This is a genomic window from Variovorax sp. P4_D9 (assembly GCF_056401695.1).
The window spans coordinates 1-41,713 of sequence record NZ_JBFUIU010000007.1; the positions used below are offsets into that span (position 1 = coordinate 1).

Genomic DNA, 41,713 nt, shown 5'->3' on the forward strand with positions numbered 1-41,713 from the left:
GCCCAGCATCGCCAGGTCGTTCTGCCGCAACTGGGCGGGCACGGCGGCGACCAACGGAACTTCGGCGCGGTAGGCCGTGACGGGTGCAGGTGCCGGCGGCAGCACCGTCGGGGCCGGCGCGGGCGCCGGCGCCGGCGCGGAAGGTGCCGGAGGTGCCGGAGGAGCCGGAGGAGCCGGGGGAGCAGGTGGCGCGGGCGGGGCCGGCGGTGCGGGAGGCGCGGGAGGCGCAGGAGGCGCCGGTGGGGCCGGAGGCGTCGGGATTACGTCCGAGCGCAGGTACCAGTTCTCGCCCGCGCCGCTGGCATCGGCAGCGTAGAGGCGGTATTCGAAGGCGCCCGCATCCACGTGTCCGCCGCTGAGCGCGAAGGCATCGCGCGTGGACTGGGCCGTGGTGGTCGCGCCGTTGAGGGCCGAAATCACCTGGATGCCGCTGCCCGTCGTCTGCCCGCCCAGGCCGCCCAGGTTGGTGATCTGCACGGTGGTGTTGCCGCTGGCACTGGCGCCGGGGCCGTCGAGCACCAGCCGGTCGGACGGGCCGCTGGCATTGAGCGTGGTGCCCAGCTTCAATAGGCCACTATTGCCGACGTAAGCGCCCGTGACCCGCAATTCGGTGCCCGGCACGGTGCCGACCAGCGACACGGTGCCGCTGTTGGAAAGCGAGGCCACGCTCTGGCTGAAGCCCGCCAGGTCGAGCGTGGCGCCCGCGGCCACCGTGTGCGGCGAGGCGGCGCTCAGGGTGTTGGCAGCGACCGCGCGCAAGGTGCCGGCGTTGACGCTGGTGGCGCCGGTGTAGGTGTTGGCGCCGCTGAGTGTCAGAGTGCCGATGCCCACCTTGGTCAGCGAACCACCCGTGGCAGTCACTGCTGGGCTGTAGACGGTGCCTAAGGCATCCTGCAGCGCCGGCCCCTGGTCGGAGATGACGCCGCTGATGGCGTCGTTGCCGCCAAGAGCCCCGACTGTCAGGTTCCTGCTGCCCAGGGTCACATCGCCCGCGCCGGAGAGCGAGCCCACCGACACGCTGCTGGCGGCACCGCTGGCGAACAAGCGGCCACCCGCATTGTTCTCCACCGCTGCATGGCTCAGGTCGGTCGTGTTGTTCAGAAAGAGCGTGCCGCCGTTGTTTCGGATCACGGCATTGCCGCCGTCGCTGTTGTCGTTGAAATAGAGCCGTCCGCCATTGCTCACGATCGTTGCATTGCCCGCGGTGGCCTGGGAATTGAAGAACACGTACGAGCCAGCGCCATTGATCGTCAACGACCCGGTGCCGGCGCTGGCGCCGCTGTTGTTGAACTGCAAGCCGCTGTTGGTGCCAAGCACGTTGGTGCTGCCGGTGACCGTGATATTCGAAACACCGGCACTGGCGCCATCGAACAGGAGCTCGGCGTTGCTGCCGATCTGGATCGGCCCGGTGCCGAACGRACCGGTTGTGCTGGTCGCGACGTTGATGCGACCGCCTGCGGCCGATCCCGCGATGCTGGTGCCGCCGCTGAAGTTGTTGCCGGCGTTGTTGATGCTGAGGCGCCGGACATCGCTCACGCCCGACGGCACGGTGCTGGTGTTGACCAGCGACAGCGGGCCGGTGCCCGAAATGACGCCGGTCAACGAGTTGGCCTCGGTGTCGTTGACGTCGATCGTGCCTCCGCCGGCGCCGAGTTGGATGGCGCGCGGACTCGCGAAGCCGTTGCTGCCGAGGCGCAACGTGGCGTTGTTCTCGAACGCGATCGCCGCGTTGCTGACGGTGCTGCCAAGTTGTGCATCGGTATTGACTCGCAGCACGCCACCGCTGAGGGTCGTCACCCCCGTGTAGCTGTTCACGGCCGTCAGCGCCAGGGCGCCGGCGCCGGTCTTGGTGATGCCGCCCGTGCCGCTGATGTCGCCCGACTGGGTCGCGCTACCGGTCGCGACGTCCAGCGTGATCGCAGGCGGCGAGGACACCAAGGGGGTCGCATAGGTCTCGCCGTCGCCGTACGCGTGGCTCTGCGCCGCCGCGGATGGCGCCAGCGTGCTGAGGCCGGCCAGCACCAGTGTGGTCGCCAGCCCGCTGGAACGCTTGCCGCGCGCCGAAGTGATCTCGGAAACGGCCACCCAGGCGCCAAGTGCGTGGTTCCACACACTGCGAAATGACTTGTTCATACTCCTGCAAATCCTTCTCTTGGCCGTGCAGGGAGGACGCCCAGCACTGCATATGCTACAAAAGTATCTATTTTTACATGTTGAGTACTTTTTAACTTAATTTATTACATTTATACCGCCTTTCTTGAAGGGAATCACGAGTGGAATCCCAGCCCCCGCCGTCGCCGCCGCGACCGCAGTTCGCGCGCGCCATTGGCAGAATCCAGCGCCATGGGAACCCTCTATCTCGTGCGCCACGGACAGGCCAGCTTCGGCGCCGCCGACTATGACCAGCTCAGCGATCTGGGCCGCCGGCAGTCGGTGCGGCTGGGCGAGTACTGGCGCGAGCGCGGCATGCGCTTCGACGCCGTGATCACCGGCACGCTGAAGCGCCATCGCCAGACCTGGGAGGGCATCGCCGAGGGCTTGGGGCTCGAGGGCGAGGATGTCCTGCCCTGGCCCGGCCTCAACGAGTACGACAGCGAGGCGATCATTTCCACGATCCATCCCGGCAAGCTCGAGAAGCCCGACTCGCCGGAGATGTACCGCCACCATTTCCGCCTGCTGCGCGAAGGGCTGCGCGCCTGGATGCAGGGCCGCACCGAACCGGCCGGCATGCCGAGCTATGTCGATTTCCTGGCGGGTGTGACGGCAGCTCTCGACCACGTGCGCGACAAGCACCACGGCGCGAAGGTGCTGGTGGTGTCGAGCGGCGGGCCGATCAGCACGGCCGTGGGCCATGTGCTGGGCACCAGCCCCGAGACCACGGTCGAACTGAACCTGCGGATCCGCAACACTGCGGTGACCGAGTTCGCGTTCACGCCGAAGCGCCACATGCTGCTGACCTACAACACGCTGCCGCATCTCGACGGCCCGGCGTACGAAGGCTGGATCACCTATTCCTGAACTGCGGCGCGCCGCGGGCTACTTCGTCAGTTCGCGCAGCCAGCCGGCGCAGTCGGCCGAGGATTCGACTGGCCAGTCGACCTTGAGCGCGGTGTCACCGCGCTGCAATTCCACATGGATGTGTCGGCCGTCCGCGGTGCGGCCGTTGACCAGGCGCGACCACCAGCCACGAGGCGGTGCCACGTGCAGGGTCGGCAGCACCGCAGTGGGCGGCGAGGTGGGCGGCGCGGCTGGCGTCGGGAGGGGTGCCGAACCTGGCGCGGACCCAGGCGCCGGCGCAGCGGCCACCGGGCCGCTCTCCAGCCGCGCCACAAGGTTCTGGCCGAACTCCTCCCACATCCGGTCGGCCTTAGTCTTCATGACGCTGAGCCCGAAGGTGCCGAGCCGCCCGAGCACGTCGACCTTGACCTTCATGCGCAGCTCGGTGCGGCCGTCGGGCAGTTCGGCCAGGAAGAGCTCGCTCTGCTGCTTCAGCGAGCTGGCGACCGAGGTGTCCTCGCCGGTGCCTTCGCAGCGCAGGTAGTGCGGCGCCTGCTGCTCGACGATGGTCGTGCGGAGCTTGAATTTCGCGCTGATAAAGGAGATCTTGACGTGGATCTGGGCGATGTACTCGACGTCGCTGACCACCTCGATCGACTTCATGCCGGGCACGCAGCTGCCCATCACATTGGGATCGAGCAGCATCTGCCAGACCCGGGCCGCGGGCGCGGCGACCGTCAATTTTTTTTCAATTTCCACGCATCTTCTCCGCAGCGTTCATGACGGACTCGACGATCTGCGTGTAGCCGGTGCAGCGACACAGGTTGCCGCTGAGGCCGTGGCGCACTTCGTCCACCGTCGGGTGAGGGTTCCGGGCCAGCATCGCGCACGACGCCATCAGGAAACCGGGGGTGCAGTAGCCGCATTGAAGGCCACCGCATTGCATGAAGCTCTCCTGCAGCGGGTGCAGGGCATCGCCGTTGCCGAGGCCTTCGACCGTCGTGATGCGGCAGCCGTCGGACTGCACTGCCAGCGACAGGCAGGACTTGACCACCTCGCCATCGACGATCACCGAACAGGCGCCGCAGGTGCCGGTCTCGCAGCCGCGCTTGGTGCCCGTGAGGTGCAGGTCGTCGCGCAGGAAGTCCGACAGCATGCGTCGCGCCGGCACCTCCATCGTTTGCGCTTCACCGTTGACGGTGACTGCGATCAGATGTTTGCTCATGGCGTGTCTCCGTCGATGGCCAGGTCGAACAGCTGGGCGATGGTGCGCCGGGCCACCACCCGCACCATGTCGCGGCGATAGTCCTCGCTGCCGCGCGAATCCGAGACCGCGAGGATGTCCGCGCTCGCGATGCCGGCCGCCTCGGCCGCCACCTCTGCGGTCACGGTCCTGCCGGCTAGGAAGGCTTCGGCCCGCGCGACGCGGGCCGGGATCGGCGTCGAGGCGCCGACCACCAGCCTGGCTTCATGGCAGCGGGCGCCGCTGCGGCGCACCGACAGCGCGACGTTGACCAGCGGCCGGTGTTCGGCCGCGGTGCGCCGGAAACGGGTGTAGCGACCGTCGCCGTCGGCCGGCGGCGCCGGCACGCGAATGTCGAGCACCACCTCGTCGGGCTCGATGGCCGTGACGTAGTAGTCGACCAGGAACTCCTCCATGCCGAGCACCCGCTCGCCGCGCGAACTGGCCAGCGTGACCCGAGCGTCGAGCGCCATCAGGCAGCTCGGCGGATCGGTGGCCGGGTCGGCATAGCAGAGGTTGCCGCCGATCGTGCCCTGGTGGCGCACCTGCGGGTTCGCCACCTGGGCCGCCATCGCGGCCAGCATCGGGTAGTGCCGCTGCACCAGCGACGAGCGCGCGACATCGCAGTGGCGCGACAGCGCGCCGATGCGCAGGCCCTCGCGCGCATCGAAGGAAATGCCGCGCAGCGCCTCCAGCCGCGCGATCGAGACGATGTGGGTCGGCGTCAGCATGCGCTGACGCATCGCCAGCATCAGGGCGCTGCCGCCGGCAATCACGCGGCAGTCGTCGCCGAGGTCGGCCAGCATGCGGCTGGCCTCGTCGATCGAGGCCGGCTGCAGGAAATCGAAATCACGCATCACGCGCTCCTTGCAGTTCGCGCAGGCCCGCCAGCACCTTCTCGGGCGTGATCGGCAGGTCGTGGATGCGCACGCCGATGGCGTCGTAGACCGCGTTCGCGATCGCCGGCGCGCCAGGCAGGATCGCGGTTTCGCTGGCGCCCTTGGCGCCGTACGGGCCGTTCGGATCGATCGACTCGACGATGCCGCCGCGCAGCATCGGCACCGCGTCGCTGGTGGCCATCGTGTAGTCGGCGAAGTTGCCGTTGGCGATGCGGCCGCCCTCGAGTTGAAGATGCTCGTAGAGCGCCCAGCCGATCGCCTGCACGGTGGCGCCGTTGGTCTGGCCGTGGATCGCCAGCGGGTTCAGCGCCTTGCCGCAGTCGTCGGAGACGAAGCTGTCGACGACCGTGACCTGGCCGGTCTCGGTGTCGACCTCGACCTCGACCGCCTGGGCCGCGAACGAGTAGGCCGGCGCGATGTTGCCGTAGACTTGGTCGTCGTGCATCTGCGTGCGGGCGTCCCAGCTGCCGCCGACCTGCAGGCCCTCGCCGCCGTGTCGCCAGACGTGCAGTCGAGCCAGTTCGGCCAGCGTGCAGCAATGCGCCGGTTCGGCCATGACGCGCACCGTGCCGCCGGCGCATTCGAGCTGCTCGGCCGGCACATCGAGCCGGGTCGCGGCCAGCGCGACGAGCTTGTCGCGTGCCATGCGCGCTGCCACGATCGCCGCGTTGCCGCCGGCGATGGTGACGCGCGAGGCCAGCGAGCCGATCGCGATCGGCGACGTGTCGGTGTCGGGCGGCACCACGTGGGTGTGGGCCAGCGGGATGTCGAGCTCGTGCGCCACCACCTGGCTTAGCATCGTCATCGCGCCCTGGCCCATGTCGGCTTCGCCGCTGTGGATGAAGACCCGGCCATCTTCGTTGACCTTGACGACCACCGTCGAACCATCCCAGTTTCCGATGGTGCGGTTTCCGCTGACGTGCATCGCCGCAGCCATGCCGACGCCGCGGCGCCGGACTCCGGGGGACTTGGCTGTCGCGCGCTTGTTCTTCCAGTCGATGGCATCGATCGCCTGGTCGATGCATTCCTTGAGGCCGGTGCTGCCGATCTGCCAGCCATGGATCGAGGTCTCGCCGGCACCGATCGCATTGAGCTTGTGGATCGAGACCGGATCGAGCGCGAGCTGCTCGGCCATCGTGTGGATGTGGCTGTTGAGCGCGAACAGCATCTGCGAACCGCCGAAGCCGCGGAAGGCGCCGTGCGGCGGCGTGTGGGTGTAGACCAGCGTGGCGTGCGAACGCACGTTCGGGTTGCGGTGCATGTTGTCGCTGCGCATCGCGCTGACGTGCATCACCTCGGCCGCGAGGCCGCTGTAGGCGCCGCAGTCGGCCACGATGCGCACGTCCTTGGCGACGATCAGTCCGCTGCGAGTCATGCCGAGCCTGAGCGTGATGCGCTCCGGCACGCTGGAGGGCGCCGCCAGGAAATCCTCGAGCCGGTTGTTGACCAGCCGCACCGGCCTGCCGGTTTTGAGCGCGAGCAAGCCGGCGATCAGGTTGTTGGCGTCTTCGACCATCTTGCCGCCGAAGCCGCCGCCGGTGGTCGCCTGGTGCACGCGGATGCGCGAGATCGGCATCTCGAGCGCGGCCGCCAGGCGCAGCCGCGCCTGGGTAACCGACTGGGTCGAGGTCCACACCACCAGCCGGCCGTCGGGCTCGAGCGCCGCGACCGTGGCCATCGGCTCGAGGTAGCCTGGGTACTGCGCATGCGTGCTGTAGGTGGCCTCGTGCACCAGGTCGGCCGAGGCGAAGCCGGCATTGACATCGCCGCGCTCGAAGCGGATCTCGTGCGAGACGTTGTTGCGCCCCGGATGCACGCCCGGCGCCTCCTCGTCGAGCGCCTCGTCGGGCGTCAGGATCGCCGGCAGTTCTTCATACTCGACCTGGATGCGGTCTAGCGCATCGCGCGCGATCTCTTCGCTCGCGGCGGCCACCGCGGCGACCTCCTCGCCGGCGAAGCGGACCACGCCTTCGGCCAGGATACGGCGCTCCTTGTGATGCACACCCCACATCGCGCGCGGCGCGTCGGCGCCGGTCAGCACCGCCTTTACGCCCGGCAGCGCCAGCGCCGCCGAAGTGTCGATGGCGGCGATGCGCGCGTGAGGGTAGGGACTGCGCAGCACCGCGCCATGCAGCATGCCGGCGACCTTGAGATCGCCGGCGTACTGCGCGCGCCCCAGCACCTTGGCGCGCGCAGTGACCTGCGGCACGTCCTGCCCCAGGGTCGAATGATTCGTTCCGGCTGTCATGCGCTCGCTCGCCGGCCTATTCGGCCGACACGCCGAGGTCTCGGATCACCTTGCCCATCACCTCGTAGTCGGAGGCGTTGGTCTTGCCGAGCAGTTCGGGGGCGCCCCCCATCGGCAGGGCGCCGAAGGTGGCCAGCTTCTCGACCACTTCGGGCGACTTGAGGATCTCGTTGAGCTGCGTGTTGAGCAGCTTCACCACTTCGGCCGGCGTTCCCTTGGGCGCGAAGAAGCCGTTCCAGGAGCCGACCACCACGTCCTTGTAGCCGGCCTCCACCAGCGTCGGCACGCTGGGCACCAGCTTCGAGCGCTGGGCGTCGCCGATGGCCAGGGGCACCAACCGGCCCTGCTGGATGTACTGCGCCACCGGCCCGAGCGTGACCCAAGCGGTGTCGACGTGACCTGCGACCACGTCGGTCACTGAGGGGCCGACGCCGCGATAGGGCACGTGGGTGATCTTGACGCCGGCCTCGCGGTTGAGCCATTCGCCGAGGATGTGCATCGGCGAGCCGGCGCCGGGGCTGGCGTAGCTGAGCGCCTTGCCGCCCTTCGCGCTGTTGACCATCTCGGACACCGACTTCACGCCTGCCGCCGGATTGGCGACCAGCACCAGCGGCTGCACCGCCGTCTTGATGATCGGATCGAAGCCGTGCAGGACGTCGTAGCCGGCGCTCGGCGACAGCTTCATCACCAGCGGCGCGGTGGTGAACGGGTTCGGCGTGAACAGCAGCGTATAGCCGTCGGCCGGCGCCCGGCCGACGAAGTTGTTCCCCAGCGCGCCGCCGGCGCCGGGCTTGTTGTCGATGATCACCGGCTGCTTCAGGCGCTGCGACAGCTTGTCGGCGAAAAGGCGCGCGATCGCGTCGGTGTCGCCGCCCGGCGGGTAGGAGACCACCACCGTGATCGGCTTGGCGGGGTAGGCCGCGGCGGTCTGGGCCTGCACCGAGCCCAAGGTCAGTGAGAGGGCGCCTGCGATGGCGGCGGTGACGAACAGGCGGCGTTCGGATTTCATCGGAGGGGGCTCCATCAAGGGACGATTGGGGGCAGCATGCTTGACATTTCACATACGGAACAATTGCCCGTTGAGGAAACGATGTCTCGATTCTTCGCTAAGTAGGTTGATTGATCAACCTAGCACAATAGCGGATTGACAAATCAACAGAAACGGCGTCCACCCGTCTTTTCCCGAATTCGATGAGACGATTCGCCCCACTGCCCCTGCCGCGTGCGCCCACCCTGACCATGGACTCCACCAAAGAAAACACCCTGCCATTGCCTGCCGCCGGGAGCGAAAGCTCACGCTCGCCCTGGGAGGACCTCGAGGAAGGCGGCGCCGGCCTGGCGATCGACGATTTCCTGACGACGATGATGAGTCACGCCAGCAATGCGCTGAGGCGCGCGATCACCGTGCCCTACGCCGAGCAGGCCGGCCTGACGGTGTCGGAATGGCGCATGCTGTCGGTGCTGGCCGAGGCGCGGCAGCTGCCCTTCATGGAACTGGTGGTGCGCGCCGCGGCCGACAAGGCACAGGTCAGCCGGACGCTGCGCCTGCTCGAGGGCCGCGGACTGCTGTCGCTGCACGCCGAACAGCAAGGGACGCGCAAGTGGCAGACCTGCCGGATCAGCCCGCTCGGGCAGGCCCTCTATGAGCAGGTCATTCCGCTCGCGCGCCAACGCCAGGCGGCCGTGATCCGCCAGCTGAGCCCGGAAGACCGCGTGGTGCTCTACCGGGCCCTCAAGACGCTGCGCCACATCGGCGAGGCGTCGATCGGGCTCTGAACGGTCAGGCCTGCCAGACTCCRTAGCCGGCCTCTCTCAGCGCGATGCCGAGCTCGACCTCCATCTCCCTCGCGGCCTCGTAGGGCATCGGGTTGTACATCGCGTACAGCACCGGCAGCAGCCGCAGGCCGTGGTCGCGCACGAAGCCGTTGGCCTGGATGCCGGCCTTGTGCTTGTCGAAGCGCACATCGGGATCGAGCCCCGTCATGCCGACATAGACAAAGGGCATGCCGAGGCGGTAGTCGGGGTTGGCGCGCCGGAAGCGGGCCACGTTCCAGACCTGGTCGTCGAGTTCGACCACATAGACGTGGTGATGGTGGCGGCTGCGCGCCTTTCGGACCGGCATGCGCGCGCCCTGCGCCGGATCAGCTCTTGCGCTTGATCAGGCCGTACAGGAACAGCAGCACGATGGCGCCGACCACCGAGGCGATGAAGCCCGCGCCCTGCCCTGCGGTGTACCAGCCCATGGCCTGGCCGACATAGGTCGCGATCAGCGAGCCGGCAATGCCGACCAAGGTGGTGACGATGAAGCCGGCCGAGTCGTCGCCAGGTTTGATCGCGCGTGCCACCAGGCCCGCGACGAAGCCGATCAGAATGGTCCAGACGATGCTCATGCGGATCCTTGGTGAGGTGGTGACGGAAGCCGCAACGCCGAAGCGCGCGGCCGTTTTGATGATAGCGGGCCGCGACCGACAGCGCCTGTAGGCCGGCGGCCATCGCGCGGCCGGGGGCGCTGCTATATAACTTGTGCATGCTCGAAAAGCTTCCCGACGCGATCGGCCACGCCTTGCACGGGGTGCGTGCCGGCCTCGATGAAATCGCCTTCAATACGATCGGACTGCGTGCCGGCATGGGCTCGATCACGGTCAGCAGCCTGGCTTTCGCCGACCACGCGCCGCTGCCGGAGCGCTACACGGCCGATGGCGCCGGCCGCTCGCCACCGATCGACTGGCTCGGCGTGCCGGCCGGCGCCGCCGCGCTGGTGCTGGTGGTGGAGGACGCCGATTCGCCGACACCGCATCCGCTGGTGCACGCCATCGTGGTCGACCTGCCGCCCAGCGACGGCAGCCTGCAGGAATCCGCGCTGCCGAGCCCCGACCACGAAGGCAACGGCGTTCACGCGGGCCGCAATTCCTACCTGCAGGCGGCCTGGCTGCCGCCCGATCCGCCACCCGGGCACGGGGTCCACCGCTACGCCTTTCAGATGTTCGCGCTGGGCACTGCGCCGGACTTCTCGACCAATCCGGGGCGCGACGAGGTGTTCGAGGCGCTGCGTGCGCATGCGATCGCCAGCGGCCTGCTGATCGGCACCTGCGAGCGGCACGACGGCTCGATCAAACTGCCGGAGTTCGTGCCGACGGGCCCGCTGGTCGCAGGCTGATGTGACCCCCACGCTCCCCCACTGCGTGTGGGTCGCTGCCCCCAAGGGGGCCGCAGGCCGCCTTGGGGCGGCCCGGCGCCGGCCTGGTCACGCGTCGCCCGCGTTCAGGGCAGCGGCTGCGTATAGGCAGTGTCCAGAGGCAAGCGCGACACCTCGGCCAGCAGTGCGGCCAGTTGCGTGGCGCTGGCATCGACCAGCGCCCGGCCTTTTTCCGCGGTCGCGGCGGCGGCATTGCCGGCGGCGCCCTCGGGGTTGTAGTCCTCCATCGCCCAGCCGAACTTGGCGCTGCGTCCGTTGCCGAGGATCGCGTAGTCGACCGCGCGCTGGCGCGAGGTCGAGCCGAAGTCGCGGGCCGCGGCCATCGTGACCTGCCCGGGGGCCAGCGCCAGCATCATCGAGGTTTCCATCTCGCCGGCGTGGACGCCGAAGCGGTGCTCGTCGGCGCTGAACTGCGCACCGGCCTCGCCCAGCGGCAGGTTGAACCAGCTGGTGCTGTAGACGATCAGGCCGTGCGCCGCGCGCAGCTCGCGCGCCACGATGTCCATGGCGCCCGAATGCCCGCCATGGGCATTGAACAGCACCAGCTTTCGCAGACCGGCCCGCGCGACGCCGGCGCCGATCTCGCTCCAGAGCCGGATCAGCGTGCCGGACGAGAGCGTCAGCGTGCCGGGGAAGCGGGCGTGCTCGGGGCTCAGGCCGATCTGCTGGGTCGGCAAGAACAGCACCGGCAACTCGGCCGGCAGCAGAGGCAGCGTGGCGGCGACGATGCCGTCGGCCAGGGTCGAGTCGACCCCCAGCGGCAGGTGCGGGCCATGCTGCTCGGTGGCGCCGAGCGGCAGCACCGCCACCGTGGCGGCGGGGTCGAGGGCGGCGAAGTCGCACGTCGTGAGCTGGGACCAGAAGCGGCTGGCAGGGGCGGTCATGTACTGATCTTAGAGCCTGCCGGGCCTCCGGCGGCGGCCTCGAACTTGCGCGCCAGGAAGTCGACCAGCGCCCGCACCCGCGCCGGCACGAAGCGGCCGCTGGGCAGCAGCGCATGCAGCGGATAGGGCTCAGTGTCCCAGTCGGGCAGCAGGCGCACCAGGACGCCGGCGGCCACGTCGCGCTGCAGGTCGAGTTCGGACTTCAGGGTGATGCCGCGCCCGGCCAACGCCCACTCGCGCGCCAGCGAGGCGTCGTCGACCACCCGGTCGCCATCCACGCGCACTTCGGTCCAATGGCCGTTGCGGCAAAAGCGCCAGAGCCGCTGGCGGCGACCGCCGCGGTGGAAGGTGAGGCAGTTGTGCTGCAACAGGTCTTGCGGCGTCTGCGGCGCGGGATGGCGCTCCAGGTAGCCGGGCGACGCGCACAGCGCCGGACGCGAATCGGCGAGCCGGCGCGCCACCAGCCGCGAGTCGGCCAGCGGGCCGTAGCGCAGCGCGAGGTCGACCTCGTCGCGCGTGACGTCGAGCGGGCGATCGCCGACCGCAAGCGCCAGCTGCAGGCCCGGGTGCAGGTCGAGGAACTCGTCGAACCAGGGCAGCAGCGCCACCCGCGTGAGGTCCGACGGCGCCGCGACCCGCACGGTGCCGACCAGCGCGCCGCGATCGGCCAGCACCAGCGACTCGCCCTCTGCCAGCAGCTCGAAGGCGCGCACCGCGTAGTCGAGCAGGGTCTGGCCCTGCGGCGTCAGGCGCATGGCCCGGGTCGAACGCTCAAACAGGCGCGCGCCCAGTTGCGCCTCGAGCCGCTTGAGGGTCGCGCTGGCCGCCGCCGGCGTGATGCCGAGCGCCAATGCGGCCGCGGTGAGCGTGCCGCCCCGGGCGGTGTGCACCAGCACCTGCAGGTCGGCGATATTTTCAATCCTCATTTGAAGGTGAAGCTTCTATATGACGTCTTATCAATTCGAGGTTGCGACTCTACATTTCTCCCATTGCAACGATCAAGGAGTCCCATGAAAGCCGTCGGCTACCGCCAGTGCCTGCCCATCGACAACCCCAACGCGCTCGAGGACCTCGCGCTGCCGGACCCGACGCCCGGCGCCCGCGACCTGCTGGTGCGCGTGAAGGCCATCTCGGTCAACCCGGTCGACACCAAGGTTCGCCGCAATGCGACCCCCGAAGCCGGTCAGGCCAAGGTGCTCGGCTGGGACGCGGTCGGCACGGTCGAGGCGATCGGCCCGGCGGTGACGAAGTTCAAGCCCGGCGACCGGGTCTACTACGCCGRCTCGATCGTCCGGCCGGGCGCCAACAGCGAACTGCACGCCGTCGACGAGCGCATCGCGGCGCTGGCACCCCGAAGCCTCGGCGACGCCCAGGCTGCGGCGCTGCCGCTGACCACGATCACGGCCTACGAGCTGCTGTTCGACCGCCTGCAGGTGCCGCAGGGCGGCGGCGCGGGCCAGACCCTGCTAGTGGTCGGCGGTGCCGGCGGCGTCGGATCGATCCTGATCCAGCTGGCGCGCCAGCTGACGCAATTGCGCGTGATCGCCACCGCCTCGCGCGCCGAGACGCGGGCCTGGTGTCTCGAGCTGGGCGCCCACGCGGTGATCGATCACTCGAAGCCGCTGGCCGGCGAACTGAAGGCCGCGGGCATCGGCGAGGTCGACTTCGTCGCCAGCCTGACCCAGACCGACAAGCACTACGCCCAGATCATCGAGAGCCTCAAACCCCAGGGCCAGATGGCGGTGATCGACGACCTGCCGGTGCTCGACGCCATGGCTCTGAAGGCCAAGTGCATCTCGTTGCACTGGGAGATGATGTTCACGCGTTCGAAGTTCGAGACGCCCGACATGGCCCGCCAGGGTGAATTGCTCGCCGAGGTCGCCGGTCTGGTCGACGCCGGCCGCATCCGCACCACCGCGAACGCCAGCTTCGGCAGCATCAATGCCGCCAACCTGCGCCGCGCCCACGCGCTGATCGAGAGCGGCAAGGCGCAGGGCAAGGTGGTGCTGGAAGGATTCTGAGCGGCGCGGGCCGCTACGGCTTCGCCTTGCGGACTTTCCAGACCGCGTTGCCGACGTCATCGGCAACCAGCAGGGCGCCGCTCCGATCGAGCGCGACGCCCACCGGACGGCCCTGCGCCTTGTCGTCGTCATTCAGGAATCCCGTCAGGAAATCCACCGGCGGGCCGCTGGGCCGGCCGCCGATGAAGGGCACGAACACCACTTTGTAGCCGGCCAGCGKCTTGCGGTTCCAGGAGCCGTGCTCGCCGATGAAGGCGCCGCTGGCGAACTCGGGCGGCATGCCGCGCGGGCTCGAGAAGGCGATGCCGAGCGGCGCCCGGTGCGAGCCCAGCGCGAAGTCGGGCACCAGCGCCTTGGCCACCATGTCGGGGCGCTGCGGATTCACTCGCGGGTCGACGTAGCCGCCGAAGTAGCTCCAGGGCCAGCCATAGAAGGCGCCGTCCTTGACCGAGGTCAGGTAGTCGGGCACCAGGTCGCTGCCGAGCTCGTCGCGCTCGTTGACCACCGCCCACAGCAGTTGGGTGTCGGGCTCCCAGGCCATGGCCGCCGGGTTGCGCAGCCCGCTCGCGAACACTCGTTTCTCCCCGCTCTTCAGGTCGACCTCCCAGATCGCGGCCCGCCCCTCCTCGGCCGCCATGCCGTTCTCGGCCACGTTGCTGTTGGAACCGACGCTGACGTAGAGCTTGGTTCCCTCGCGGTTGGCGATCACATGCTTGGTCCAGTGGTGGTTGATGCCTGCCGGCAGGTCGGTCACCTTGACCGGTGTCGCCGTGATGGCGGTCTGGCCCTCGGCATAAGGCACCTTGACCAACGCATCGGCGTTGGCGATGACGAGCTCGTTTCCCACCAGCACGACGCCGAACGGCGAGCTGAGGTTCTGCAGGAAGACCTGCTTGAACTCGGCGACGCCGTCGTTGTCGGCGTCGCGCAGCAGCGTGATCCGGTTGGCGCTCGGCACGCCGGCGCCGGCCCTCTTCTGGACCATGCCCATCACTGTCTCCCTGATCTGCGCCATCAGGCCGCTGTCGTCCTTGCCCTCGGGCTTGGGCGGCTTGTTGCTCTCGACCACCAGCACATCTCCGTTGGGCAGGGTGTAGACCACGCGCGGATGATCCAGCCCGCGGGCCAGCGCCGTCACGGCGAAGCCTTCGGGCGGCAGGGGGCCCGCGGTGTCCGTCCAGCCCACGGCAGGCGCGATGAGGATGGTGGGCAGCAGGGTCTCGGTGGGTGCCGGCAGCCTCGGTGCCGGGCCGATCTCGGCCTCGGGAGGCAGCCGCGCCGTGTCGCCGCAAGCGGCAAGCAGCAGCGCCGCCGCGACCGCTGCGAGCAGCGACAGCCGCCGGGAAATCAGTGGCGTCATGGTGAAAGTCCTTCAGGCGGTCGCCGAATCGACGGCCCCGCAGCGATCATGACGACCCGTGCCACCGCCCGTTGTCGGCTGGGGGCGCTTTCGGGTGTGGGCCCACCCCCGCCCGGCGCGCCGCTACCATCGAGCCATGACCGACGACCTGTTCCGTTCCGATGCCTACCTGCGCGACTGCGAGGCCCTGGTGGTGGGCGTCGTCGCGGGCGGCATCCAGCTCGACCGCACCGTCTTCTATCCGATGGGCGGCGGCCAGGCCGGCGACAGCGGTCGCCTGCGGCTGGCCGACGGCCGCGAGATCGCGATCGCCGACACCCGCAAGGGGAGGGATGCCGAGGGCAAGCCGACCGACCTGATCCTCCACGTCCCGGCGCCGGGCCAGGAATCCGTGCTGGCCGCGTTGCAATCCGGCGACCGCGTGACCGCATCGATCGACTGGGAGCGGCGCCACAAGCTGATGCGCTTCCATACCGCCACCCACCTGCTGTGCCACTTGGTGCCGCAGCCGGTCAACGGCTGCTCGATCACGCCCGATTACGCCCGGCTCGACTTCCACATGACCGAGCCGCTCGACAAGGACGCCCTGACGGCCGGCCTGGCGCGGCTGGTGACCGAGGCCCATCCGCTGGCGGTCGGCGCCATCAGCGATGCCGAGCTCGACGCCAATCCGGCCCTGGTCAAGAGCATGAGCGTGCAGCCGCCGCGCGGCACCGGCACGGTCCGCACCATCCGCATCGGCGACGGCGCCAGTTCCATCGATTTCCAGCCCTGCGGCGGCACCCACGTGGCGAACACGCGCGAGATCGGTGCCGTGGTGGTCACCAAGATCGAGAAGAAGAGCGCCAACAGCCGGCGCGTGGTGCTGGGATGGGCCGAATGAGCGTCGCCCGGCCGCCCGAAGGCGCTCGCACCGCAGTGCAAAGCACAAAGGTCACCTTGTGAGGCCGGCCCGGAACTTCGCCCCGGCGCGCCGCTCGGACTGAAGGCATGTCTTTTCTTTCTCGTATCTTCGTCGCGGGCTTTCTTTGCGTCAGCCTCGCGGCCTGCCTGCCGGCCGCGGCGCAATTGGCGTCCCGCATCGGCCCCGTGGTCACCACCCCGCACGTGCGGGCCGAACTCGTCGCCCATGCGCCGGACGGCGTTTCACCCGGGGCGCCGGTCTGGGTCGGCCTGCAGATCGCGCACCAGCCGGGCTGGCACACCTACTGGAAGAACGCCGGCGACTCCGGCCTGCCGACCGAGCTGGCCTGGTCGCTGCCGGCGGGCGTTTCCAGTGGCGACATCGCCTGGCCGGTGCCGCGCAAGATCCCGATCGGCAACCTCGCCAATTACGGTTACGAGCACACGGTGCTGCTGCCGGTGCCGCTCACCGTGGCGCCCGATTTCAAGCCGCAGGCCGCGCTCACGGGCAGCCCGGCGCTCGAAGTCAGGCTCAAGGCTTCGTGGCTGGTGTGCAGCAAGGAGTGCATTCCCGAGGATGGCGAGTTCCAACTCAAGCTGCCGCTGCAGGGTTCGACGGCGCTTCACAAGGCGGATTTCGACGCCGCCTTCGCAGCCCAGCCGGCGGCGCTGGCACAGCCCGGGCGGATCAACGTCGAGGGCGACAGGCTGGAGGTGCGCCTCGAAGGCCTGCCCGCCGCGGCGCAGGGCAAGACCTTGGAGTTCTTCCCCGAAACCGCCGAAGTGATCCGCACCGCAGCCGTGCAGGGCAGCGACTGGACCCAGGCCTGGCGGGGCGAAGCCTGGACCGCCAGCGTGCCGCTGGCCGAACAGCGCAGCGCTAGCCCCTCCGTGATGCCGGTGGTGGTGGCGCTCGCCGAGGCCGACCGGCAGCCCGACCAACCGGTCGCTTGGCGCGCCGAGCCGCCGGTGTCCGGCGCCTGGCCGAGCACCGCGGCGCCGGTCCAGGTGTCGCCGGCGCTCAAGGCCGCGCTGGCAGCCAACGCGGGCACCGCCCCCCCGCCGCAGCCATCGGTCGGCTTCTTCGCCGCCTTGCTGGGCGCGCTGCTCGGCGGCCTGCTGCTGAACCTGATGCCCTGCGTGTTCCCGGTGCTGGCGATCAAGGTGCTGGGCTTCACGCGCCACGCCGACGACCGCCGCGCCCACCGGCTGGCTGCCCTGGCCTACACCGGCGGCGTCATCCTGTCCTKCCTSGCCCTSGGCGGCGCGATGCTGGCGCTGCGCTCGGCCGGCGCCCAGCTCGGCTGGGGCTTTCAGCTGCAGTCGCCCGCGGTGGTGGCGGCCCTGGCGGCCCTGTTCACCCTGATCGGCCTCAACCTGGGCGGCGTGTTCGAGTTCGGCCGCATGGCACCGGCCTCGCTCGGTGCCGTGCAGGCGCGCCACCCGCTGGCCAACGACTTCCTGTCGGGCGTCCTCGCGGTGGTGGTCGCCTCGCCCTGTACCGCACCGTTCATGGGTGCCTCGCTGGGGTTGGCGATCGGCCTGCCCGCCAGCCAGGCGCTGCTGATGTTCGCGGTGCTCGGCTTCGGTCTCGCCCTGCCCTACCTGGCGGCCGGTTTCGTGCCGGCTGTGGCGCGCGTGCTGCCGAGGCCCGGCGCCTGGATGAACACCCTGCGGCGCCTGCTCGCGTTCCCGATGTTCGCCACCGTGGCCTGGCTGGTCTGGGTATTGGGCCAGCAGAGTGGGATCGACGGCGCCGGCGCCCTGCTGGGGCTGCTGGTTTGCCTGGCCGCGATCGCCTGGAGCCTGACGCTGCGCGGCCGTACCCGGCTGGTGCTCGCCAGCCTGACGGTCGCCCTCACCGCGGTGCTGGCGGGCGCCATCGGCGGCCATGTGCTGCGACCGGTGGAGCCCGCCGCCACGGCGGCGGCGGGGCAGCGCTGGCAGCCGTGGTCGGCCGAGCGCGCGAACGCGCTGGTGGCGGCCGGCCAGCCGGTGTTCGTCGATTTCACGGCCGCCTGGTGCGTGACCTGCCAGTACAACAAGCGCAGCACGCTGGCCGACGCCGAGGTGATGGCCGATTTCGATGCCCGCAAGGTGGCGCTGCTGCGCGCCGACTGGACCCGGCGCGACCCCGCCATCACCGAGGCCCTGACCGCGCTGGGACGCAGCGGCGTGCCGGTTTATGTGCTGCAGTCGCCCGGCAAGCCGCCCGTGGTGCTGACCGAAATCCTCGGCAAGAATGAGCTGCGGGAGGCATTGGCACGGCTGTGACCCGGTTCCTAACGGCTTGTCACACGGACATGAGGAATCCGTTCTAAGCTGTCGCAGTTATTGAGTATTTACGCAAAGGAGTCCAAGCCGACCATGTCTGCATCGTCCTCTTCCGGCTCACGTTCGTACCGTGCTGCGCGCGATGCCCGCGCCGCCCTCAGCCGGGCCTCCCGGCGCGCCATCATGACCGCCGCGGTGGCGCTCGGCGCCACCTTCCTGATGAACGCGCAGGCCGCCGCCGCACCTGTGGTCGGCCAGCCGGCGCCCGATTTCGTCGCCGTCGACACCACCGGCGCGCAGCACCGCTTGTCGGATTTCGCCGGCAAGTTCGTGATTCTCGAATGGACCAACCCGGGCTGCCCCTTCGTCGGCAAGCACTACGGCAGCGGCAACATGCCGGCCACCCAGAAAGCCGCCACCGCCAAGGGCGTGGTCTGGCTGGCCATCAACTCGACCGAGCGCGGTCACGGCGACTACCTGAAGCCGGCGGCGCTGGCGGCCTGGATGAAGGCGCATTCAGGCGCGCCGACCGCGGTGCTGATGGACGAGGACGGCGTCATCGGCCGCGCCTACGGCGCCCGCACCACGCCGCACATCTTCATCGTCGACCCCAAGGGCACCCTGGTCTATGCCGGCGGCATCGACAGCATCCCCTCTGCCCGCGCGGACGACATCAAGACCGCCACGAACTACGTCAACCAGGCGCTCGGCGAAGCCTTCGGCAGCAAGCCGATCAGCGCCGCCGCCACCCGCCCGTACGGCTGCTCGATCAAGTACAAGACTTGATGCCGGCCGGGGTCGTGTGGCCCCCTGCGACAATCGGGGGATGCCTTTCGCCCCCCTGAAGAACGACACCTTTCTGCGCGCCTGCTGGCGCCAGGCCACCGATCACACCCCTGTCTGGCTGATGCGCCAGGCCGGGCGCTATCTGCCCGAGTACCTGGCGACCCGCGCCAAGGCCGGCAGTTTCATGGGACTGGCCACCAACGTCGACTTCGCGACCGAGGTCACGCTGCAGCCGCTGGAGCGCTTTCCCCTCGATGCCGCGATCCTGTTCTCCGACATCCTGACGGTGCCCGACGCGATGGGGCTGGGCCTCTCGTTTGAGGCCGGCGAAGGCCCGCGCTTCGCCCGGCCGGTGCGCGACGAGGCCGGAATCGCGGCCCTGGCGGTGCCCGACCTGAGCAAGCTGCGCTACGTCTTCGACGCCGTGGCGTCGATTCGCCGCGCGCTCGATGGCCGGGTGCCGCTCATCGGCTTCTCGGGCAGCCCCTGGACGCTGGCCTGCTACATGGTCGAGGGCGCAGGATCGAGCGACTACCGGCAGGTGAAGACGCTGCTCTACAGCCGTCCCGACCTGATGCATCGGCTGCTCGCGGTCAATGCCGATGCCGTGGCCGCCTACCTCAACGCGCAGATCGATGCCGGCGCCCAGGCCGTGATGGTGTTCGACAGCTGGGGCGGCGTGCTGGCCGACGGYGCCTTCCAGGCCTTCAGCCTGGCCTACACCCAGCGCGTGCTGTCGCAGCTGAAGCGCGACGGCGCCGATGGCCGGCCGGTGCCGCGCATCGTCTTCACCAAGGGCGGCGGCCTCTGGCTCGAGGAGATGCAGCCACTGGACTGCGAGGTGCTCGGGCTCGACTGGACCGTCAATCTCGGCCGCGCGCGCGCGCTCGTCGGCGAAGGACCGCACGGCAAGGCGCTGCAGGGCAACATCGACCCCAACGTGCTGTTTGCGCAGCCGCGACAGATCGAAGACGAAGTCGCCAAGGTGCTCCAGAGCTTCGGCCGGCCGCACACCGACCCCGGCAGCTCCGGACCGACGCACGTGTTCAACCTTGGCCACGGCATCAGCCAGTTCACGCCGCCGGAGCATGTCGCCGCGCTCGTGAATGCGGTGCATTCGCAGTCACGAATGCTACGTGATTGAGCGTTCTGTTATCAGTTGTAAGCACCGAGAACGCCTCGCGCGCGTTTGTCAAGCGCCAAAAGCGTAAGGAGGGACTGACTTATGCACAAAACGACTGCTGCGGTGCGCAAAACCTTCTGACCTTTGTCAACGCCTGCTCCTAAAGCGATAGCGAAGCTAAGTTGTTGATTCATATAGGATTTGAACTTTGCTTTTTTTGCGGGCATTCCAGCGGGAGCCTTGATTTTCAAGGGCTGGCGACGTGTCGAGCCTTGATATCAACAAAGTTATCCACAGAATCTCTGGATGGCCCGCAAAGCACTGAAAAATCAACAACTTAAGCCGTCTTGCTCAACTTCGCTTTAACAAACCCGCCTAGCGGGAAGCTGCCTTGACTTGGTGCATCGACGTCGCCGTACAGACTCCGGCGCACAGTGCACTAGGGGATGTCCTTAGCTACATGAGCCCCGCCACTGTGGCGCCGGGGGCACTGGTACGGGTGCCTTTGGGCCGTCGCGAGGTGCTGGGAGTCGCCTGGGCGGCCCGCGGCCCAAACGAAATCCCGCCGTCGGCCATGGAACTCAAGCCCTTGGCCGGCGTGCTGGACGCCTTGCCGCCCTTGGGCGAGGCTTGGCGCGACCTGGTCGCCTTCGCGGCGCGCTACTACCAGCGCTCGCTTGGAGAGATCGCGCTGGCGGCGCTGCCGCCGCAACTGCGGGACCTGAGCGCGGTCCAGTTGGCGCGACGGCTCAAGCGCCAGGGCAGCCCGGCGGCGCGCGTCGCCGGCGCGGACAGCGCGGCGCCCGCGGTGGCGCTCACCGCCGAGCAGACCGCCGCGTTGGCCCGTTTCGAGGCCGAACCCGGTCCTTTCCTGCTGTTCGGCAGCACCGGCAGCGGCAAGACCGAGGTCTATTTGCGCAGCGTGGCGGCATTGCTCGAGCGGGAGCCCGACGCGCAGGCGCTGGTGATGGTGCCGGAGATCAACCTGACACCGCAGCTCGAAGCCCGCTTCAAGGCGCGCTTCGGAGCCGATGCCGTGGTCTCGCTGCACAGCGGGATGACCCATCCGCAGCGGCTCGCGAGCTGGCTGGCGGCGCACGGCGGCGCGGCGCGCATCGTGCTCGGCACCCGGATGGCGGTGTTCGCTTCGATGCCGGCGCTGCGGCTGATCGTGGTCGATGAGGAGCACGACCCGAGCTACAAGCAGCAAGAGGGCGCGCGCTACTCGGCCCGCGACTTGGCGGTGTGGCGCGGCCGCCGCGAGGGCGCCAAGGTGATCCTCGGCTCGGCGACGCCGTCGCTCGAGAGCTGGCACCGCAGCCGGCCGGCGGAGGGCGAGGATGCCGGCGGCACCTACCTGCGGTTGGCGATGCCCTCGCGCGTGGGCGCCGGCGCGCTGCCCGCGGTCCGGCTGGTCGACATGAACCTGCAGCCGCCGAAGACCGTGCTGTCCGGCGCGCTGCTCGACGCCATCGGCCAGCGCATCGCGCGCGGCGAGCAGAGCATGGTGTTCCTGAACCGGCGCGGCTACGCGCCGGTGCTGGCGTGCGGCGACTGCGGCTGGAAAAGCGAATGTCCGCATTGCAGCGCCTACCGCGTGTTCCACAAGGTCGACCGCACCCTGCGCTGCCACCACTGCGGCTTCACCGAGCGGGTGCCGCGCGCCTGCCCGGCCTGCGGCAACCCCGACATCGCGCCGGTCGGCCGCGGCACCGAGCGTCTTGAGGAGCACCTGGGCGAGCTGTTCGCCGCGGTTCGGCGGCCCGACGGCAGCGCGGTGCGCATCGCCCGCATCGACGCCGACAGCACGCGCAAGCAGGGGGCACTCGAATCGCAGCTCGCCGCGGTGCATGCCGGCGAAGTCGACGTGCTGGTGGGCACGCAGATGATCGCCAAGGGCCACGATTTCCGGCGCATCACGCTGGTCGCGGCCGTCAACCCGGACGGCGCGCTGTTCTCGAGCGACTTCCGCGCGCCCGAGCGGCTGTTCGGCCTGCTGATGCAGTCGGCCGGCCGGGCCGGCCGCGATGCCGCCTACCTGACTGCGCAGGAAGCCACCGCCGAGATGTGGATCCAGACCTTCCATCCGCAGCACCCGCTGTTCGCGGCGCTGCGCCGGCACGACTATGCGGCCTTCGCCAAGGGGGAGCTGAAAGAGCGCGCGCCTGCAGGCATGCCGCCCTTCGCCTTCCAGGCGCTGCTGCGGGCCGACGCGYGCACGCAGGAAGCCGCGCAGGCCTTTCTCAACGCCGCCAGCGCCGCGGCCGACGCGCTAACGGGCGCCGACCGGGTCACGCGCTATCCGGCGGTCCCGCTCACGATCCAGCGGGTGGCGAACGTCGAGCGGGCGCAGATGCTGATCGAGAGCGGATCTCGCGCCGCCCTGCAGCGGCTGCTGGCGCAATGGCAGCCGCTGCTGCACGCGCTGCGCCGCCAACCCGAGGGCAAGGGCGTGATCCGATGGCTGGTCGACGTCGACCCGCAGAGCATCTGATCCCTGCGGCGGGCTCAGAGCAGGCCAACCGGCTCCTTGCCCATCTCCACGTATTGAAGGCCGGAGCGGCGACGTCGCACGGTCACGGGAAGCAGAAAGAGCAGCGGGCTCGGCAGGGCGGCCGCCAGGGCGGCACCGATTCCAAGCGAACCGACGAACCACAGCCAGCCGATGCCGGCCAGCCATGCCATCCAGAGAACTCCGCGCGTCAAAGTCGTCATGCCACTCTCCAGGTCCAGGAAGCCACTTTAGCAGCGCTTCTGAATACAGAAGCATTAGTCGAAAGCAATAGTTCACGATAACCGCATGCAAAACGGCCCGCTGTAGGAAATACTCTGCAACAACGGTTGACTCTGCGCTGGCGACTTGGACAAGCTATCGATGCGGCAGGGCTCACACCGGGCTCCTGCGAAAGGCTCATCTCGTGAAGACGTTCTCGGCGACTTTGGGGTGCCTTGCCCTCTTCGGCATGGTCGTCAGCGTGCCGGCAGCCGAGCTGGAACTCGAGGGCAACCGCCTGCTGGTGAGCGGCATGCTCGACGGCAGTGCGTTCAAGGAGTTCGAGTCGCAGCTGGCCAGCGGCCGGGTTCGCACCGTGGTGTTCGAGAACGCGTTGGGCGGCTCGCCCGAGGTTGCCGGCGACTATGCGCATGCGATCCGCGCCGCCGGCGTCAACACCGAGGCCAAGGGCCAGTGCCAGGCCGCCTGCGCCTTTGCCTTCCTGGCCGGCAAGGAACATCGCTTCGGCCGCGGCTTCCAGGTCAATGCGCTGCTGATCCCGGTCGCCAGCCGGCCGCGTCCCGGTGAACTGGCCAGCCGCTGGGCCGGCGACGACGCCCAGCGGATGCTGGCGGAATTCGGCGTCCCGGCCGGCGAGCCGGCGGCTGCAGCAGCGGTAGAGCCGGCCGCCAAGGGCCGGTGGCAGCCGAACCAGGGGGTGCTGTTCACCTCCTCGCCGACCCTGTTCGGAAAGGTCTACAACACCTTCTATTGCGACGGCACCCAGGGACGCGACCTGTCACGCTGCGAGTTGCTGTCGGACGCCGATCCGCACAAGCTGGGCGTCCTCACGCCCTGAACCACGCCGCGGCCAAGGGGAAGCTGAAGAAGGCCAGCACGGTGGTCCACAGGATGATGCGGGCGATGCGCCCGTTGTCGGCGCCGAAGCGCTCGGCCAGCATCGACACATTGCTGGCGCTGGGCAATGCCGCTGCCAGCACCATCGCCACCAGGGCAGGACGGCCGAGCGGCATGCCAAGCGCCATCGCGCCGTGCGCGAGGGCCCACACCAGCAGCGGATGCGCCACCAGCTTGATCGCGACCACCGGCAGCACGTCCGCGAGCGGCGCCTGAGCCTGCGGCGGTGGCTTGCCCGCCGCGGCGCTGCCCAGGGCCTGCGCGACTGCCGCGCTGGCGCGGTGCTCGCGCGCCAGCAGCGCCGAACGCGCCAGCACCGCGCCGATCGTGAACAGGGCCACCGGCGAGGCCGCCTCGGCCAGCATCGCGACCGTGCGATCGATCGGACCCGGCAACGTGAACTGGGTCGCCGAGGCCAGCACGCCGAGCAGGATCGACCAGGGCATCGGGTTCTGGAGGATGCCGCGCAGCGCCTGCCGCAAGGCCTTGGCGGCGCCATGCCCGTCGGCGCCATCGAGCCGCGACAGCGCGATGCACAGCGACGAGGTGACGACCATGTCGAAGGCCATGGTGATGATCGTGGTCGATGCCGCCTGGGCGCCGAGGATGGCCACCAGTAGCGGCACGCCCATGAAGCCGGTGTTCGGAAAGGCTGCCACCAGCGCGCCGAAGGCCGCATCGTTCCAGCCGATGCGCTCGTTGCGGCTCGAGGCGACCGTGGCACCGACCACAATCAGCGCGCTGAGGCACCAGACCAGCGCGACACCGCCGTTCAACAGTTGGACGATCGGCGCTTTCGCGCCGAAACGGAACAGCATGCAGGGCAGCGCGAAATAAAGAACGAAGGCGTTCAGCCCAGGAATCGCCGCCAGCGGCAGCACGCCGCCGCGCGCCGCCGCATAGCCTGCGGCTATCAAAGCGAAGAAGGGGACGGTAACGACGAAGATCTGCAGCACGCAGCGATTGTGCTTGGCGCCCTAGCACATTCCGGCGACCCGGCGCGCGCGGTGCCCCCCGTATCATTGGCCGTTTGCGCCTTCCGCTCCCGCACCTCCATGTCTTCCGGTCTCAATCTCGCGCAACAAGAAGCCGTCAACTACATGCACGGCCCCAGTCTGGTCCTCGCCGGCGCCGGCTCGGGCAAGACGCGCGTGATCACGCACAAGATCGCGCGCCTGATCCAGGCCGGCCTCGAACCCAAGCGGATCGCGGCCATCACCTTCACCAACAAGGCGGCCTCCGAGATGCGCGAGCGCGCCAAGGGGCTGATCGGCCGCGATGCCAGGCACGTGGTGGTCTGCACCTTCCACGCGCTGGGCGTGCGCATGATGCGCGAGGACGGCGCAGTGCTGGGGCTGAAGCCGGCCTTCAGCATCCTCGACAGCGACGACGTGACGAAGATCCTCAAGGATGCCGGCGGCACCACCGATGCCGCCACCGCACGGATCTGGCAGTGGACCATCAGCAAGTGGAAGAACATGGGCCTCAACGCGGCCCAGGCCGAAACTCAGGCAGCCGACGACAACGAGCGCATCACGGCCCGCATCATGGCGCGCTACGAGGAGCGGCTGGCGGCCTACCAGAGCGTCGACTTCGACGACCTGATCGGCATGCCGCTGAAGCTGCTGCAGCAGCACGACGAGGTGCGCGCCAAATGGCAGGCGGCGCTCGGCCACGTCCTGGTCGACGAGTATCAGGACACCAACGCCACCCAGTACGAAGTGCTCAAGGCGCTGGTCGGCGAGCGCGGCCGCTTCACCGCGGTGGGTGACGACGACCAGTCGATCTACGGCTGGCGCGGCGCCACGCTCGACAACCTCAAGAAGCTGCCGGTCGACTACCCGAACCTCAAGGTCATCAAGCTCGAGCAGAATTACCGCAGCACCAGCGCGATCCTGCGGGCCGCCAACAACGTGATCGGCCCAAACCCGAAGCTGTTCCCGAAGACGCTGTTCAGCGAACTCGGCGAGGGCGATCCGGTGCGCATCGTCGACGCCGACAGCGAAGCCCACGAGGCCGAGCGCACGGTGGCCCGGATCCAGAGCCTGCGCGCCGGCGACGCCACCGCGCAGGGCCCGCAGTACAAGGAGTTTCGCGACTTCGCGATCCTCTATCGCGCCAACCACCAGGCGCGGGTGTTCGAGCAGGCGCTGCGCAAGGCGCAGATTCCGTACAAGGTCTCGGGCGGCCAGAGCTTCTTCGACCGCGCCGAGATCAAGGATTTGTGCGGCTGGTTCCGCCTGTGGGTCAACAACGACGACGACCCGGCCTTCCTGCGCGCCGTGACCACGCCAAAGCGCGGCATCGGCCACGCCACGCTGGCCGCGCTCGGCACCTTCGCGAGCCAGTACAAGCTGAGCCTGTTCGAAGCCCTCTTCAGCCCCTCGCTGCCGAGCGTGATGCCCAAGCGCGCCCAGGAGGGCCTGCACGAGTTCGGCCGCTACATCAACGACCTCGAATACCGCGCCCGCCGCACCATGGGCGCCGAGGATGCGCGCGCCTTTCTGGCCGAATGGCTCAAGGAGATCGACTACGAGAAACACCTCTACGACGGCGAAGACAGCGAGCAGGCCGCCGCCAGCCGCTGGACCAACGTGATGGAGTTCTGCGACTGGATGTCGCAGCGCTGCGGCGGCACAATCGACGACGCCTCGGGCGCCACGGTCGAGAGCGAGCGCAAGAGCCTGCTCGAAGTGGCGCAGACGATCTCGCTGCTGTCGACCATCAGCGAGCGCGAGCAGGACCAGAACGTGGTCACGCTGTCGACGCTGCACGCCTCCAAGGGCCTCGAGTGGCCGCACGTGATGCTGGTCGGTGTGACCGAGGGCCTGCTGCCCTTCAAGCTCGACGACGACGGCGGTCGGCAGGAGAAGATCAGCGACGACACGCTGGTGCGGCTGCAAGAGGAACGCCGGCTGATGTACGTGGGGATCACGCGGGCCCAGCGCAGCCTGGCCGTGAGCTGGACCAAGCGGCGCAAGAAGGGCCGCGAGATGGTCGCCGCGCAGCCGAGCCGATTCATCGCCGAGATGGCGCTCGACAAGAAGACCGCCAAGGAAGATCCGCGCGAAAAGCTCAAGGCGCTGCGCGCCGAGTTCGCGCGCAAGGTGCAGGACAACGCGGCCGCCGCCGCCGCGGCCGCCTCGGCGCCATGAAGTGGCTGCGGACGGCCGGGCTGGCTGCCGGTTTGATTGCAGCGGCCGCCGCCGCGCAAGACGCCCCCAACGGCCCGTCGGCGCCCAGCGCCACGGCCTGCCCCGCCAGCGCATCGGAGGTGCCGCTCGCGGCGCTGTTTGGCACCTGGGAAGCGCGCATCGACGACCGGAAAGGCGTCGCAAAAGTCAAGCTCGACCAACATCCCGACTATGCCGGTGTGCGCGGCACAATTACCCGAGGCGGAGACGGCGCGCCCGCTACCGTCTCCCAACTGGCGGGTGATATCGACGACGACGGCATGCTGAGTCTCGACGAATCGCTGGACGGCCGCGCCATCAGCGGCGTCTGGCTGGGCGCGCTGCAACCGGCGTCGTGCGGCCGGGAGTTCAAGGGCATCTGGCGCGATGCCGCGAGCGACAGCAGCCATCCCTTCGTACTGAACAAGACCGGCAATTCGGCAACCGATCGATGAATCAACGCATTTGTTTTTTCACCGCTCTCTTCGCCGGAATCGGGGCCACCGCGGTGCAAGCCCAGGCGGTGGACAAGCCGCCCAGCCCCCTGGCCGAATCTCAACTGACCTGGCAGCAGTGCCAGCGCCTCGCGGGCAGCGACAACAACGAAGCGCGGCTGGCCTGCTTCGATCGCTGGGCCCAGCAGCAGACCCTGCCGGCCGCGGCGGTGCCGCCGGCGCCACCGGTGCTGGCTGAGACGCAACCGCCCGTGGACGAAACGGTGCCGGCCACGCGCGTGATCACTCTCACCACCGAGGACGGCTGCCGCGACCGCCAGTACTCGCCGCTGTCGCGCTTCTGGGAACTCGAGGCCGGCAGCAACTGCGGCACGCTCGGCTTCCGCGGCTACCGGCCGCTCAGCGTCGGTGTCGGCGTGGCAGCCAGGGATCCCGAAACCCCGACGTCGCCGGCGCCCAACCACACCGGCGTCGACCGGCCCTACCAAGCCCAGGACATGCGCATCGGCCTGTCGCTGCGCACCAAGCTCGCGCAGGGCCTGCTCACCGGGGACGACCCGAGCAAGAAGGACGGCCTCTGGTTCGCCTACTCGCAGGCCTCGACCTGGCAGGTGTTCAACGGTGAACTCTCGCGGCCCTTCCGCACCACCGACCACGAGCCCGAGCTGATCTACAGCTACCCGACCGACTTCAAGCTCGGCGGCGGCTGGCGCATGCGCTACGCCGGCCTGGGCCTGGTGCATCAGTCGAACGGCCAGGACCTGCCATATTCGCGCAGCTGGAACCGGGTCTACCTGATGGGCGGCGCCGAGCTCGGCGACAAGTTCGTCATCACCGGCCGGGTCTGGAGTCGAATCTCCGAGAACTCCGCGGACGACGACAACCCCGACATCACCAAGTACCTGGGCCACGGCGAGGTGCGCGGCGCCTGGCAGATCGACCGCCTGAACCAGGTCGGCATGGCGGTCCGTGGCGGCAAGGGCTCGGTCCGGCTCGAGTGGCTCAAGGCAATCGGCGACCCGGTCAAGAGCAACCTGCGCTTCCAGGCCCAGCTCTTCTATGGCTATGGCGACACGCTGGTCGACTACAACCGCAAGCGCACGGTGTTCAACGTCGGGCTGGCGCTGGTCGACTTCTGAATGAGTGGCCCCCACGCGCCTCACTGCGTGAGTCGTCGCCACGCCTCTAGTGCGGCACCTCGACCGCTGCTGCGGCGGCGGCCCGCCGCGGGCTGCGGATCAGCAGCAGCAAGGGGATCGCGGCCAGCGTGACCGCCATCATGATGCCGAAGTCGTCGAGGTAGCCGATCAGCACGCCCTGGCGCGTGACCTCGCTGTTCAACAGCGCCAGGCCGGTCGAACTGGCCGGGTTCATCGACTGCGGCAGGACCGAGAGTGCGTAGTTGCCCGGTGACACGGTGGCCGCCAGCGTCGCGTGGGCCTTGCCCGAGCTCTCGGTCAGGAGCGCCTGCACGATCGAGATGCCGACACTGCTGCCGATGTTGCGCAACAGGCTGAAGATCGGCGTGCCCTGGTTGCGCAGCCGCGGCGCCAGCGTCGCGAAGGCCGCGGTCGACAACGGCACGAAGGTGAAGCCGATGCCCAGGCCCTGGATGAAGCCCGAGACGATGATCGGCGCGCTGTCCACCTCGAGCGTCAGGCGCGTCATCTGCCAGAGCGAGAAGGCGGTCAGTCCGAAGCCGAGCGCCATGATGGCGCGGACATCGACCCGCTGCACCAGCCGGCCGACCACGATCATCGCGATCATAGTGCCGATGCCGCGCGGCGCCGTCACGGCGCCGGTGTAGACCACCGGATAGCCCATCAGCCCCTGCAGGAAGCTCGGCAGCAGCGCCATCGTGCCGTAGAGGATCATGCCGACGATGAAGGCGAACAGCAACCCGGTGACGAAGTTACGGTCCTTGAGCAGGTCGCGGTTGAAGAACGACACGCCCTGCACGGTCCAGGTGTGGACCACGAAGAAGGCGAATGCGATCAGCGCCGCCGCAGCTTCCAGCTTGATCTCCCACGAGTCGAACCAGTCGAGCTGCTCGCCGCGGTCGAGGAACATCTGCAGCATGCCGATCGCGATGCTCAGCGTGACGAAGCCGAAGATGTCGAGCCGCTCGCCCTGCGGCCGGCTTTCGGGCAGGAAGCGCATGATGCCCCAGAGCGCGAAGACGCCGACCGGCAGGTTGATGAAGAAGACCCAGCGCCAGTCGAAGTTCTCGGTCAGCCAGCCGCCCAGCAGCGGGCCGAGGATCGGGCCGATCATGATGCCGGCGCCCCAGATCGCCATCGCCTGGCCGACATTCTCGCGCGGGTTGATGTCCAGCAGCACTGCCTGCGACAGCGGCACCAGCGCGGCGCCGAAAACACCCTGCAGCAGGCGGGCGGCGACGATCTCGACCAGCGAGTTCGCGAGGCCGCACAGCGCCGAGGCGATCGTGAAGCCGATCACCGAGACCATGAACACGCGGCGCCGTCCCCAGTGTCCGCAGAGCCAGCCGGTGAGCGGCAGCGCGATCGCCGAGGCCACGATGTAGGAGGTCAGCACCCAGGTGATCTGGTCCTGCGAGGCCTGCAGGCTGCCCTGCATGTGTGGCAGGGCGACGTTCGCGATGGTCGTGTCCAGCGCCTGCATGATGGTCGCGAGCATGATCGAAACGGTGATCAGCCCGCGATGGGCGACGCCGGCATGCGGTGCCGCTGTGTTCATCGCGACTCCGCGGGCGCGAGCGACATCAGGCCCTCGCGGGCCTTGCCGAGCAGAGCCACCAGCTGGGCCCGCTCGGCCGCCGTGAGCCGCGCGAGCGCGCGGGCCTGCAGGCCGTCGCTGAGGCTGAGGGCGGCATCGAGCGCCTGCTCCGCGCTCGGCGCCAGGTGGACCCGGCGGACGCGGCGATCGCTCGGGCTGTCCTGCCGATGGATCCAGCCCGCCGCCTCGAGCCGGTCGCACAGGCCGCCCACCGCCATGGCACTCAATTCGAGCCGCTGCGCCAGTTCGACCTGCGACATCGGCGCCTCGTCGCCGTGCATCGCCAGCGCACCCAGCAGCCGGCACTGCGCGCGGCTGAGCCCGATGCGCTCGCGTGCCAGGCGATCGAACTGCTCGCCGTAGAGCTTGGCGACATCGTTGACCAGGAAGCCGAAGCGCTGGCTGAAGTCTCTTTTCATAATTGGGTTGATTATAAATATGCTTAGTAAATCGCGTGGCGGCGACCTCTTCGCGGTGGGGGCGTCCGAGACGACAATCCCGCCATGACATCCTCCCTGCCCACCCTGTCGCTGCTCGAAACCCGTGTACTCGGCGTGCTTGCCGAGAAGCAGCGCACCGTGCCCGACAGCTATCCGCTGACGCTCAATGCGCTGGTCGCGGGCTGCAACCAGAAGACCAGCCGCAACCCGATCCTCGAAGTGACGGATGCCGATGCGCAGGCGGCGCTCGACAGCCTCAAGGGCTACAGCCTGGTGTCGGAGACCAGCGGCGGGCGGACCTTCCGCTACGCCCACAACATCGACGGCGTGCTGCGCATCCCCTCGCAATCGATCATCCTGCTGACCGTGCTGATGCTGCGCGGCCCGCAGACCGCGGGCGAACTGCGCATCGCCTGCGACCGGATGCACAACTTCGCCGACATCTCGGCGGTGGAGGGATTTCTGGACGAGATGGCGGAACGGCCGGCGGGTGCGCTGGTCGTCAAGCTCGCGCGGCTGCCCGGTGCGCGCGAGAGCCGCTGGGCGCATTTGCTGAGTGGAGCGCCGGCGGAGGATGCGGGCGGTGGTGCCTTTGCAGGGCCGGCGGCGGGCGCGGACGTGTCGCTGGGCGAAGTCGCGGCGCTGAAGGCCAATGTTGCGCGGCTGGAGGCCGAGGTCGCGGGACTGAAGGGCCTGGTGGCGCGGATTTGTTCCGAATTGGGGATCGAGGCCGAAGGCCGCTGAGTTCCCGCCGATCTCACTCCAGCTTGATGCCCGCCTTGGCAATCACGTCGCGGGACCTCTGGTTGTCCGCCTTCACCATCGCGGCGAAGGACGCGCGGCTTTCCGCCTTGGGCTCCTGGCCCTGCGCCAGGATCGCGGCCTTCACGTCGGCGCGCTGCAGCACCTTGTTGATCTCGGCGTTGAGCTTGTCGGCCGTGGCTGGGGGAATGGCGGAGGGCGCGAAAACGCCGTACCACTCGACCATGTTGAAGTTCGGATAGCCCAGCTCCGAGAGCGCCGGCACATCGGGCAGTGCGGCGCTGCGCTTGACCGAGGTGACGGCCAGAGCGCGCACCTTGCCACCTTGCAGCAGAGGCAGCGCCGAGGCCACGGAGGTGCCGGCCAGGTCGACATGGCCGCCCATCAGGTCGGCGATGGCAGGTGAGGACCCCTTGTACGGCACATGCTGCATCTTGAAGCCGCTCGCGTCCTGCACCACCTCGCCGGCCACGTGCGCGACGCTCCCGGTGCCCGAGGTGGCGAAGCTCATCGGCTTGCCCTTGGCAGCCTTCAGGAAATCGGCCCAGGTCTTGTACGGCGAGGCTTCGTTGACCAGCAGCACCATGGGCGCTTCCACCGCGAGGGCGATGGGCGTCAGATCCCTGGCTGGATCGAAGCTGAGTTTCATCAACCAGGGTGCAAGGGAGACGTTGGCCGTCTGGCCGACCACGACCTCGTAGCCGTCGGCCTTGGCGCGCACGGTCTCCGCCAGGCCCAGCGTGCCGGCCGCGCCAGGACGGTTCTCGGGCACCACCGTCCAGCCGGATTCACCAAGCTTGGTGGCCAGCGTGCGGCCGATGAAATCGGTGCCCCCACCGGGCGTGGACGGGATCAGCAGGCGAATGGGCCTCGAAGGCCAGGCGGCCTCCTGCGCTGCGGACGAGAAGGCGATGGCGGCGAGGGCGAGGGCRCCGGCGAGCCTGGCAATGGTTTTCATGGCGGGTCTCCGTTTTCTTGGGGGGAAGGCGAATGCGAAGAGCGCGATCAGCCCACGTTGGTGAATTTCTGTTCGAGCGCCACGGCCTCGGGCAGGCCCACGAACTTGTTGTATTCCTCGAAGGACGTGAGCCGATCGGCGATCGCCGCCGTGCTGCAGCCCTGGGCGTAGAAGACCTGCATCATGTTCTTGACCGCCTTGTGCATGGCGAGCATCGGTTCGACCGGGCAAATGGCGAAGCCGAAACCCATGTCCTTCAGCTGCGCCAGGCTCAGCACCGGGCTCTTGCCCGAGCTCACCATGTTGAACAGCAGCGGCTTGCCGAAGTGTTTCAGGCGGCGCACCAACTCGTTCATGTGCTCCAGGCTCTCGGGTGCGTCGGCGTACAGGCCGTCTGCGCCGGCTTCGGCATAGGCGGTGAGGCGGTCGACCGCGTCCTCGATGCCATTGACCGCGATGGCATCGGTGCGGGCAACGATGAAGAAGTCCTGGTCTTGCCGGGCTTCGAGCATGGCACGCAGCTTCTGCACCATTTCGAGCTTGGGCACCAACTGCTTGCCAGCGAAATGGCCGCACTTCTTGGGCAGGGCCTGGTCTTCCAGATGCAGGCAGGAGGCGCCCGCCTCTTCCCACAGCCGCATGGTGCGCTGCACGTCCAGCATGCCGCCGTAGCCGGTGTCGGCGTCGGCGAACACCGGCAGGCTGGTCGCGCGGGCGACACGGCGGATGTGCTCGAACATCTGCGTCTGGCTGAGCGCGCCCATGTCGGGCTCGCCGGCCTCGATGCCGCAGGCGACGAAGCCGCTGACGAAGACCGCTGGCGCGCCGCATTCCTCGGCCAGCTTGGCGGTGATGGCGTCGTAGGCCCCCATGCACACAAAGGGACCGTTCTCGAACAGTGCGCGGAATTTCTGGTTGCGGGTCTTGGACATGGTGGCTCCTGGGCAGATGGAAAAGTGGGTGGACGGTCAGCGCGAGTCGGCGATGACCCACGCCGCGGCCTTTTCGGCCAGCATCAGGGTGGGACTGTTGGTGTTGCCGCTGGTGATCGCGGGCATGGCGCCGGCATCGACCACGCGCAGCCCCCGGATGAGGCCGCCGCGCCCGTCGCGCACCCGCAGTCGGGAATCAAGGACGGCCATCGGATCGCCGTCGCGGCCCATGGCCGTGGTGCCGACCGGGTGGAAGATGGTGGTGGCGATGTCGCCGGCCAGCCGCGCCAGGTCCTCGTCGGTTTCGTACTGCGGGCCGGGTTTGTATTCGACGGGCTTGTATTTCGCCAGCGCCGGCTGCGCGGCGATGCGGCGGGTCACACGCAGCGAATCGGCGGCCACCTGGCGGTCTTCGGCGGTGCTGAGGTAGTTCGGCGCGATGGCCGGCGCATCGGTGAAGCCGGCGGTCTTCAGACGGACCGTGCCGCGGCTCGTTGGGTTGAGATTGCAGACACTGGCGGTGAACGCCGGAAACGCGTGCAGGGGTTCGCCGAAGGCATTGAGCGACAACGGCTGCACGTGGTACTCGATATTGGGCCAGCGCTGCTCCTGCGAGCTGCGGGTGAAAGCTCCGAGCTGCGACGGCGCCATGCTCATGGGGCCGCTGCGGCTCAGCAGGTACTGCAAGCCGATCCTGGCCTTTCCGAAGAGTGTGGAGGCCAACACGTTCAGCGTCGGTGCGCCCTGGATCTTGTAGACGGCGCGGATCTGCAGATGGTCCTGCAGCTTGGCGCCCACACCGGGCAGGTCGGCGACCGGAGCGATGCCCAGCGCGCGTAGGCTTTCGGCCGGGCCGATGCCGGACAGTTGCAGAATCTGCGGCGAACCGATGGCGCCGGCGCACAGCAGCACCTCGCGTTCGGCCCTCACGCTGACTTTTTCGCCGCCTTTCCAGACCTCGGCGCCAGTGCATCGCTGCTCGCCGTCAACCTGCGTTTCGACATTCAGCCGCATCACCTGAGCGCCGGTCCAGAGCTGGAAGTTGGGCCTTCGGTCGCAGGCGGGCCGCAGGAAAGCCTTGGCCGTGTTCCAGCGCCAGCCGTTCTTCTGGTTGACCTGGAAATAGCCAACGCCCTCATTGCTGCCGCGGTTGAAGTCGGTGCTGTGAGGAATGCCGGCCTGCTGCGCAGCGTCGGCGAAGGCGTCGAGGATGTCCCAGCGCAGGCGCTGCTTTTCAACACGCCACTCGCCGCCGGCCCCATGCATCTCGTCGATGCCGAGGTAATGGTCCTCGTGCTTCTTGAAGTCGGGCAGCACGTTGTCCCAGCGCCAAGTGTCGTCGCCGGTGGCGGCGGCCCAGCCGTCGTAGTCGCGGGCCTGGCCGCGCATGTAGATCATGCCGTTGATGCTCGAGCTGCCTCCCAGGGTCTTGCCGCGGGGATAGCGCAGGCTGCGGCCGTTGAGGCCGGCGTCGGGCTCGGTGTTGTAGAGCCAGTCGGTGCGCGGGTTGCCGATGCAGTAGAGGTAGCCTACCGGGATGTGGATCCAGTGGTAGTCGTCTCGCGGACCCGCCTCGATGAGCAGGACTCGCTGGTTCCGGTCGGCCGACAAACGGTTCGCCATCAATGCACCGGCCGTACCGGCGCCGATGACAACGTAGTCGAAGGTCGTGCTGTTGCTGCTCTCGCTCACGGGTGCCAGTCTCCTGTGGCCATCGTTCAACGATGAACGCGGCTGCTTGTATTTGTCGGGCTGTTGTTGAAGTCTCGGTCCGGCGCAGTTTGCGCGGGCGATGCCCTGGACGCCAATCATTTCGCCAAAAGTGCTTTATAAGTTCGGCAAATATGATGGCGCCATGAACCCGTCCGCTGCCGACCTTCAGACCCTGCGTACCTTCGTGGCTGTCGCGCGCGAGGGCAGCGTTTCGCGCGCCGCCGAACGCCTGCATCGCTCGCAGCCAGCAGTCAGCCTGCAGCTCAAGCGCCTGGCCGAGATCACCGGCCTGGATCTTTTCCAGCGCAGTGCCCGCGGCCTGGTGCTGACCGCCGACGGCGCGGCGCTTCTGCCCCAGGCCGAGCGCGCCGTGGCCGCTGCAGACGATTTCGCACTGGCCGCCAACCGCCTTCAGGGTACAGTCCACGGGCAACTGCGCATCGGCACCATTCTCGATCCGCCGTTCATCCGACTCGGGAACTTCCTTCGTCAACTGGTCGAATCCGCGCCTCAGGTGGCGACCGAACTGCGGCACGGGATGAGCGGCAGCGTCCTGGGCCTGGTGCATCAGGGCGAACTCGATGTCGGCTTCTACCTGAGCCCGAGCCTGGCCGCAACCGAGGCACTCGCCCCGCCGCTGACGGCTCGCACCCTCACCCGCTTTTCCTACCGCGTCGTGGCACCCGCCGGCTGGTGGCCGCAGATCGCCGGGCGGGACTGGGAGGGCCTCGCGACGCTGCCCTGGCTCGGCACGCCGCCGGCGTCGGTGCATTCCCGGTTGCTGGGCGATGTCTTCGGCCCGCGCGGTCTGGCGCCTCGGCAGGCGGCCCTGGTCGATCAGGAATCGTCGATGCTCGATCTGATCAAGTCGGGCGTGGGCTTGAGCCTGGTGCGGGACTCCATCGCGATGCTGGAAAGCCAGACGCATGGCCTGGCGGTGGCGGATCGTGTGTCGATTGCTTGCGAGCTGCAGTTTGTTTGCTTGACGGCCCGGGCTTCCGAGCCGGTCATACAGGTCGCCTGGGAGGCGTTGGAGAGGGTCTGGCGGGCGTAGCCTTCCACCTTTTCGGTGCTCGCTTCGCTTATTGAATCGACCGCGCTCATCGAGCTAGCGCCGCCATCGGCCGGGTTGTAGGTCGGCGCGCGATCGACTATCAATGACCTGGGGTGTGACCCAACGATATCCGGCGTTGCTCGCGCGGCACTCGCTCGCATCGCATTTTCCACGGTGCCGACCGGGGGGAACAAGATCATGCTTTTCATTGGCCATTGGCGCATTCCTTCCAGCAATCGCAACGCAGTCATCGAGCGCTTCGCGAAGACGGGTGGACAGCCCCCAGCGGGGATCAAGTTGCTCGGGCGCTGGCACTCCGTGGCGAACGGCACTGGCTTCAGCATCAGCGAGGCCGACGACGCCTCCGCGATGGCGCGGTGGACTCTCGAATGGTCCGACCTGATGGAAATGGACGTGAGCCCGGCCCTGAGCGACGAGCAACTGGGCGCGGTGCTAGCCGCACTGCAACGCAAGTAGCCGGTTCACGGCCCGCTGCGGGGTGGGTCGATGAGCGGTGGTGCCGGCCCCTTGGAGCCACCCCGAGCACCCCTATCTTCAAGCTCCCGCTCGGGGTGATCGCCAATTTCTGACAAGCACGGCTGGGAGAAGATGGGGGACTGATAGGCGCCGCCCGGCACCGTGCACCTGCAATTGCATGCTCATTGCGTATGCGCAGTGCCGACCGACGGCATCGCCAATAACGTCACAGGACGTACTTTGCGAAATATGTATGATGCGCATCATGCGAAACTCGAAGCACAATGTCAGAGCAGCGGCCAAGGAAGCCTCCCACGAGCGCATCGTGTCCGTCGCTGCGCGGGCGATTCGCCGCAGCGGCTACGACGGCACCGGAGTGGCCGAAATCATGAASGAGGCTGGCCTGACCCATGGCGCCTTCTACGCCCACTTCAGGTCGCGCGAGGCCATGTTGGCAGAAGCAGCGAATCGGGCGTGTGCCGAGTCAGCCGCCGTAGCGGCGGACGTTGTTGCCAGGGTGCCCTCCGAGCAGGCTTTGGCATCCATGCTTCGCACCTATCTCTCGAGGGAGCACCTGGAGCATGTGGAGACGGGGTGCCCCCTGGCCGCGCTGGGCTCGGAGACGCCTCGCCAGGCACCCGATGTCCGCCGAGCGACCACTCGGCATGTCAAGGCAATGATCGATCTTGTCGCCCGTCAGTCGCCTGACTGGGGACAGCCCGGCGCCCACGAACGAGCACTCGTGACCGTCGCCACCATGGTCGGCACATTGCTGTTGGCTCGTGCAGTCGACGAGCCCGCGCTCTCGGACAGCCTGTGCGAGGCCGCACTGAAGCACCTGGCCCCCGCCTGAATCCACTGAGACACGCGGCCTGCTCGCTCGTCAAAAAATATGATGACCATCATTCCAAATGAACACAACGCCCTTCAAGAGCGTCCTTGTCCTTATGTTCGGCAACGCACCGCGCATGCCGACGAGCCCGAATCCACACTCTGAAGGAGAAACGTCATGCACTTGATCAACAAGGTCGCCCTCGTTACGGGGGCCTCCTCGGGCATCGGCGAAGCGACCGCGCAGCGACTTGCGAAGGCCGGCTACAAGGTATACGGCACCAGCAGACGTGGAGGCCAGGCAGGCCGACGATCGTTCGAAATGCTGGCCCTTGATGTGACCAAGGACGAGTCGGTCGAAGCTGCGGTCCAGAAGGTCATGCAGTTGGAAGGCCACATCGACCTTCTCGTCAACAACGCCGGCTTCGGGGTCGCTCCAGCCGGAGCGGAAGAAAGCTCGATCGAGCAGGCCCAGTCGATCTTCGATACGAACTTCTTCGGGATGGTCCGGATGACCCGGGCCGTCGTGCCGCATATGCGCCGCCAAGGGGGTGGGCGCATCATCAACATTGGATCCGTGCTGGGTTTCCTGCCAATGCCCTACATGGCGCTGTATTCCGCCACCAAGCATGCGGTCGCGGGCTATTCGGAATCGCTCGACCATGAACTGCGCACGATGGGCATTCGCGTCTCGGTGGTCGAGCCCGCCTACATCAATACGCCGTTCGACGCGAACTTGGTGAAACCCGATGCTTCCCTCGAGGTGTATCGCGAAATCCGAGCGGGCGTGGAGAAGCGGGTCAAGGAAGTGCTGGTGGGCGCTGATGGGCCTGACGTCGTGGCCGAAGTCGTGTTGAAGGCGGTCGAGGCGGTTGATCCGAAGATCCACTACGCCCCCGGCCTCGCCAGCCGCATGCGCCTGCTGCGCAGGTTTGCGCCTGCCAGCGTCCTCGATGCAGGGGTTCGAAAAGACCTGCGGCTCGAAGCATAGGCAGGAATAAGGAAGAACCATGAAAGCATTTGTTCTCGATCGATACGTCAAGAAAGGTGTGCTGCGATCGGCAGATATGCCGACTCCGGAATTGCGCGATGACGAGGTCTTGGTCCAGGTCCACGCCGCTGGCGTGAACCCGCTGGACTCCAAGATCAGGGATGGTGAGTTCAAGCTCATCCTGCCCTATCGCCTGCCCCTCATCCTGGGCCACGACGTGGCAGGCGTCGTGGTGAAGGCTGGACCACGCGTGCGGCAGTTCAAGCTGGGCGATGAGGTCTATGCGCGGGCGGATGACTTTCGGATCGGTGCGTTCGCTGAATTCGTCCCCATCAAGGAAGCTTCCCTGGCGCTCAAGCCCACGGGTCTCACAATGGAAGAAGCCGCTTCCATTCCTCTGGTGGCTCTGACGGCTTGGCAGGCACTGATAGCGAAGGCCGACCTGAAGAAGGGGCAGAAGGTCTTCATTCAGGCTGGCTCGGGTGGCGTAGGCACTCTTGCCATCCAACTGGCCAAGCACCTGGGCGCAACTGTTGCGACGACGACGAGCACGACCAATGTCGCGCTCGTGAAGAGCCTGGGCGCAGACATCGTCATCGATTACAAGACGCAGGACTTCGAGGATGTCTTGCGCGACTATGACGTGGTCCTGAACAGCCAGGACGGCAGGACGCTCGAAAAATCTCTCCGCGTGCTCAAGGGCGGCGGGAAGCTCATCTCCATCTCCGGACCGCCTGATCCCGAATTCGGCAAGGAAATCGGGGCCGCCGGGTTCGTGAAGCTGGTCATGCGGCTGCTGAGCTCAGGAATCAGGCGAAAGGCAAAGCGCCGCGGAGTCAGCTTTGCGTTCCTCTTCATGAAGGCGAACGGGAGCCAACTGCGCGAGATCACCCGCCTCTTCGATGCTGGCGCCATCCGCCCCGTGATGGACCGGGTCTTCCCGTTCGAATCCACCAACGAGGCCATGGCCTACGTCGAAGCAGGCCGCGCAAAAGGCAAGGTCGTCGTCAAGGTGAGATAGAGCGGGCGGGTTCGGTGTCCCGGCGGCCCGGCTTGGCGTTCAGCCCTTCACGCACACCACCTGCTTCAAGGTGTGGACGACTTCCACCAGGTCTTTCTGCGCCTCCATCACCGCATCGATGTCCTTGTACGCGGCCGGCGTTTCGTCGATCACGCCCTTGTCCTTGCGGCATTCGACGCCTTCGGTCGCCGCGCGGTGATCCGCCAGCGTGAAACGGCGCTTGGCCTCACTGCGGCTCATCACACGGCCGGCGCCGTGCGCGCAGCTGTCGAAGCTGTCCGCATTGCCCTTGCCGCGCACGATGTAGCTGCGCGCGCCCATGCTGCCGGGAATGATGCCCAGTTGCCCGGCCTTCGCGCTGACCGCGCCCTTGCGGGTGACGTAGACGTCCTCTCCGAAGTGGCGTTCCTTCTGCACGTAGTTGTGGTGGCAGTTCACCGCCTCGATGTGGCTCTGGAAGCTCTTTCGAATCACCGTCTTCGCGGCCTCGATCACGCGCTTCATCATCAGCTCGCGGTTGATGGCCGCGAACTTCTGCGCCCAGCCGACCGCGCGCACGTAGTCTCCGAAGTAGCGGCTGCCTTCTTCGAAGTAGGCCAGGTCGCGGTCGGGCAGATTCACTTGGTGGCGCATCGCGTCCTGCTTGGCCAGCTCGATGAACATCGTGCCGATGTAGTTGCCCACGCCGCGCGAGCCGGAGTGCAGCATGAACCACACGAATCCCGCTTCGTCCAGGCAGACCTCGATGAAGTGATTGCCCGTGCCCAGCGTGCCCAGGTGCTGGATGTGGTTGGTCTTCGCCAGCCTCGGGTAGTCCCGGCACAGCGCCGTGAACTCGGGCTCGAGTTGCGCCCATGCGCTATTGACCGATCCCGGCGCCTTCTGCCACGCGCCGGGATCGCGCGCGCCCGGCGAGCGGCCGTGCGGCACTGCGCGCTCGATGGCCGAGCGCAGCGGGGCCAGGTTGTCCGGAAGGTCTCCGGCCACCAGCGTGGTCTTGCAGGCGATCATGCCGCAGCCGATGTCCACGCCCACCGCCGCCGGGATGATTGCGCGGATGGTCGGGATCACCGAGCCCACGGTGGCGCCGATGCCGAAGTGCACATCGGGCATGGCCGCGATGTGCCTGAAGACGATGGGCAGGCGCGCTGCGTTCGTCAGCTGGCGCTTGGCCGCGTCTTCGACCGGCACGCCGCGCGTCCACATCTTGAGGGGCACGCCGCCGGGCACATCTTCATGGAGGTGGTTGGTTTCCATGGTGTTCTCGCATTGTTGCGCACGATGGGGTCGAGACGGTCGCACAGCGCCCGAGCGGTGAAGAGCATCAGCGCAATAAACAAAACGCCCCAGGACCCGAAACGGGCGCCTGGGGCGCTTGAATATCTGGTGGCCTGGGGCGGAATCGAACCACCGACACGCGGATTTTCAATGTTGGTTGCGGCGCTTCCAGAGAGTTCTCGGAACTTCTCAAGTTGTTGATTTTGTTGATCTATCTGTCAACTTCAGGGCTTGGCACATTCCCGCCTCTTCTTTGCAATTTTGTAGTTTTCTCGGCTGGATTACACAGGATCTACACCGGCGCCCGCATTTTGGACCTGGCGCCCTGCGGAGGAGGTGGGCGGCGCCCGGTGCCGAACTAGCTACGATCGGCCGGGCAGCCGCCCGCGGGGTGGACCTACCTCACAACATCGACGGCGTCGCGGGCCGCGGGCCGCGGTGAAGTCTGACTCAGATTCAGTCAGGCAGCCAATCCTCGTCAACTGGAGGGCGGCGGCGAACTTCCGCAGCCGTTCTGTGCCGTTGGGCCTCAAGCGTATCGCCTGTTCCTGACCGCTGTGGGCCGCATATCTCCCCAAAACTGGGGACATCTTTCGGCACCCCCTCTAGGGTTCGCCCGATCGAGAGCCAGCGGGAACACTCCCGGCCATGGCGTCAATCTCCACGGGCATGAAGCCCGCCCCCCCAAAGAAGAGCACCAAGCCCGCAGTCTCACCCGAGGCCGCGGGCTTTTCCGCGCGCACCACCGACTGGGAAGCGATCGAGCTGGACTACCGCGCCGGCATCAAGACCCTGCGCCAGATCGCCGAAGAGCACCGCCTTACCGAAGGCGCCATCCGCAAGCGCGCCAAGCGCGACGACTGGACCCGCGACCTCTCCGAACGCATCCAGGCCAAGGCCGAAGCGCTGGTACGCAAGGACGCGGTACGCAACGAGGTACGCATCGGTACCAGCATTTCCGAGAAGCAGATCATCGACGCCGGAGCGCAGGCACTCGTCACTGTCCGCCTGGCGCATCGCAAGGACATCCACCGCAGTCGCACGATCCTCATGCGGCTCTTGGACGAGCTTGAACTGCAGGTTGGCCCCGAGAACGCCGCCCTGCTGGAAGAGCTCGGCGAGCGCCTGCGCCGGCCCGGCGGCAACGGCCAGGACAAGCTCAACGACCTCTATCAGAGGATCATCAGCCTCCCCGGCCGCGCCAAGACCATGAAGGACATGGGTGAGACGCTGCGCGTGCTCGTGGGCCTTGAGCGTCAGGCATTCGGCCTGGACGGCGCCGAGAACGATCCCGATGCGCCAGGCG

At 68.0% G+C, this 41,713-nt stretch carries 40 protein-coding genes; 20 read left to right on the forward strand and 20 right to left on the reverse strand.

The window, feature by feature from the left end; genetic code table 11:
* Positions 1 to 2,133: autotransporter-associated beta strand repeat-containing protein (locus tag AC1DY5_RS01580; protein ID WP_478107715.1), on the reverse strand; the 2,133-nt coding region annotated here is incomplete at its 3' end.
* A 210-nt stretch (positions 2,134 to 2,343) separates the two neighbouring features.
* On the opposite strand from AC1DY5_RS01580, the gene AC1DY5_RS01585 reads away from it, so the two are divergent.
* On the forward strand, positions 2,344 to 3,018 hold the full coding sequence (locus AC1DY5_RS01585) for a histidine phosphatase family protein (RefSeq protein ID WP_478107717.1): 675 nt from the start codon (positions 2,344 to 2,346) through the stop codon (positions 3,016 to 3,018).
* Between the two features lie 18 nt (positions 3,019 to 3,036).
* On the opposite strand, the gene AC1DY5_RS01590 is transcribed toward AC1DY5_RS01585, so the two are convergent.
* From AC1DY5_RS01590 to AC1DY5_RS01610, 5 genes are read right to left on the reverse strand one after another with little or no spacing between them, the layout of a single operon-like run.
* Positions 3,037 to 3,756, reverse strand: a complete 720-nt coding sequence (locus AC1DY5_RS01590) for a CoxG family protein (protein ID WP_478107719.1) — start codon at positions 3,754 to 3,756, stop codon at positions 3,037 to 3,039.
* On the reverse strand, positions 3,746 to 4,222 hold the full coding sequence (locus AC1DY5_RS01595; protein WP_478107721.1) for a (2Fe-2S)-binding protein: 477 nt from the start codon (positions 4,220 to 4,222) through the stop codon (positions 3,746 to 3,748). Before AC1DY5_RS01595 ends, AC1DY5_RS01590 begins: the two co-directional genes overlap by 11 nt.
* Positions 4,219 to 5,097, reverse strand: a complete 879-nt coding sequence (locus tag AC1DY5_RS01600; protein WP_478107724.1) for an FAD binding domain-containing protein — start codon at positions 5,095 to 5,097, stop codon at positions 4,219 to 4,221. The genes AC1DY5_RS01595 and AC1DY5_RS01600 overlap by 4 nt, the downstream gene beginning before the upstream one ends.
* Positions 5,090 to 7,387 (reverse strand): xanthine dehydrogenase family protein molybdopterin-binding subunit, encoded by a 2,298-nt coding sequence (locus AC1DY5_RS01605; protein ID WP_478107726.1) that lies wholly within the window; start codon positions 7,385 to 7,387, stop codon positions 5,090 to 5,092. Before AC1DY5_RS01605 ends, AC1DY5_RS01600 begins: the two co-directional genes overlap by 8 nt.
* 16 nt (positions 7,388 to 7,403) lie before the next feature.
* Entirely contained in the window at positions 7,404 to 8,396 is a 993-nt protein-coding gene (locus AC1DY5_RS01610; RefSeq protein ID WP_478107728.1) for a Bug family tripartite tricarboxylate transporter substrate binding protein, read from the reverse strand.
* Between the two features lie 230 nt (positions 8,397 to 8,626).
* Here AC1DY5_RS01610 and AC1DY5_RS01615 point away from each other — a divergent pair, with 230 nt between their 5' ends.
* Positions 8,627 to 9,163, forward strand: a complete 537-nt coding sequence (locus AC1DY5_RS01615; RefSeq protein WP_478107730.1) for a MarR family transcriptional regulator — start codon at positions 8,627 to 8,629, stop codon at positions 9,161 to 9,163.
* 4 nt (positions 9,164 to 9,167) lie between these two features.
* Here the strand turns inward: AC1DY5_RS01615 and AC1DY5_RS01620 are convergent, their stop codons facing one another.
* Positions 9,168 to 9,509 carry a hypothetical protein gene (locus AC1DY5_RS01620; RefSeq protein ID WP_478107732.1) on the reverse strand — a complete coding sequence of 114 codons (342 nt, stop codon included), beginning with the start codon at positions 9,507 to 9,509 and terminating at the stop codon, positions 9,168 to 9,170.
* 19 nt (positions 9,510 to 9,528) lie between these two features.
* Positions 9,529 to 9,777, reverse strand: a complete 249-nt coding sequence (locus AC1DY5_RS01625) for a GlsB/YeaQ/YmgE family stress response membrane protein (RefSeq protein WP_478107735.1) — start codon at positions 9,775 to 9,777, stop codon at positions 9,529 to 9,531.
* 137 nt (positions 9,778 to 9,914) lie between these two features.
* Between AC1DY5_RS01625 and AC1DY5_RS01630 the strand changes: the two genes are divergently transcribed.
* The gene (locus AC1DY5_RS01630; RefSeq protein WP_478107737.1) at positions 9,915 to 10,544 is read left to right on the forward strand and encodes a YbhB/YbcL family Raf kinase inhibitor-like protein; all 630 of its coding nucleotides are present in this window, start codon (positions 9,915 to 9,917) and stop codon (positions 10,542 to 10,544) included.
* A 104-nt stretch (positions 10,545 to 10,648) separates the two neighbouring features.
* On the opposite strand, the gene AC1DY5_RS01635 is transcribed toward AC1DY5_RS01630, so the two are convergent.
* Positions 10,649 to 11,467, reverse strand: coding sequence for a creatininase family protein (locus AC1DY5_RS01635; protein ID WP_478107740.1), 819 nt, complete (start codon positions 11,465 to 11,467; stop codon positions 10,649 to 10,651).
* Positions 11,464 to 12,393 carry a LysR family transcriptional regulator gene (locus tag AC1DY5_RS01640; protein WP_478107742.1) on the reverse strand — a complete coding sequence of 310 codons (930 nt, stop codon included), beginning with the start codon at positions 12,391 to 12,393 and terminating at the stop codon, positions 11,464 to 11,466. Before AC1DY5_RS01640 ends, AC1DY5_RS01635 begins: the two co-directional genes overlap by 4 nt.
* Positions 12,394 to 12,477: 84 nt before the next feature.
* On the opposite strand from AC1DY5_RS01640, the gene AC1DY5_RS01645 reads away from it, so the two are divergent.
* Complete coding sequence (locus AC1DY5_RS01645) at positions 12,478 to 13,488, forward strand: zinc-binding alcohol dehydrogenase family protein (RefSeq protein WP_478107744.1); 1,011 nt, start codon at positions 12,478 to 12,480, stop codon at positions 13,486 to 13,488.
* Positions 13,489 to 13,501: 13 nt separating this feature from the next.
* Here the strand turns inward: AC1DY5_RS01645 and AC1DY5_RS01650 are convergent, their stop codons facing one another.
* Positions 13,502 to 14,848, reverse strand: a complete 1,347-nt coding sequence (locus tag AC1DY5_RS01650; RefSeq protein ID WP_478107746.1) for a PQQ-dependent sugar dehydrogenase — start codon at positions 14,846 to 14,848, stop codon at positions 13,502 to 13,504.
* A 136-nt stretch (positions 14,849 to 14,984) separates the two neighbouring features.
* Between AC1DY5_RS01650 and AC1DY5_RS01655 the strand changes: the two genes are divergently transcribed.
* The 4 genes from AC1DY5_RS01655 to hemE all read left to right on the forward strand — a co-directional run bounded on the left by AC1DY5_RS01655 (position 14,985) and on the right by hemE (position 19,955).
* Entirely contained in the window at positions 14,985 to 15,731 is a 747-nt protein-coding gene (locus AC1DY5_RS01655; RefSeq protein WP_478107749.1) for an alanyl-tRNA editing protein, read from the forward strand.
* A gap of 107 nt (positions 15,732 to 15,838) precedes the next feature.
* A complete protein-coding gene (locus AC1DY5_RS01660) occupies positions 15,839 to 18,025 on the forward strand; it encodes a protein-disulfide reductase DsbD family protein (RefSeq protein WP_478107751.1) in 2,187 nt (728 codons plus the stop codon).
* Positions 18,026 to 18,118: 93 nt separating this feature from the next.
* The gene (locus tag AC1DY5_RS01665) at positions 18,119 to 18,811 is read left to right on the forward strand and encodes a thioredoxin family protein (RefSeq protein WP_478107753.1); all 693 of its coding nucleotides are present in this window, start codon (positions 18,119 to 18,121) and stop codon (positions 18,809 to 18,811) included.
* 40 nt (positions 18,812 to 18,851) lie between these two features.
* Positions 18,852 to 19,955 carry a uroporphyrinogen decarboxylase gene (gene hemE / locus AC1DY5_RS01670; RefSeq protein WP_478107756.1) on the forward strand — a complete coding sequence of 368 codons (1,104 nt, stop codon included), beginning with the start codon at positions 18,852 to 18,854 and terminating at the stop codon, positions 19,953 to 19,955.
* An 11-nt stretch (positions 19,956 to 19,966) separates the two neighbouring features.
* On the opposite strand, the gene AC1DY5_RS01675 is transcribed toward hemE, so the two are convergent.
* On the reverse strand, positions 19,967 to 20,185 hold the full coding sequence (locus AC1DY5_RS01675; RefSeq protein ID WP_478107757.1) for a hypothetical protein: 219 nt from the start codon (positions 20,183 to 20,185) through the stop codon (positions 19,967 to 19,969).
* Positions 20,186 to 20,325: 140 nt separating this feature from the next.
* Here AC1DY5_RS01675 and priA point away from each other — a divergent pair, with 140 nt between their 5' ends.
* Positions 20,326 to 22,428 carry a replication restart helicase PriA gene (gene priA, locus AC1DY5_RS01680; protein ID WP_478107758.1) on the forward strand — a complete coding sequence of 701 codons (2,103 nt, stop codon included), beginning with the start codon at positions 20,326 to 20,328 and terminating at the stop codon, positions 22,426 to 22,428.
* A gap of 14 nt (positions 22,429 to 22,442) precedes the next feature.
* On the opposite strand, the gene AC1DY5_RS01685 is transcribed toward priA, so the two are convergent.
* Positions 22,443 to 22,649, reverse strand: coding sequence for a hypothetical protein (locus tag AC1DY5_RS01685; RefSeq protein WP_478107759.1), 207 nt, complete (start codon positions 22,647 to 22,649; stop codon positions 22,443 to 22,445).
* Between the two features lie 203 nt (positions 22,650 to 22,852).
* Between AC1DY5_RS01685 and AC1DY5_RS01690 the strand changes: the two genes are divergently transcribed.
* Positions 22,853 to 23,506, forward strand: coding sequence for a hypothetical protein (locus AC1DY5_RS01690; RefSeq protein ID WP_478107760.1), 654 nt, complete (start codon positions 22,853 to 22,855; stop codon positions 23,504 to 23,506).
* Here the strand turns inward: AC1DY5_RS01690 and AC1DY5_RS01695 are convergent.
* The gene (locus AC1DY5_RS01695) at positions 23,496 to 24,521 is read right to left on the reverse strand and encodes an AEC family transporter (RefSeq protein WP_478107761.1); all 1,026 of its coding nucleotides are present in this window, start codon (positions 24,519 to 24,521) and stop codon (positions 23,496 to 23,498) included. The genes AC1DY5_RS01690 and AC1DY5_RS01695 overlap by 11 nt on opposite strands.
* A gap of 99 nt (positions 24,522 to 24,620) precedes the next feature.
* On the opposite strand from AC1DY5_RS01695, the gene AC1DY5_RS01700 reads away from it, so the two are divergent.
* From AC1DY5_RS01700 to AC1DY5_RS01710, 3 genes are read left to right on the forward strand one after another with little or no spacing between them, the layout of a single operon-like run.
* A complete protein-coding gene (locus AC1DY5_RS01700) occupies positions 24,621 to 26,720 on the forward strand; it encodes an ATP-dependent helicase (RefSeq protein WP_478107764.1) in 2,100 nt (699 codons plus the stop codon).
* Positions 26,717 to 27,193, forward strand: a complete 477-nt coding sequence (locus AC1DY5_RS01705; RefSeq protein ID WP_478107766.1) for a hypothetical protein — start codon at positions 26,717 to 26,719, stop codon at positions 27,191 to 27,193. The genes AC1DY5_RS01700 and AC1DY5_RS01705 overlap by 4 nt, the downstream gene beginning before the upstream one ends.
* Positions 27,190 to 28,332 carry a phospholipase A gene (locus AC1DY5_RS01710; protein WP_478107768.1) on the forward strand — a complete coding sequence of 381 codons (1,143 nt, stop codon included), beginning with the start codon at positions 27,190 to 27,192 and terminating at the stop codon, positions 28,330 to 28,332. The genes AC1DY5_RS01705 and AC1DY5_RS01710 overlap by 4 nt, the downstream gene beginning before the upstream one ends.
* A 46-nt stretch (positions 28,333 to 28,378) precedes the next feature.
* Here the strand turns inward: AC1DY5_RS01710 and AC1DY5_RS01715 are convergent, their stop codons facing one another.
* Together AC1DY5_RS01715 and AC1DY5_RS01720 are read right to left on the reverse strand one after the other, a co-directional pair.
* Complete coding sequence (locus tag AC1DY5_RS01715) at positions 28,379 to 29,911, reverse strand: DHA2 family efflux MFS transporter permease subunit (protein ID WP_478107771.1); 1,533 nt, start codon at positions 29,909 to 29,911, stop codon at positions 28,379 to 28,381.
* Positions 29,908 to 30,369 (reverse strand): MarR family winged helix-turn-helix transcriptional regulator, encoded by a 462-nt coding sequence (locus tag AC1DY5_RS01720; RefSeq protein WP_478107772.1) that lies wholly within the window; start codon positions 30,367 to 30,369, stop codon positions 29,908 to 29,910. The genes AC1DY5_RS01715 and AC1DY5_RS01720 overlap by 4 nt, the downstream gene beginning before the upstream one ends.
* 84 nt (positions 30,370 to 30,453) lie before the next feature.
* Here AC1DY5_RS01720 and AC1DY5_RS01725 point away from each other — a divergent pair, with 84 nt between their 5' ends.
* Positions 30,454 to 31,134 carry a YceH family protein gene (locus AC1DY5_RS01725; RefSeq protein WP_478107774.1) on the forward strand — a complete coding sequence of 227 codons (681 nt, stop codon included), beginning with the start codon at positions 30,454 to 30,456 and terminating at the stop codon, positions 31,132 to 31,134.
* Positions 31,135 to 31,147: 13 nt separating this feature from the next.
* Here the strand turns inward: AC1DY5_RS01725 and AC1DY5_RS01730 are convergent, their stop codons facing one another.
* Genes AC1DY5_RS01730 through AC1DY5_RS01740 form a run of 3 tightly spaced genes read right to left on the reverse strand, consistent with a single transcriptional unit; the run spans position 31,148 to position 34,734 of the window.
* Positions 31,148 to 32,110 (reverse strand): Bug family tripartite tricarboxylate transporter substrate binding protein, encoded by a 963-nt coding sequence (locus tag AC1DY5_RS01730; protein WP_478107776.1) that lies wholly within the window; start codon positions 32,108 to 32,110, stop codon positions 31,148 to 31,150.
* A 47-nt stretch (positions 32,111 to 32,157) separates the two neighbouring features.
* A complete protein-coding gene (locus AC1DY5_RS01735) occupies positions 32,158 to 33,042 on the reverse strand; it encodes an isocitrate lyase/PEP mutase family protein (RefSeq protein WP_478107778.1) in 885 nt (294 codons plus the stop codon).
* Positions 33,043 to 33,078: 36 nt separating this feature from the next.
* The gene (locus tag AC1DY5_RS01740) at positions 33,079 to 34,734 is read right to left on the reverse strand and encodes a GMC family oxidoreductase (protein ID WP_478107780.1); all 1,656 of its coding nucleotides are present in this window, start codon (positions 34,732 to 34,734) and stop codon (positions 33,079 to 33,081) included.
* A gap of 163 nt (positions 34,735 to 34,897) precedes the next feature.
* Here AC1DY5_RS01740 and AC1DY5_RS01745 point away from each other — a divergent pair, with 163 nt between their 5' ends.
* The 5 genes from AC1DY5_RS01745 to AC1DY5_RS01765 all read left to right on the forward strand — a co-directional run bounded on the left by AC1DY5_RS01745 (position 34,898) and on the right by AC1DY5_RS01765 (position 39,129).
* Entirely contained in the window at positions 34,898 to 35,809 is a 912-nt protein-coding gene (locus AC1DY5_RS01745) for a LysR family transcriptional regulator (protein ID WP_478107782.1), read from the forward strand.
* Between the two features lie 198 nt (positions 35,810 to 36,007).
* A complete protein-coding gene (locus AC1DY5_RS01750) occupies positions 36,008 to 36,286 on the forward strand; it encodes a DUF3303 domain-containing protein (protein WP_478107783.1) in 279 nt (92 codons plus the stop codon).
* A gap of 253 nt (positions 36,287 to 36,539) precedes the next feature.
* Positions 36,540 to 37,139 (forward strand): TetR/AcrR family transcriptional regulator, encoded by a 600-nt coding sequence (locus tag AC1DY5_RS01755; RefSeq protein WP_478107793.1) that lies wholly within the window; start codon positions 36,540 to 36,542, stop codon positions 37,137 to 37,139.
* A gap of 156 nt (positions 37,140 to 37,295) precedes the next feature.
* The gene (locus tag AC1DY5_RS01760; protein WP_478107785.1) at positions 37,296 to 38,108 is read left to right on the forward strand and encodes an oxidoreductase; all 813 of its coding nucleotides are present in this window, start codon (positions 37,296 to 37,298) and stop codon (positions 38,106 to 38,108) included.
* 19 nt (positions 38,109 to 38,127) lie between these two features.
* On the forward strand, positions 38,128 to 39,129 hold the full coding sequence (locus tag AC1DY5_RS01765) for an NADP-dependent oxidoreductase (RefSeq protein ID WP_478107787.1): 1,002 nt from the start codon (positions 38,128 to 38,130) through the stop codon (positions 39,127 to 39,129).
* 39 nt (positions 39,130 to 39,168) lie between these two features.
* Here the strand turns inward: AC1DY5_RS01765 and AC1DY5_RS01770 are convergent, their stop codons facing one another.
* Positions 39,169 to 40,386, reverse strand: a complete 1,218-nt coding sequence (locus AC1DY5_RS01770; RefSeq protein ID WP_478107789.1) for an RtcB family protein — start codon at positions 40,384 to 40,386, stop codon at positions 39,169 to 39,171.
* Between the two features lie 690 nt (positions 40,387 to 41,076).
* Here AC1DY5_RS01770 and AC1DY5_RS01775 point away from each other — a divergent pair.
* Positions 41,077 to 41,713, forward strand: a 637-nt coding sequence (locus tag AC1DY5_RS01775; RefSeq protein ID WP_478107791.1) for a hypothetical protein, incomplete at its 3' end; no start/stop codon positions are given.

Excerpts from the sequence above, each read along its gene's own strand:
- AC1DY5_RS01585 (WP_478107717.1), top strand. The coding sequence starts at position 2,344 with ATGGGAACCCTCTATCTCGTGCGCCACGGACAGGCCAGCTTCGGCGCC.
- AC1DY5_RS01595 (WP_478107721.1), bottom strand. The coding sequence starts at position 4,222 with ATGAGCAAACATCTGATCGCAGTCACCGTCAACGGTGAAGCGCAAACG.
- AC1DY5_RS01600 (WP_478107724.1), bottom strand. The coding sequence starts at position 5,097 with ATGCGTGATTTCGATTTCCTGCAGCCGGCCTCGATCGACGAGGCCAGC.
- AC1DY5_RS01605 (WP_478107726.1), bottom strand. The coding sequence starts at position 7,387 with ATGACAGCCGGAACGAATCATTCGACCCTGGGGCAGGACGTGCCGCAG.
- AC1DY5_RS01610 (WP_478107728.1), bottom strand. The coding sequence starts at position 8,396 with ATGAAATCCGAACGCCGCCTGTTCGTCACCGCCGCCATCGCAGGCGCC.
- AC1DY5_RS01615 (WP_478107730.1), top strand. The coding sequence starts at position 8,627 with ATGGACTCCACCAAAGAAAACACCCTGCCATTGCCTGCCGCCGGGAGC.
- AC1DY5_RS01625 (WP_478107735.1), bottom strand. The coding sequence starts at position 9,777 with ATGAGCATCGTCTGGACCATTCTGATCGGCTTCGTCGCGGGCCTGGTG.
- AC1DY5_RS01630 (WP_478107737.1), top strand. The coding sequence starts at position 9,915 with ATGCTCGAAAAGCTTCCCGACGCGATCGGCCACGCCTTGCACGGGGTG.
- AC1DY5_RS01635 (WP_478107740.1), bottom strand. The coding sequence starts at position 11,467 with ATGACCGCCCCTGCCAGCCGCTTCTGGTCCCAGCTCACGACGTGCGAC.
- AC1DY5_RS01640 (WP_478107742.1), bottom strand. The coding sequence starts at position 12,393 with ATGAGGATTGAAAATATCGCCGACCTGCAGGTGCTGGTGCACACCGCC.
- AC1DY5_RS01655 (WP_478107749.1), top strand. The coding sequence starts at position 14,985 with ATGACCGACGACCTGTTCCGTTCCGATGCCTACCTGCGCGACTGCGAG.
- AC1DY5_RS01665 (WP_478107753.1), top strand. The coding sequence starts at position 18,119 with ATGTCTGCATCGTCCTCTTCCGGCTCACGTTCGTACCGTGCTGCGCGC.
- AC1DY5_RS01685 (WP_478107759.1), bottom strand. The coding sequence starts at position 22,649 with ATGACGACTTTGACGCGCGGAGTTCTCTGGATGGCATGGCTGGCCGGC.
- AC1DY5_RS01700 (WP_478107764.1), top strand. The coding sequence starts at position 24,621 with ATGTCTTCCGGTCTCAATCTCGCGCAACAAGAAGCCGTCAACTACATG.
- AC1DY5_RS01705 (WP_478107766.1), top strand. The coding sequence starts at position 26,717 with ATGAAGTGGCTGCGGACGGCCGGGCTGGCTGCCGGTTTGATTGCAGCG.
- AC1DY5_RS01710 (WP_478107768.1), top strand. The coding sequence starts at position 27,190 with ATGAATCAACGCATTTGTTTTTTCACCGCTCTCTTCGCCGGAATCGGG.
- AC1DY5_RS01715 (WP_478107771.1), bottom strand. The coding sequence starts at position 29,911 with ATGAACACAGCGGCACCGCATGCCGGCGTCGCCCATCGCGGGCTGATC.
- AC1DY5_RS01720 (WP_478107772.1), bottom strand. The coding sequence starts at position 30,369 with ATGAAAAGAGACTTCAGCCAGCGCTTCGGCTTCCTGGTCAACGATGTC.
- AC1DY5_RS01725 (WP_478107774.1), top strand. The coding sequence starts at position 30,454 with ATGACATCCTCCCTGCCCACCCTGTCGCTGCTCGAAACCCGTGTACTC.
- AC1DY5_RS01735 (WP_478107778.1), bottom strand. The coding sequence starts at position 33,042 with ATGTCCAAGACCCGCAACCAGAAATTCCGCGCACTGTTCGAGAACGGT.
- AC1DY5_RS01745 (WP_478107782.1), top strand. The coding sequence starts at position 34,898 with ATGAACCCGTCCGCTGCCGACCTTCAGACCCTGCGTACCTTCGTGGCT.
- AC1DY5_RS01750 (WP_478107783.1), top strand. The coding sequence starts at position 36,008 with ATGCTTTTCATTGGCCATTGGCGCATTCCTTCCAGCAATCGCAACGCA.
- AC1DY5_RS01760 (WP_478107785.1), top strand. The coding sequence starts at position 37,296 with ATGCACTTGATCAACAAGGTCGCCCTCGTTACGGGGGCCTCCTCGGGC.
- AC1DY5_RS01765 (WP_478107787.1), top strand. The coding sequence starts at position 38,128 with ATGAAAGCATTTGTTCTCGATCGATACGTCAAGAAAGGTGTGCTGCGA.
- AC1DY5_RS01770 (WP_478107789.1), bottom strand. The coding sequence starts at position 40,386 with ATGGAAACCAACCACCTCCATGAAGATGTGCCCGGCGGCGTGCCCCTC.